We start from the raw sequence: 56,058 nt of genomic DNA, 5'->3' as shown, positions 1-56,058 counted from the left end.
TGAGCCTCTGCCAGGCTGGCATACAAAAAATGCTGGCCAGCGTTCTGAGCGGCTTGCATCAGGTCCTCTACCCTGTAGGCCCGGATGGCCTGCACGATATTGGGACGGACGTTCTGCAAAAGCATGGTCACGTGCCTCCTCAATGGTCAGAAATCAGTCTCCCGTCGTTCACTGCACCACCTGCTTGAAGCTGGCGTAGTGATCGCCGGTGTAAAAGCACACCTCAGGTTCAGTTGGGGGCGTTCCGCCGCAAACCAAGCGCCGCGCACCACGATGGCGCAGCCCCGGTGTTGGGACGGTGTACTCCCGGTAGTAGCCCCGTGTTTTGATGGGGAGCAGCCGCTCTCTGTTGCCGAACACCGTGCCGTCCTTCTCGTAGGGGAAGGGGCCGCCGGACAGAATGAGCTGATGTGTGGCTCGCGCCTGTGCGGGGAGTTGGGACCAAGCGACGGTGCTCGTGTCTGTGGGCACATCCTTGGCCTGAACCAAGCCGCCCAGCACCACAGCGGCCAGGGCAACGCTGGCGAGGCCAGCGCGCCGCCACACCGAAGGCGCCGCAGACTTTTCGAGCAAAAACACGGGTTTACCCTGAATCTTGAAAGCATCATGGTACAGAAGCGCCCCAACTTTCTCAAGTCGGGGCGCTCGTCCAGACCTCAAACTGGGGGTAAGTTTGCGTGCGCTCGCTTATTTATGGCTGACTGGGCGGCACTCTTTGAATGTCGCCCAATGTGGCCATTGGATACTGATGGACTGCGAGGTTTCTTGCACCGCCTCCTGGCGGTGCAGGGAGTTCAGCGCGCCGCGTTGGCGTCGGCAACGGTGAGGGCGGTCATGTTGACGATGCGCCGCACGGTGGCCGAGGCTGTGAGCACACACACCGGCTTGGCAGCACCCAACAACACCGGGCCGATGGCAATGCCGCCGCCCGCTGCCGTTTTGAGCAGGTTGTAGGCGATGTTGGCTGCGTCGATATTGGGCAGCACCAGCAGGTTGGCCTCTCCGGTCAGGGTGGAGCGCGGCATCAGGCTTTGGCGGTGAGCGGCGTCCAGCGCTGTGTCGCCGTGCATTTCGCCATCCACCTCCAACCAAGGCGCTTGTTCGCGCAGCAAAGCCAGTGTTTTGCGCATTTTTTGCGCGCTGGGGTGGTCACTGGTGCCGAAGTTGGAGTGCGACAGCAAGGCGGCTTTGGGCTGAATGCCAAAGCGCAGCATTTCCTCGGCGGCCATGGAGGTGATTTCAGCAAGCTGCTCGGCGGTCGGGTCGTAGTTGACGTGGGTGTCGACCAGGAACACCTGACGGCCCGGCAGCACCAGCCCGTTCATGCAGGCGTACACGGGCACGTCTTGCTCGGTGCGTGGGCAGCCGCCCACACGTTTGCCAATGACTTGGTCGATGTAGTGCAGATGGCTGGCTGTGGTGCCCCAGGTGCCGCACAGCATGCCGTCCACCTCGCCTTTGTGCAGCAGCATGGAGGCGATCAGGGTGAGGCGGCGGCGCATTTCGATCTTGGCCACCTGCACGGTGATGCCCTTGCGCTCGGTCATCTGGTGGTAGGTCTGCCAGAAGTCGCGGTAGCGGTGGTCGTGCTCGACGTTGACAACGTCGTAGTCGCGGCCTTCTTTCAGACGCAGGCCAAAGCGCTCGCAGCGCTGGGCAATGATGTTGGGGCGGCCAATCAAGGTGGGGCGTGCCAGCCCCTCATCCACCACGATTTGCACGGCGCGCAGCACGCGCTCTTCCTCGCCCTCGGCATAGGCAATGCGTTTGGTCTTGGCTTGCTTGGCGAGTTGGAAGATGGGCTTCATCGTGGTGCCGGAGGCATAGACGAAGCTCTGCAGTTTTTCGCGGTAGGCGTCCCAGTCGGCAATGGGGCGACGTGCCACGCCCGAGCGCTGCGCGGCTTCGGCCACGGCGGGGGCGATCTTCATCATCAAGCGCGGGTCGAAGGGCTTGGGAATCAGGTACTCCGGCCCGAAGGACAAGATGTCGCCGGCATAGGCCGCTGCCACCACCTCGCTTTGCTCGGCCTGGGCCAGCTCGGCAATGGCGTGCACGGCTGCGATTTCCATCTCGTCCGTGATGGTGGTGGCTCCGCAATCCAGTGCGCCCCGGAAGATGTAGGGGAAGCACAGCACGTTGTTGACTTGGTTGGGGTAGTCCGTGCGGCCGGTGGCCATGACGGCGTCGTCGCGAACGCTCTTGACTTCTTCGGGCAGGATTTCAGGCGTCGGATTGGCCAGGGCAAAGATCAGGGGCTGGGGCGCCATGCGGGCCACCATCTCGGGCTTGAGCACGCCGCCTGCCGACAGGCCCAGGAACACGTCCGCGTCGGCCATGACTTCCAGCAGGGTGCGCGCCTCGGTTTTTTGCACAAATTGCGCCTTGTCCGGGTCCATCAACTCGGTGCGGCCTTCGTAGACCACGCCGGCCAGATCGGTCACCCAAATGTTCTCGCGCGGCAAACCCAGCTTGACCAGCAGGTTCAGGCAGGCCAGCGCTGCAGCACCCGCGCCGCTGGTCACCAGCTTGACCTTTTTGATGTCCTTGCCCTGCACCTTCAGGCCATTGAGCAGTGCTGCGCCCACCACGATGGCGGTGCCATGCTGGTCGTCGTGGAAGACGGGGATGCTCATGCGCTCGCGCAGCTTGCGCTCCACATAGAAGCAGTCTGGCGCCTTGATGTCTTCCAAGTTGATGCCGCCGAAGGTGGGCTCCAGCGCGGCAATGATGTCCACCAGCTTGTCCAAGTCCCGCTCCTGGATCTCCAGGTCAAAGACATCAATGCCAGCGAACTTCTTGAACAGAACGCCCTTGCCTTCCATCACGGGCTTGGAGGCCAGCGGGCCAATGTCGCCCAAGCCCAGCACGGCCGTGCCGTTGGTCACCACCGCCACCAAATTGCCCCGCGAGGTGTAGCGAAAGGCGTTGGCGGGATCGGCCACGATCTCTTCGCAAGCCGCAGCAACGCCGGGTGAATAGGCCAATGCCAGATCACGCTGGTTGATCAACTGCTTGGTGGGGGCAATGGCGACTTTTCCCGGTGTCGGGAACTCGTGATATTCGAGAGCCGCTTGACGCAGTTGAGCGCGCTTTTGTTCTGGCGAGTTGGGCATAGGGCAGGTGTGGCTGGGTGTGGGCGAGGACTCCCGCGGCGAGACGCCTGGGCACATAGTCGTCTGATTGTAGGAGCGCTCATGGCTGGTACGCGTCCGGTCTGTTGCCCTCATTCGGGGGAACCCTTGGTGCCACCAAACCACGGCACAAGCGCTCCACAAATCGGAGCCAATCCATCAAAGAAGCGAAGGCGCTCAAGCACATTTGGTAATAAACTGGTATCACAAATATGGCCTGAAAAATCCGGAATTTACGGATGTCAGGTCTCGGGAGTATGAGATGAGCCGCAGAGCCATGCGATCAGCTTCTGGCCTGCAAATAGGCCTAACACTGGTTGAATTGTTGATAGTTGTTGCGATTGTTGCGATTCTTGCGGCAGTTGCTTTGCCCAACTACGGGCAGCATGTGAAGAAGACGCGCGCCCAGGGTGCTGGCGCCGATTTGGCGGCTTTGGCTTTGAGCCTGGAAAACCAATACCAGCTACAGCTGGCCTACCCGGTCTATGCCAACGCCACCGAGGCGACCACTGAGAACTTCCCCGCTTGGGCGCCAGCTCAGCAGGCCTTCTTCAACTACACCGTGCAAAGCACGGCGTCGACTTACTCCCTCAAAGCCGAAGGCAAAGACGCCATGGCGGGCTGCACGCTCACGCTCAACAGCAGCAACGTTCGCAGCGTGAGTGATTCGGGAAAATGTGGAATCGCATCATGGTGAAGCGTTCGCTCAGGGGTGCTCACGGCGCGAGTTTGGTGGAGCTGATGGTCACCGTCGCGGTGATGGGGATGTTGGTCATGGCCGTGCTGCCTTTGACCACACGTTGGGCAGATCAGCAGATGGTGACGCAATCCCAGCAGATGTTGGTCACGGCTCTGGCCCAGCTGCGCGCCACGGCGCTGCGCAACACCGATGGCAAAAGTTTGAGTGACCCTGCCGCTGTGCTGGTGGTGAGCGATGCCAAAGTCTGCGTTCACCGAGGCACGCCGCTTGCGTTGAACTGTCAGGGCGCGGTGTGGTCAGCAGACATGCGATCGAGCGTGCAACTGCACGCTCAGGCCCAGCAGTGTTTGGCCATGAACAGCATGGGCCAGGCGCTGAGGAGAACGGTTGGGGCCACCGAATGCAATGTCACCGGGGCCTACGCAGTGTCCCGAGGGGGGGAGTCGCGCAGTGCGGAACTTTTGTGAGCGAGCCCGGCAGCGCGGCGATGCGCTGCTTGAAGGGCTGGTGGCTGTGGCATTGCTGGGCGTGGTGGGTCTGGGGATGAGTTACTCACTGGGCCGTGGTTTGGTGGCGCAGAAATTTGCCAAAGGCCAGTCGCTGATGGTGCAGGAGATCCGCGCCGAATTGCTCAACGCGGGCATGCCCAGTGGTTGCGCCGCGACCGGCACCACCACCGCAACCGTCAACTTCAATCTGGCCACAGGCCTGACGGCACAGGAGGCTACCCGCACCTGCACGGTTCAGTCCGTGTTGGTGCAAATCGGCGCCCAAGAGCGCGATGCCAAGCTTCCGCTGGTGAAGTATGAATCCCAGGTCGGGACTCTGCTGGGTCCTGGCACTTTGACGCTTGGGAATTGATCATGAGGCCCGACCTGAGGAGGCGCTTGCGGGCGCAGCGGGGGGTGAGTTTGATCAGCCTGATGGTGGGCGCGGTGATCTCCATGCTCGCTGTCACGGCGGCCTTGCTGCTGTACAAGCAGGCCGGGCAGCAGGTGTGGGGCAGCAACGGCACGGTGCGCTCAGCCCAACTCGATGGCCAAACGGCGGCGGCCTTGCTCAGCGCACAAAACGCTTTGCAGGGGGCCGGTTTTGGTCTGGCTGCGCCGACGGCGGCGGAGCATCTCGTGTTGTTGAGCGGTCCGGCCTATGACACCACCACGCGAAAACTCACTGGCACGGTCGTGGCCCTGGGCGCCACGCCGGCGACGGGTGCGGCTGTGCTGTGGAGCTACAAACTCAGCCCCGACGACGCTGTGCCAAGCTGCATGGGGCTGCTGAGCGATGAGCGCACGCGCAGCCTGGCTTTGCTGCAAGCCAATGCCACCTGCAGCAGTGCGAGCGCCAATTGGTCCAGCCTGACCTGGACGCGCCAATGGCTGATCGCCCCCAATGTCGCCACGCAAGCCGTCCAGCTGAGTGTGCATGCCAATGCCGACTGCTGGCCTTTTGGGGCCGTGGCTGAGGCCATGAGCCAGGTCGCGCCGCCCTCCGCCAAGGTGAGCGTGACGCTGCAGATGAGCACCAGCGTGGCTGGCAGCGCCAACAGCTACCTCAGCTGCCTGAGCAACTTCCAAAGCTGAAACACACCATGCGCAACCTGTCTCGCTCTTCGCTTTGCGCCCAGCGTGGCATCACGTCCTTGCTGTTTGTTCTCATGGTGGGCTTGGGCATGGGGGTGATGGTGATGGGCGCCGTGCACCATGTACGGGGTTTTCAACAGCAGTCGGTGGCGGTGCACGCGCAAACCCAAGCCCAGCTCAAGGCTTGGAGTGGCGTGGAAGCTCTGCGCCAGCATCTCCATCAGCTCTCCGAGGCGGAGGCCGCTGCGCTAGTGGCCAATACCGATGTGGGCTTCAATGGCCTGCAAGAGGTCAGCGCCAAGCTCATCACTGTGGTGGCAGACGACTTGGCCTATTGCGGCGGCAATACGCGGCTGGCCTTTGATGTGAGCGGCAGCAGCGGACAGGCCACCTCCTTGCTGGCCGCGCAGTTTTGCGTGCAGGGCTCTCGCGGTGGCGGCAGCACAGCGCCGACGGTCAACATCAAGGGTGACTTGCGGCTCAGCGGTGATTTGAAGATTCTGGGTGGGAACAATTCGCGCGTGGTGGTCGACGGCAACGTCGAGGGCGGCGGCGGGCTGTATGGTGGAGTGGAGCTCTACGCCACTGGGGACATCAAGCTACGCGGCGGCACAGACTTTCGTGAGCTCTTCGCGGAGCGCGATATTCTTTTGGAAGGCAGCGGCGGCTACCCCAAGATCACGGCGCTGCGCAACGTCACACTCACCGGCACGGTGTCAGCCGAAGAACTCAACGCCATGGGCACGGTCACGCTGGCAGGCAACCCCGTCACGGCCCTCAATGCACACGGTGATGTGACGCTCAAGGGCTCTGCCGTAGCCGTCCTCAAGACCAAGGGCAGCGTGACCGCACAGAATGCCAACATCAGTGGCCGCGCTGAGGTGCAGAGCAACTACAGCGAAAGCAGCGACGGCACTGTGGCTGATGGCGTATTGGGCGGTACGCTGACCGTGCCGGGCTACAACACCAAGGTCAAACTCACGCGGCTGGAGGGGCTGCAGGTGGCCATTCCTGTTTTCAGCCGCCGTGCCGTGACGCCCCAATCCTTTGATGCCAATCTGTACAAAAGCCTGGCCAACTATGTGTTTGAGTCGAGTGGCACGCATATTCGCGTGACGGTGCGCAATGTCAGCGGCCTCCCCGACGGGATTTATTACCTTTTGGGCCAGGCCGACAAGCAAGACCGCCTTTGCCCAACGACGACTTTTGACGCAGCGCGCTGTGTTGTGCGCATTGCCTATGGCACCTCCGACAACAACGCAGCCATCACCCATGCCGCTGGCACGTGGAGCGTCGGCGGCACAGGCCCGGATGCCAGCGGCAAGGCAGGCGCCACAACGGGCCCTGTGCTGGCGCCAGGCATCTATTGGTTTGACGGCAATGTGAGTGCGGGCAATGGCAACTTTGTGGCCAGCTGGATCGCCACTGGCGATATCACCACCGCGGCCAACCACGTCACGAGCGCGCCCAATTACGCGGGCTACAGCCGGGTGTGTACCAACCCGCACTTCCCCAAGCCGCTCAATCTTTGCCCCGCCAGCGGTACCGAGCTGACTTATGTTCCGGCGGCGAATATCGCCTTTGCTGCGGGCGCAGCGCAGCCCAAGGGGGGCTACCGTGGCGGGAACATCACGGTGGCTGCCAACAGCAGCGTGTATGGCGACGTGATTGCGGGCACCAAGCTCACCACCATGGGCAGCACCCGAATCTTTGGCTACATCACTGCAGGCAGCGCAGATGCCGCCAGCCAGGGTGCGACGCTTTCGGCTGAAACCACCATTGATTTGAGTGATCTACCTTCGAACTACAAGCCTGGCGACAACGGCCCACAGCCCTCGGTACCCAAGCAGGCACGCATGATCTGGGCACGCTACCGCTGACACAGCGCTGAACTCGGGCTGCCGCGCGGCGACAATGCCGCCATGAGTGCAAGCTTGGGTGAGTTTGATGTGATCGCGCGCTACTTTCGTCGCGCGCAAGACCAGGGCGGGGTGGTGAGCCTGGCTGGCGGGGACGATTGCGCCGTGCTGCAGCCCACGCCCGGCCAGCAATGGCTGGTCTCCACCGACATGCTGGTGGAGGGGCGCCACTTCCTCACCACGGTGCCGCCCGAGGCGCTGGGGCACAAGGCGCTGGCGGTCAATCTCAGTGATTTGGCCGCTTGCGGCGCCACACCGCGCGCTTTCTTCCTCTCGCTGGCTTTGCCGCGTGTGGAGGAGTCTTGGCTCGCAGGTTTTGCCCGGGGCTTGTTTGCGCTGGCCGATGCGCACGGCATCCGACTGGCGGGCGGCGACACCACGGCGGGGCCGCTCAACATCTGCATCACCGTCATGGGTGAGGCGCCCGCGGGGCAGGCCTTGCTGCGCTCCGGGGCTCGAGTGGGGGACGATGTGTGGGTCAGCGGCGTGCTGGGCGACGCGCGCTTGGCGCTGGAGCTCTGGCGCGGGCGCGTGCAGCTCAGCGGTGAAGACTTCGAGCACGTGCGGCGGGCCATGGAGTGGCCGCAGCCGCGCGTGGCGCTGGGGCAGGCACTGCGCGGTGTGGCCACAGCGGCGCTGGATGTGTCTGACGGGCTGGCCGGGGACCTGGGGCACTTGCTGGCGCGCTCCGGTGTCGGTGCTTGCCTGGAGTGGGCCGCGCTGCCGCGCAGCGAGATCTTGGCCCGTCAAGCGCAGGATTTGCAGCACGAATGCCTGCTCGCCGGTGGCGACGACTACGAGCTGGTGTTCACCGCAGCGCCGCAAGCCCGCAGCAGCGTGGAGGCCATTGCGCGCGCACTGGGCCTGCCCGTGCACCGCATCGGCCGCATCGAGGCCCAGCCGGGCTTGCGTCTGGTGGATGCCCAAGGGCAGACACAGGCGGTGCGCGTGCAGTCTTTTGATCACTTTGCCTGAGCGCCCATGAGCACGCCATCTGACGCTTCGCTCGCGCCGCCTCCCGCAGGCCCGCGCCGTGCCACCGCCCTCTTCATGGCAGCCCACCCTGCCCGTTGGTTGGCCCTGGGCTTTGGCAGCGGGCTCTCGCCCAAAGCGCCCGGTACGGTCGGCACCTTGTGGGCCTGGGCCAGCTTCTTGCTCATGCAGCGCTACCTCAGCGACGCCGGGTGGGTGGCCGTGCTGCTTGGCGGCACGCTCTTGGGCTGGTGGGCCTGCACCCGCACCGCGCAGCACTTGCGCGTGGCCGACCCTGGCGCCATCGTGTGGGACGAAATCCTGGCCTTCTGGCTGGTGCTGTGGCTGTGGACGCCAGCGAGCCTTTGGTCACAGCTGGCGGCCTTTGCGCTGTTTCGTTTCTTTGATGCGGTCAAACCTGGCCCTGTGGCCTGGGCCGACCGTCGCTACAAATTGCGCGCGGGTGAGGCCATAGGCTGGCGTCAAGGTTGGGGCATTTTGTTGGATGACTTCGTGGCGGCTGGATGTACGCTGCTCGTGTTGGCGCTGTGGCGTCATCTCATGGGAGCTTGAAGCATGCTGAGACCTGACGACTCCGAATTGATTGAACGCATCGCCCTGGCGCTGATTCAGCGTCGCGAGCGCATGGGGGTGGCGGAGAGCTGCACGGGCGGCTTGATCGCCGCGGCCTGCACCAGCTTGGGCGGTTCCTCGCAGTGGTTTGAGCGCGGCGTGGTGAGCTACAGCAACCAAGCCAAGACCGAGCTGCTGGGTGTGCCCGCGCCCTTGATTTCATTGCATGGCGCCGTCAGCGGCGAAGTGGCTGCACACATGGCCAAGGGCCTGCTGGCCCACGCGCCCATCGACTGGGCCTTGGCCGTGACCGGCGTTGCTGGGCCCAGTGGCGGGAGCGACGACAAGCCCGTGGGCACCGTTTGGCTGGCCCTGGTGCATGCCGGCAAGCCCGTGCACGTGTGGAAGGAAGTGTTTGCGGGCGACCGGCACGCCGTGCGCCAAGCCACCGTGCGCGCTGGCCTGAGCGCGCTGTGTGACGCCCTGGAAGACCGGGACCGCTGATGGCGATTTTGCTGACAGGCGCCTGGGCGCTGGACACCGAGCCGGGCCGTGCCGAACAGGCCCGCTGGCTGCACGCGCTGCAAGCGGTGCTGCCCGACGAGGAATGGCTGCTGCAGGCGCCGCACACCGCCGAGCAGGCGCAGGTCGTGGAGGTGGCCGTGGTGGCCAACCCGGCGCCGGGGGTCTTGCGACAGCTGCCGCGTCTGCAGCTCATCCAATCACTGTGGGCCGGGGTGGACCGCCTGCTGCAAGACGACACCCTGCCCAGCGCGGTGCCGCTGTGCCGCATGGTCGACCCCGTCATGACTGCGGCCATGGTGCAAACCGGGCTGTGGGCCGTGCTGGGGCTGCACAGGCATTTCTTCCAGGTGCAAAACCAGCAGGCCCAGCAGCAGTGGCGCCAGCCCCCGCAGCGGCGCGCCGACGAGTGGCGAGTGCTGGTGTTGGGCATGGGCGAACTCGGCGCGGCCCTGGCCACGCAATTGCGCGCGCAAGACTACCGCGTGGCCGGCTACAGCCGACGCCCCCACGGTGTCGCGGGCGTGGCCCAAGTGCAGGGCGACGAGGCCCTGCTTCAGGCCCTGGCCGAGGCCGACACCCTCGTCAACCTGCTGCCCCTGACCCCTGCCACGCAGCACTTCTTCAACGCCGAGCGACTGGCGCAATGCCGCGCAGGCAGCACCCTGGTGAACCTGGCGCGCGGCGCCCATGTGGACGAGGCCGCGCTGCTGGCCGCACTGGACCGCGGCCACATCCACCACGCGGTGCTGGACGTCTTCCAGACCGAGCCCCTGCCTCAATCACACGCCTTCTGGCGCCACCCCCGCGTCACCGTGCTGCCCCACACCGCCGCACAAACCGACCCCCGCAGCGCCGCTCAAGTCGTCGCCGCCAATGTGCGAGCCCTGCGCACCGGGCAAGCGCTGATGCACAGGGTGGATCGAGGGCAGCGGTACTGACGCAGGACATGTGCGCGGCAGAGACTGTTGCGCTATGAATCACAGTCGCGACAGCTCCACCTTTGCGTGTGGGTGGGGCCGGTCAAATCAAATTGCCGCTCAGCACCAACCAGACGACCTACACCTAGGGTTCGGTGTCTCCGTGGAGATTTGATATCTCGCGAACGATGGCCTCGCGCACATGGCGCACGTGGGCCATGCCCGCGTTGTCCGCGTCCTGTGCATGGCCGCGCAGGACAGCCTCGCAGATGAGCCGGTAGTCGCGCATGCGGACCTCTTGGAGGGCCGAGGGGCGGTGCTGGGCGTAGACGATGGGCATTTGAATCGACGGAAACAGGCGCTGCAGCTCCGAGCTGCCGCTGGTCTGCAGCAATGCCCGGTACAGGCCACGCCTGGCTCGAGCGAATGCATGAAGGTCCTGGGCAGAACTGGTCTGTTCGAGCTTTGCGAGTGCCTCGCGGATCGGGTCGCCCGTTCTTCCGGCTGCAATGCCCAGTGCTGCGCTCCTGGCCAGCAGACCGGTCATGCGCTCAGCCACGTCGAGAACTTCCAGCGTTTCGTGCAGCGTCAGGGAGCGAATTGCGGCGCCCTTGTTGCGCAGGATCTCGACAACGCCTTGCGCCGCCAGCTGCTGCAAAGCTTCGCGCACGGAGTTGCGACTGACCTGGTATTGCTCCGCCAGGTCGACCTCGATGAGCCGCTGCCCAGGCACGAGCTTCTGCTCGGCCAGGCCATTCATGACGCCGTAAAAGACGGTGCTGGAGGCGCTGGCCTTGGTGTCATTGGCGGGCATGGATCGCAGAGTTGGTGAGTTGCAGGAGAGCGGTCGTGCTGGCAATTGTATGGAACGTATGCATACAATATTGTTGAACAATCAAGTTCAACAATCCGGCCTCGTCAGGATCACCCTATGGACTTTTCTCTGTCTCCAGAGCTGTGCGCGCTGCGCGATAAGACCCGGCAGTTCATCGCCGAGCAGGTGATACCGCTGGAAAAGGACGAGCGCCAGAGCGAGCATGGGCCCAGCGAGGACTTGCGCCGCGAGCTGGTGTCGCGGGCCCGCGCCGCGGGCCTGCTCACGCCCCATGCTTCGCGCGCCATGGGCGGATTGGGGCTCACGCATGTGGAAAAAGCGGTCGTCTTCGAAGAGGCCGGCTACTCATGGCTGGGTCCTACGGCCCTGAATATTCATGCGCCTGACGAGGGCAATATTCACTTGATGGAGGAGGTCGCCACAGCTGCGCAGAAGGAGCGCTGGCTGCGGCCCCAGATTCAAGGGCTCACCCGGTCCTGCTTTGCCATGACGGAGCCGGCACCGGGGGCGGGCGCTGATCCCTCGATGCTGAGCTGCACCGCTGTGCGTGACGGCGACGACTATCTGATCAACGGGGTGAAGTGGTTCATCACCGGCGCCGATGGCGCTGACTACGTGATCATCATGGCCCGCATGGCGGACGGGTCGGCCACGATGTTTCTGTCCGACATGGACCGACCTGGCATTGTGCTGGATCGCAATATGGACGCCATGGACTGTTGCTTCACGGGCGGTCACGGGGTGCTGCGCTTTGAAGGCCTGCGCGTGCCTGCGGCCGATGTGTTGGGCGAAGTGGGCCAGGGCTTTCGCTACGCGCAGGTGCGTCTGGCGCCTGCGCGCCTCACCCACTGCATGCGCTGGCTGGGGCAGGCTCGCCGCGCGCACGACACGGCGCTTGCCTACGTCCGCAAGCGCCGTGCCTTTGGCAAGTCGCTGATCGAGCACGAAGGCGTGGGCTTTATGGTGGCCGACAACGACATGGACCTGCAGACCGCGCGCCTGCACATCTGGCACACGGCCTGGCTGCTGGACCAGGGCCAGAAGTGCAATTTCGAGTCAAGCCGGGCCAAGGTCGTGTGCTCCGAGGCCCAGTGGCGCGTGGTGGACCGCAGCGTGCAGATGTTGGGCGGGCAGGGTGTGACGGGCGAGACGCCCGTGATGCGCATCTTCACGGACCTGCGCGCCTTTCGCATCTACGACGGCCCTAACGAGGTTCATCGCTGGAGCCTCGCGCGCAAGCTGGCCCACATGGCCGAAGCGGCCGAGGTTTCTCTCCAGACTGAAGGGGCGGCAGCATGAGCAATACCAGGGACCGATTCAGTCTGAAGGGCCAGCTCGTTCTGGTGACCGGCGCCTCCAGCGGCCTGGGCATGCACTTTGCCCAACTGCTCTCCACCGCGGGCGCCCGCGTGGCGGTGGCAGCCCGCCGCACCGACAAATTGCAGGGCTTGGTCGACGCCATAGCGGCACAGGGAGGCCAAGCGCGGGCCTTTGAGCTCGATGTGACCGACAGCGCCAGCGTGCGCGCCTGCTTTGACGCCCTGTGCGCATGGGGCACGCCGGACGTGGTGATCAACAACGCCGGGGTGACGGTGACGCGGCCTGCACTGGAGCAGACCGAGGCCGACTTCGACCAAGTCCTTGACACCAACCTCAAGGGCAATTGGCTGGTAGCCACCGAGGCGGCGCGGCGCATGGTGGCGGCGGGCCGCGGCGGCGCCATCGTCAACGTGGCCTCCATCCTGGGTGAGCGCGTGGCGGGCGGGGTGGCGCCTTACGCCATCTCCAAGGCCGGTGTCGTGCAGGCCACCAAGGCCCTGGCGCTGGAGCTCGCGCGCCATGGCATTCGCGTCAACGCGCTCTTGCCGGGCTATGTCGTCACCGACATGAACCGCGACTTCCTCAGCAGCCCCGCGGGCGACAAGCTGCGCGCGCGCATTCCCACGCGCCGCTTCGCCGAATTGGCGGATCTGGACGGACCCCTGCTGCTGCTGGCCTCCGAGGCGGGCTCGGCGATGTCTGGCGCCAGCATTGCCGTTGATGGCGCGCACCTGGTCAGTTCGCTATGAGTGGCGCCAAATACACCTTGCCGGTAGAAGCGCTGGGCGAGTACCTGCGCGCACTGGGGCTGGCTGGGCCAGGACCGCTGACGAGCAGCATGCTCGCCGGCGGCCAGTCCAACCCCACCTACCGCATCTCCACCGGCGAGGGTTCAGGCCGTCGCGACTATGTGCTGCGCAAGAAGCCGCCTGGCACGCTGATCGCCTCAGCGCATGCTGTTGATCGCGAATACCGCGTGCAAAAGGCGCTGGCGGACTCGGATGTGCCCGTGCCGCGCATGCTCCATTACTGCGACAGCGACGCGCTGCTGGGCACGCCGTTTTATGTGATGGAGTTTCTCAACGGGCGCGTCCTGGTGGACCAGTCCCTGCCTGGCATGACCAGCGCCGAGCGCCAGGCCATCTACCGCGAGATGAACCGCGTGATCACCGCCCTGCACGGCGTGGACTATCGTGCCCTGGGCCTGAGCGACTATGGACGCGAAGGCAACTATGTGGGCAGGCAGATCCGCCGCTGGTCGCAGCAATGCCTTGCCTCCACGGTGCCGATGAACGATGCCATGCACCGTCTGATGGCGTGGTTGCCGGAGCATCTGCCCGCGGATGATGAGACCACCCTGGTCCACGGCGACTATCGCTTGGACAACCTGCTCTTTCACCCCACCGAGCCGCGCATCATCGGCGTCCTGGATTGGGAACTGTCGACCTTGGGACATCCGATGGCCGACCTGGCCTATCAGTGCATGGCCTGGCGCATTCCACCGGCCCTGTGGCGTGGCATCGGCGGCCTCGATCTGGCGGCACTCGGCATCCCCGAAGAGTCCCAATACCTGGCCTGGTACGGCGCCGCCACGGGCCGGGATGCGCAAGGGCATTGGGACTACTACATCGCCTACAACCTGTTTCGCATGGCCGCCATCCTGCATGGCGTCGCTCAGCGCGCTGCTGACGGTAGCGCAACGGCGCTGGACGCTGTGGCCACCGGCGCCAAGGCGGGTCCCATGGCCGAGCTGGGCTGGCAGGCTGCGCAGCGTTTCATGGCGAGGTGATGGGAGAGCCTGAGCCTGGGCGGCATCGCTTCTCGCTCAGGCATGCCGGCCTTCGCGCAGCAGCCGCACCATGTTGAGCAGCTTCAGCCCCACGACATCGCGCAGCCAGCTCTTGCCCTGCGAGCTTGGCGGCAAAGGGCCCTGAAATGCGCAATTGAAGGCAACCAGCTCGCCTTCTGCGGTGCGGCCATACGGAACGCCCACCGCGTGGATGTCGTGCAGCAGATCACCCTCAATGACACAGAACCCGTCGCGGGCACAGTCCTTCAGTGCCAGGCCGATGGGCCGCTCGAACTGTGCCCAGTCGCTGGCGGTTTTGACGCGGATCTCGTTGAGCACCGCGGCTCGGGTGGCTTCATCGCAGCCAGCCAGCCAGGCCCGGCCAATGGCCGTGCCTGCGATCGGCAGGGAGAGGCCGGTATCGGCCATGGGCCCCTGGAGCTGGCCGCGTGCCCGCCGCCGGCTTCGGCTTGTCTCGACAAGCACGATGTTCAGACGATCGCGGATGCCCATGGACACCTGACCCCCGGTCTCATCGGCCAGCATCTCCATCGCGGTACGTGCCTGGTGACGCAGGCTGATGGATGCCATCAGCGGATACGTGGCTGAAAGCAGGGCGGAGCCGAGTTGGTACTTGCCGTACTTGGCGCTCGGTTTGAGATAGCCCAGCAACACCAGGGTGTAGGTGAGGCGAGAGACGGTGGGCCGCGCCAGGCCGGTGCGTTCGGCGAGTTCGGCGTTCGACAACACGGTTTCATCCGCACTGAAGCAGCGGATCAGCTCAATGCCGCGGGCCAGTGTCGTGGCGAACTGCTTATCCCCCGCGTACTCCTCATAGCCAAGCGGAACCCGATGCGGCTCATTGCGCAGATAGCGCTGGAGGTTGGTGTTTTCCTTATGCACTTGTCAGCATATCGAAACTCAATTCAGCATATCGGAACTCACGCTGCGTCCGCAATGGGGCCCTCACTAGACTGGCCTCGGCTCGCCGCAGACCTGCGGTGTTTCCATGCCGTGGAGGCTCAAGTGAAGCAAAACGCTGTCTACCTGTACGACGCCCTGCGCACCCCGCGCGGCAAGGCCAAGCCCGACGGCGGCTTGGCTGCACTCACCCCGCAGGCCCTGCTGGCACGCCTGCAGGGCGCCCTGCGCGACCGCGGCCATGACGCCGAGCCCGAGGCTCTGCTGCTGGGCTGCGTGGGCCAAGTCGGCAGCCAGGGCGGGCACATCGCCCTGGCCAGCAAGCTGCACCTGGGCCTGCCCGATGCATGCAGCGCCACCACCCTCAACAACTACTGCGCCTCCGGGCTTGCTGCCATCGGATATGCGGCGGCCATGGTGGGCGCCGGGCAGCTGAATGCGGCGCTGGCCGGTGGCGTGGAGATGATGTCCCAGGTGGGCTTTATGGCAGACGGCGCAAGCTACTACGCCGACAGCAGCTTCGCACCGCGCAACCGCTTTGTGCCGGTAGCCCTGGCGGCTGATCGGCTTGCTGCGCGGGAGGGCATTGCCCGTGAGGCGCTGGACGCCGTGGCCCTGCAGTCGCAGCAGCGGGCCGCCGCCGCCCAGCTCGATCCGCTGCGGCAGGGTTCGCGCATCGCCTGCGGCGCGTTAACGCAGGACGAATGTCCGCGGCCGAAGACCTCGGCCGAGCTTCTCGCTGCGCTCAAACCAGCCTTCGGCGGTCTCGCGACCGAATACGCCGCCGCGCTGGACGGCGAAACATTCGTGGCCAGCCACACGCTCTCGCACGCTCCCCCGATGTGCGATGGCGCGGGTCTGGCGCTGGTGGGCTCGGCAGACTTGGCGGGCGCGGGCCGAGCGCGCGCGCGCATCCTGGCCTACGCCGAATGCGGCGCCGATCCGGCCGCGTCGCTCACGGCGGGCTTTGCCGCCATGCAGCGTGCACTGGCCCGCGCTGGCCTGAGGCTGGCCGACATGGACTGCATCGAATTCATGGAGGCCTTTGCCGTGGCCATGGCCAAGTTCCTGCGCGACTGCGACGTCGATCCCCAACGGGTCAACAGCAACGGCGGCCATCTGGCCCTGGGCCATCCGATGGGCGCGTCCGGCGCCATTCTTCTTTCCACCTTGCTCGACACCCTGGATGCCACCGACGGCCGTCTGGGGCTCGTGGTGTGTTCCGGCGCCATGGGCGTTGGCGCGGCGATGGTTGTCGAGCGGCTTTGAACGAGCATGAAAACCAACGCTCTCGCTCCACGCCTGCCCGTGTTCGCGGCCCCCATGTTCCTGGTCTCCGGGCCGGAGCTGGTGCTTGCCGCATGCCGCGCTGGCATCGTTGGCGCCTTCCCGACGCCCAACACCCGCACGCCCGAGCAACTCGAGGACTGGATGCGCCAGATCACGCAGGGGCTGGCCCAGCTGCGCGACGAACAGCCCGCCGACACCTTGGGGGCCTGGTGCGCCAACCTCGTCACGCACCGCAGCAATGCGCGCCTGCCCGAGGACCTGAAGCTGGTCCAGAAATACCGCCCACCCGTCGTCGTCACCGCCTTGGGCAGTCCCAAGCCCGCGGTCGAAGTGGTGCACTCCTACGGCGGGCTGGTGTTTGCTGACGTCACATCGCCCACCCTGGCCCGCAAAGCCGTTGAGGCGGGCGTGGACGGCCTGGCCTGCATCTGCAGCGGTGCGGGCGGCCACACCGGCAGCATCAGCCCCTTCGCCTTTGTGAGCGCTGTTCGCGAGTTCTTCGATGGCACCATCGTGCTCGGCGGCGGCATCAGCGATGGCTGGGGGCTGGCTGGCGCCCTGGCCTGCGGCGCCGACTACGTCTACATGGGCACCCGCTTCGTCGCGACCCGCGAAAGCATGGCGCAGCAGGCCTACAAGCAGATGCTGGTCGACAGCACTTTGGAGGACCTGGTCGTCAGCGCGGCCATCACCGGCACACCCGCCAGCTGGCTCAGGCCTTCGCTGCTGGCCAACGGCATCGACCCGGACGATGTTTCGTCGCCCGCGCCCACGCGCAACTACAACAGCCTGGAGAACCCGGCCAAGCGCTGGGCGCAGCTCTGGGCCGCTGGCCAGGGTGTGGGCGCCATCCACGCCGTCGAGCCGGTCGGTGCCGTCGTGGACCGCATCGAGCAGGAGTTCCATGCAGCGCGCACCCACTTGAGCCGCTGCACGCCCGGGGCTGGCCCGGTGAATCCAGACGACAACCCCTTGCTGGGCAGCTGGACGTTGCTCGCCTGGGAAATCGACTACGGTGATGGGCGCCCACCCGTGCACCCCTTCGGCGAAGGGGCCACCGGGCTCATCGTCTACAGCAGCGACGGCTATATGAGTGCTGCCATTTCCCGTGCCGACCGCGCACCGCTGGAGGGCGCAAGCGTGCGCCAGGCCCCGGTGGCGCAGCGGCTGGGCGCTTTCGAGAGCCACTTCCACTATGCGGGCCGCTATCGGCTGGAGGGTGCTGGCGCCTCGCTGCGGGTTGTGCATGAGGTCCAACAGGCCTTGAATCCGAACTTCGTCGGCAGCCAGCAGCAGCGGCATGTGCATATCAGCGCCGACGGCGTGCTCACGCTGTCGGCCAGCGAAGCCGTGCCGGGCCAAGCCAGTCCGCGCCAGCATCGCCTGCGCTGGAGGAGGGCGACCGCATGAATTTCTTTGCGAAACACCAGGCCCTGCTGGAGCGGGCGCGCCAGGCCTGCCGCGAGCGGGGGCACTGGAGCCCATTCCCTGACACCGCAGCGGACTATCCCGATGCCGAGCAGGCCCAGTCGGCCGCCCGTGAGCGATTCGAGGCCCAGCTGGGACGGCCCTTTGCCCTCGAGCAACCTGGCACGGTGGGCGAACTCGGCGAAGAGGTCTCGCCCTACACCCAGGCGCCGCTGGGCATACGCTACCCGCGTGCCGATCCGGACGCTCTGTTCGCCGCTGCCGAGGCGGCACTGCCGGCCTGGGCCGAGGCGGGCATCGAGACGCGTATCGGCGTGCTGATGGAGGCCGTTGACCGACTCTACCGGGAGGCCTTGTTCGAGATCGCGCTGGCGGTCCAGCACACCTCGGGCCAGAGCGCCAACATGGCCTATGCGGGCTCCGGCGTCAACGCGCTGGATCGGGCGATTGAAGCCCTGGTGCACGCCGAGGACGCCATGCGCGCCGTGCCGGTCCAGGCCCGCTGGGCACGCCGTTTCGGCAGCGCCAACGTGGTCCTGGACAAGCGCTACCGGGTCGTTCCGCGCGGTGTGGCCGTGTGCTTCTCCTGCGCGAGCTTCCCAACCTGGAACGCCTGGCCATCGATGCTGGCCAGCCTGGCGACGGGTAATCCGGTCATCGTCAAGCCCCACCCGGCGGCCGTGCTGCCGATGGCGCTGAGCGTGCGCCTGCTGCGCCGCGTGCTCACCGAGGCGGGCTTCGACCCCAATCTGGTCACGCTGGCGCTGGACAGCACGGCCGAGCCGCTGGGCAAGGTGCTGGTCCAGCATCCCGCGACCCGCATCGTCGACTTCACCGGCAGCGCCCAGTTCGGCGTCTGGGTGGAGAAGAACGCACACCCGGCCATCGTCTTCACCGAAACCTCGGGCTGCAATACCGTGGTGCTGGAATCGGCGGCCGATCTCGATGCCGCACTGCGTGCCCTGGCCACCACCCTGTGCATGTTCAGCGGCCAGATGTGCACGAGCCCGCAGAACTTCTACGTGCCGCGCCAAGGCGTGCGCACGCCCAGCGGGCTGGTTTCTTTCGACGAGGTCGCACGCCGCCTGGCCGCAGCCGTCCAGGCCATTGCCACCGAGCCGCGCAGGGCCGCCATGATTCTGGCGGCCATCCAGGCGCCGCAGACCGTGGCCCTGCTGGATGAACTCGAGGCGCGGGGTGCCGAGGTCGGCGAGGTCCTGCTGGGCTCGCACGCCTACCCGCATCCGGCCTATCCGGCGGCGCGCACCCGCACGCCCTTGCTGATCCGCACCGACACCCGACACCGCGCGCTCTACGGGCAAGAACGTTTCGGCCCCATCGGCTTTGTCATTGCCTGTGAAGACGCGGCCGACGCACTGGCGCAGGCCACGACCGACACGCGCGAGTTCGGCGGTCTGACCGCCTTTCTCTACAGCGAAGACGAAGCCTTTATCGCTGCCGCCGAGGCCGCCTACGCGCGAGCTGGCGCTCAACTGACTGTCAATCTCATCGGCCCCATGCCGCTGAACTTTGCAGCCGCCTACAGCGACTACCACGTGACCGGCCTCAACCCGGCAGGCAACGCCAGCCTGACCGAGCCCAACTTTGTCACCAGCCGCTTTCGCATCGTGCAGTCGCGCCGCCCGGCCGCTGCGTGAACACCAGGAGCCCCCCATGAGCCTCAAGCCCCCTCCCGCCGTTGACGACTTCGCGCCCTTTGGCACCGATCATGGCCCCATGCTGATCGGCCCCTTTGCGCCGGTTTTTGACGAGTCCGAGAGCAGCGAACTGCCGCTGTTGTCCGGCCGCATTCCGACGGACCTCAACGGGGTCTATATGCGCACCGGCCCTAACCCGCGCCATGAACCCCAGGGCCGATACCACGCCTTCGACGGCGACGGCATGATCCACGCAGCGCAGTTCCGCGATGGCCGCCTCACCTATCGGAATCGCTGGCTGCGCACCGATGCCTTCGTCGAAGAACAGGCTGCTGGTGAGGCGCGCTTTTGGGGCATTCGCGAGACCCTCAAGGGTCGCGATGACAAGCGACTGAAGGACAGCGGCAACACCGACCTGGTCGGTCACGCTGGCAAGGCCCTGGCGCTCTGGTACATGTCGGGCGAAGCCTGGGAATTCGATCCTGTCACGCTGGAAACCACCGGGCGCAGCGCAGCGGTTCGCGCCAGCGGCGGTGGCATTTCGGCCCACTGCAAGGTGGATGAGATCAGCGGCGAGCTGATGTTCTTCGACTATGGCCTCGAAGCACCGTATATGCACTACGGCGTCATCGGTGCCGACGGCGCGCTCAAGCACTACGTCCCCATCGATTTGCCCGGCCCCCGCCTGCCACACGACATGGCGGTCACGCAGCACTACTCCATCCTTCACGACCTGCCGCTGTTCCACAACCCTGAGGCACTCAAGCTCGGCCGCCACAAGATCGAATTCCACCCGGAGATGAAGACGCGCTTGGGCGTGATTCCCCGCCTGGGCGCAGGTGATTCGATCCGCTGGTTCGACTTCACGCCCTGCTTTCTGTATCACACGGTCAATGCCTGGGAGGACGGCGACTGGATCGTCATGGTCGGCTGCCGCTACATGCCCGCGCTGCATGCCGACGGCAGCATCGACCCCGTGCGCACCGCACGCAATGTGGCCGAACTGGTGCAGCGTGCGCGGCTGTGGCGCTGGTCCATGAACCTGCGCACCGGCCAAACCCAGGAGGCGCCGCTGGACCCCGAACGCAATGTCGAGTTCCCCGGCTACAACGCGGCTCTCACCGGGCGCCGCACCCGCTTTGGCTACCTTTGCGACCAGCGTGAAGACCGCGTGTTGCAATGGACCGGCCTGCGCAAGTACGACCTCGACACCGGCGCGGTTCTCTCCGCCTGGAGCGAGAGCCCCGAGCACAGCTGGTATTCCGAACCCTGGTTCGCTGCCGCCGACCAGGCTCAGGCCGAAGACGATGGCTATGTGATCGCCTTTCACTGGCATCAAGGCCTCAAGCGTCAGACGCTGGAAGTCTTCGACGCCCGCGACCTCTCGAAGGGGCCGGTGGCGCAGGTGCTGATCCCGCGCCATATCCCGACCGGTTTCCACGGCTGCTGGATTGCTGCGGCGCGCATCGACGGATGGAGCCGCAAGCCATGACTCGCCCCACCTACATCCTGGGCGGCCACCAGAGCGATTTCGCCAAGGTCTGGTCACGCCAGGGGCAAGACCTGTCCGACATGATGCGTGAGAGCGTGCAGGGCGCGCTGGCCGATGCAAGCCTTGATGCCGGGCAGGTGCAGAGCATCCACGTCGGCAATGCCTTCGGCGAGTTGCAGCGCCAGCAGGCGCATCTGGGTTCCATGGTGGCGCAAGTCGTGCCCGAACTCTGGGGCGTGCCCGCCATGCGCCACGAGGGCGCCTGTGCCTCGGCATCCCTGGCGGTGGCCGCGGCCATGGCCGAGATCGAAGCCGGCCGTTACGACTGTGTGCTCGTCGTCGGCGCCGAGGAACTCAAGAACCTCGAAGGCGATCAGGCCGCGCAGAACCAGAACTCGGCCTCCTGGCAGGGACGCGAAGACATCGATTGCCGATTCATGTGGCCCGCCGCCTTCGGACTGTTGGCCGAAGCGTACGAGCGCCGCTACGGACTGGACCGCCGCTACCTCAACCGCATTGCCGAACTCAACTATGCGCATGCGCGCCTGAACCCGCTGGCGCAGACGCGCCGCTGGAAGTTTAGTGAGCAGAGCTTTACTGACGACGCCGCCGCCAACCCGCTGATCGAGCCCGGCACGCGCCGCCAGGACTGTGGCCAGATCACCGATGGCGCCTGCTCGCTGCTCCTGGCCTCCCCCGACTTCGCCGCCGCCCATGCCCGCCGCCTCGGTCGGCGGCTGGAGGCGCTGCCGCGCATCACCGGCTGGGGCCATCGCAATGTGGCGCTGCGCCTGAAGGACAAGCTCGAGCGCAGCGCTGGCGAGCCCCTGGTCTTCCCCCATGTGCACCAAGCCATCAGGGACGCCTGGCGTCGCGCCGGCATCGGCAGCATCGACGCTGTGGACGGCATCGAAACGCACGACTGTTTCACGATGACCGAATACATGGCCATCGACCACTTCGGCCTGACCCCGCCCGGACAGAGCTGGCAGGCCATCGAGGACGGCAGCATCGAGTGTCACGGCCGCTGCCCGGTGAACATGAGCGGAGGCCTGATCGGCTGCGGCCATCCCGTGGGCGCCACCGGCGCACGCATGCTGCTGGATTCGGCGCGCCAGGTCAGCGGCACGGCCGGGGCCAATCAGATCGAAGGCGCGCGCCGCCTCCAAACCCTCAACATCGGGGGCTCCTGCGCCACCGTCCTGAGCTTCGTCGTCGAAGGAGTGCCCCAATGATTCTTTGCCCCTCAGAGCGCATCGCAGAGATGGTCGGTGCCGGTCACTGGAGTAATCGCACCTTGTGGGACATGTTCATCGCCAACGTCGAGCGCATGCCCGAAGACGAAGCGGTCGTCGATCCGCCCAATCTCGCCGCCATTGCCGACATGGCGCCGCGCCGGCTCAGCTGGCGCCTGCTGTTCGCCGAGGTGGAGCGCCTCGCCGCTTTGCTGCACCGCGCTGGCCTGCGTCGTGACGATATCGTCGTGGTTCAACTCCCCAACTGCTCGGCCCAGGTTGCCACCTATCTGGCCTGCCATCGGCTGGGCGTGGTGATTTCGCCGCTGCCGGCCGTCTATCGGGAGCATGAGGTGTCGCATGCCCTGCAGGTCTGCAATGCAAGCACGGTGATCACCGCCGCACGCATCAGCAAGCACGGCCACGCGGCGATGATGGCCGCGCTGCCCGATGTGAAGCAACTGCTGGCCTTTGGCGTCGAGCTGCCCGCCGCAGCCGTCTCTCTGGAGGCGCAGGATGTCAGCGCCGAGGAATACGCCGCCATGCGCGTCCAGGCTGCGGCCATCGGGCTCTCGGCCAATGACGTTGTGACGATCTGCTGGACCTCCGGAACCGAGTCGCGACCCAAGGGCGTGCCCCGCAGCAGCAATGAGTGGTACTGGCAGTCCAAAGGCACAGTCGACGCAGCAGGCATGGCGCCGGGCAAGCGCTTCCTCAACCCCTTCCCGCTCGTCAACATGGGTGGCTTGAGCGGCGGCTTTGTGGGCTGGCTGCTCAAGGGCATGACCTTGATCCTGCACCATCCCTTCGACCTGATGGTCTTTCTGCAGCAATTGCGCGAAGAGCGCGTCGACTACACGCTGGCCCCGCCGACCATCCTGACCCGGCTGCTGCAGCAGGAGGCGCTGCTGGAGGGCATCGATTTCAAGCGCCTGTCGCGCATCGGCTCGGGCTCGGCGCCTCTGTCGCCCTGGATGATCGACACCTACCGCCAGCGCTATGGCGTGGAGATCCAGAACTACTTTGGCTCGAACGAAGGTGCCGGCCTGTGCGGCAGCGAGGCCGACATTCCGGACAGCCACGAGCGCGCCACCTTGTTCCCGCGCCCAGGCGCTCCGGACCGCGGCCCCTGGGTCACGGGCATCAACAACCTCGTCAGAACCCGCTTGGTGGCCGTGGGCGACGAGCGCGAGATCACCGAGCCTGGCGAGGTTGGTGAACTGCGCATTGCCGGCCCCACGGTCTTCTCTGGCTACTATGCGGCAGGGCCCGAGCTCAATGCCAGGGCCTTCGACGAGCAAGGCTATTTCCGCACCGGCGATCTGTTCGAGATCGCGAGCACCCGGCAGCACCTGCGTTTCGTCGGCCGCCTCAAGGACTTGGTCGTGCGCGGCGGCATGAAGATCTCGGCGGAGGAGGTAGAGGGTCTGCTTGCCACCCATGCCGACATCCAGGAAGTTGCCATCGTCGGCGTGCCGCATGCCGAGCTGGGCGAGGTCTTGTGCGCCTGCGTGGCCCCCAAGCCCGGCAGCAGCCTGACACTGGAGAGCCTGGCCACTTTCCTGCGCGAGGAAAAGAAGGTGGCGCCCTTCAAGCTGCCGGAGCGGCTGATGGTGCTCGACTCGCTACCGCGCAATCCTGTCGGCAAGGTGCTCAAACGCGAACTGCGCCAGATGTTCCGAGAACCCCAAGCATGATGAAACCAGCGCCTTCGCGCTAACGCCTCTGCGCTGCGTGCTGGAGGAGGCACGTCAGATGCCTGGCCGATGTAGAAAAGCCCCGAACAGTTGAGCTGTGCGGGGCTTTTGCTAAGTGCTTGTGAGCACTGATGAATTCTGGTGGCCAAGGGCGGAATCGAACCACCGACACGCGGATTTTCAATCCGCTGCTCTACCAACTGAGCTACTTGGCCTTTTTCGCTGCTGTCTCTGTGTCTGCAGATCAGCGAAGACCGAGACTATAACACTAAATTCCGCTGTTGCGCTTATTTCTTGAAAGATCGACGCCCAGTTGTTTGAGCTTTCGGTAGAGGTGGGTGCGCTCCAGGCCGGTTTTTTCGGCCACGCGGGTCATGGAGCCGTTTTCCTTGGCCAGGTGGAACTCGAAGTAGCTCTTCTCGAAGGCGTCGCGGGCTTCGCGCAGGGGGCGGTCCAGTTCGAAGAGTTGTTCGGAGGACAGCGTGGGCTGCAGGGGCAGGTTGCTGCCCATATTGGAGGCCACCACGGGGTGGTGCATGTTCATGCCGCCACCCATGCCGCCGTTGATGTGGCCCAGGTTGCTGCTGACGCCGCCCATGCCGATGGGGTCCATGCGCATGTAGTTGTGCATGGTCATGGCGGGCGAGGCGGGCGGCACGGGCCGGGGCGCGGTCTTGACCAGCGCTTGCTCCACGGCACGCAGCAGCTTTTGCAGCGTGATGGGTTTTTCCAGAAAAGCCATGGCACCGAACTTGGTGGCTTCCACGGCGGTGTCTATGGTGCCGTGGCCGCTCATCATGATGACGGGCATGGTGAGTTGCCCGTTGCCGCCCCACTCTTTGAGCAAGGTGACGCCGTCGACGTCGGGCATCCAGATGTCGAGCAGGACCAAGTCGGGCCGGGAGCGATCACGGTATGCACGGGCTTGCTGAGCGTTTTCAGCGAGGTCCACCGTGTGCCCCTCGTCGGAGAGGATTTCGGACAGCAGGGCGCGGATGCCCAATTCGTCGTCAACAACAAGAATGGTTGCCATGTATGCCTAGGGTTCACGCGGACTGGGACGGCTCCTGTATGGGGCTCTGGACAGGCGCGAGTTTTGAAAATGATATCGAAACTTGTGCGCCTATCGACACGGATTCGGGTTGATCCTCATTCGATAAGTTGCTCAGCCGGATACGGGCACCGTGTTCATCGCAGATCTTTTTGACCACGGCCAAACCCAGGCCCGTGCCTTTGACCTTGGTGGTGACGTAGGGCTCGAAGGCACGCTGCAGCACTTGCTGGGCGAAGCCTGGCCCGTTGTCGTTCAGCAGCAGGCGCACGCCCAGTGCGCGGCCATCGGGGGCATGGCGTGCTTCGGTGCTCAGCAACACATGGCCATCGGGGCGTTCGGCCACCGCGTCCAGCGCGTTTTGCACGAGGTTGTGAATGACTTGGCGCAGCTGTGTGGCATCGCCCAGGATGGCGGGCAGGGTGCTTGCCAGAACGCAGCGCAGGCGCCCTTGTTCCTGCTCCTGCGCGTAGAGGGCGAGGACTTCGGAGATCAGCGCGTTGAGGTCCAGCGCTTGCAGCTGCACCGCGGGCAGGCGGGCGTAGTCGCGGAATTCGTTGACCAGCTGCTTCATCGCCTGGACCTGGTTGACGATGGTGCCCACGGCACGGATGAGCATGGCCTGGTCGGTGCCTTCGAGCTTGTCGGCGAGCTTGTGCTGCAGCCGCTCGGCCGAGAGCTGGATGGGCGTGAGCGGGTTTTTGATTTCATGCGCCAGGCGCCGCGCCACTTCGGCCCAGGCGGCCGAGCGCTGGGCGGAGACGACCTCGCTGATGTCGTCAAAGACGATGAGTCGCGCGTCGTGCGGCAGCGTGGCGCCACGCATCAGCAGCGTGAGCGTGTGCTGCGGGTCGAGTGGGTGTTCGAGGGCGTCTTGCCAGTGGTCGCGCGCGCCGGGTTCGTCGGGTTGCTGGTCAAAGCGCTGCCAGATGTGCTGGGCCAAGTGGCTCAGGCCGGGCACCTCTTCGAGCAGGCGCCCGGTGTAGGCCGACATGGGCGAGCGCAGGATGCGCGTGGTGCCGGGGTTGACGGTGGCGATGCGGCGCTGCGCGTCAAACACGATCACGCCAGCGGTGAGGTTGTCCAGAATGGTCTGCAAATGCGTGTGCGCGCTTTCGAGCTCGCTGACGCTGCGCTGGACCAGGGCACGCGCATCGGCCAGCTGCTGGGTCATGTCGGCAAAAGAACGCGTCAGGCCGCCGAGCTCGTCGCGCGAGGCGAACACAGGCTTGGCGCGCAGGTCGCCTTGGGCCACCTGGCGCACGCCTTCGGCCAGCAGCAGCAGGGGCTGGGCCAGCTGGCGGCCCAGGGCCACGGCCAGCAGCACGGCGGCAAACACCGACAGCACCAGCACCAGCGTGAGGGTGCCCAGCACCATGCGGCGCAGGCCGTCGCGCTCCAGGGCGCGCTGTTGGTACTCGGCGTTGGCGGCCTGCACGGCCAGGGCGTTGGCCACCACCTGGCTGGGCAGCTGGCGCACCACCATGAGGTAGCGGTCGCCGCCGGTGAGCTGCAGGTTGAGGGTGGGCAGCAGCGCAATGGCGCGCACCCGCGCCTGGCCTTGCAGGGCGGTCGCTTCGTCGTCCAGGCCTTCGAGCTGCGCCACCAAGCCGCTGGCATGGGCCTGGCGCAGCAAGCTGGGGCGCGGGCGCTCGGGCAGCAAGGTGCTGGTGTCGCCGGTGACATTGACCAGCACCTGGCCATTGGCACCCAGCAGCGCCACGCTCTGTGCCGAGAGCTGCTCGCGCACGCGCTCCAGGCCCAGGGCGGTGGACTGCATATCGGTCCAGCGCTCGGCGGTGCTGCGCGTGCGCGCGCCCAGGTCGGCCACCAGGCCATCGAGCGTGCTGCGGCCCAGGTTCAGGCCGGCATCCAGGGCGCCGGCCAGGCGCTGGTCAAACCAGTTCTCGATGCTGCGGTTGACGAACTGGTAGGACACCGCGTAGGTGAGCACGCCAGGCACCAGGCCCACCATGGCAAAAATGGCTGCGAGCTTGAGCAGCAAGCGGCTGCCAAAGCGCCCGCGCCGCACGCGCAGCAGCAGCTGCACGCCCGTGCCGACGATGACGGCCAGCAGCACGGTGGCCATGGCCACGTTGGCCCAGAACAGCCAGACGTAGTGGCGTTCGAAAAACCCGCGCTGCGCGGAGGTGCTGACGGAGAGCAAAAACGCCAGCAGGCCACTGGCACTGCAGGCCGCCAGCAGGGCCGTCAACCAGGCCCAGCGGGCAATGCGACTCATGCGAGGTTTCACGGGCTGGTGCGCGCTGGGCTGTCCACGTTGACGGGCTGCTTGTGTTCAAGCGCCAGGTCCCAGCCCTGCACCAGTCCAATCTGCAGCGGCTTGGGCAGCTGTGAGGTGTCCAGCCGGTAGCTGAATTCCAGGTAGTAGCCGGAGGCGTCGTCGAGATCTTTGGCCTCGGCAATGCGCCAGCCCGAAGCCCCGCGCAGCGAGGCCAGGGCCTCGGGCAGAGACTCATAGCTTTGGTGCAGACCGCCGGTGGACACGCGGTACTGGCGTGTCAACGGCTGCCAGCTCAGACGCCAGCTGCGGCTGGACTCGGTGATGCGCGCGTCGCGCCAATACCAGCGCGATTTGCGCAGCCGCGCCTCGGCGCTGAAGTACACGGGCACGCCTTTGTGCAGGGCGTCCTCAACGGGCTTGGAGAGCTCAAAGCGGGTGCTGAAGCTCAGGCGCAGGCCATCCTCGCTGCGTTCGGTGCTGAGGTGTTGGAGTTGGATGCTGGGCGCCTGGGCCCAAACCCCGCCCGGCACCACGAGCAGCAGCACCAGGGCCAGCCAGCAGCCGCGCACCATGCCCAGCAGGCGGCGCGCTGCGGAGCCGAAAACTGAGCGGGCGTGGGCGGTCGGTGTCTGCTGCATTGAGGCCGGGGCAATAGGCCTCGGTATGCCGAGGCCACGGGGGTCAGGCGGACTTGGTCAGCAAGGCGTAGAAGAAGCCGTCCAGGGCCGCAGGAGCCAGAGGATCATTCTCATCCAGAGGGAGTAAATGACCCGTGGCACCTGGCACATCATGCATGGAGGCATCGGCGTGTCGTTGCAAAAACGCGTCGATTTGGTCTTGGCCCTCGGCCTTGAAGACCGAGCAGGTGGCGTAGACCAAGCGCCCGCCCGGTTTGAGCAGCGGCCACAAGGCCTCCAGCAGTTCGCTCTGCACGCGTGCCAGGGCGCTGATGTCGCTGGCGCGGCGCAGCCAGCGCACATCGGGGTGGCGGCGCACGATGCCCGAGGCGCTGCACGGCGCGTCGAGCAAGATGGCGTCAAAGGCTTGACCGTCCCACCAGCTCTGCACATCACGCGCATCGGCGGCTTTGACCTGGGCCTGCAGCTGCAGGCGCTGGAGGTTGTCTTGCACGCGTTGCAGGCGCTGCGCGTCGGCGTCGAGTGCCAGCAAGGCCAGGCCGTTGTCCGCCAGCTCTTGCAGATGGGCGGTTTTGCCGCCAGGCGCGGCGCAGGCGTCCAGCACGCGAGCACCCGCACCAAGGATGGGCCAATGCTGGGCCTGCTGCGGCCGCAGCTGACCCAGCAGCAGCGGTGCGGCCAGCTGGGCCGCCGCGTCTTGCACCGAGGTTGCACCTTGCGCAAAGCCCGGCAGCGCCTGCACGGGCGAGGGCTGCTCCAGCAGCAGGGCGTGGGGCAGCAGTTCGGCGTTGAGCGGGCGGGCCGACAGGCCGACCTCGTTGAGCTGGGCGAGGTAGTGCGCAGCGCTGGACTGGCGGGCGTTGACGCGCAAGCTCATGGGCGCGCGCGCATTGTTGGCTTGCAGCAAGGCCGGGGCGAGCGCACCCCAGTCGCTCTGCAGCTTGTCGATCCACCACGCGGGGTGGTTGTAGCGCGCCACGGGCTGCTCCAGCACCGAGGGCAGCAGCACCTTGTGCTCGCGCATGAAGCGCCGCAGCACCGCATTGACGAAAGGCGCTGCCTTGGGAGCGTGCTGGCGTGCGGCTTCAACGGCCTGGTTCACCACCGTGTGCGCGGCATAGGCCGGTTGGCTTTGCGGCCACAGCAGGGCCAGTGCGCTCAGCAGCAGGTTGTCCACGCGCGGTGCGGGCGTTTTGGGCGCCAGGCGCGTGCGCACGGCCAGCGTGGCGCCCAGGCGGCGCAGGGCTTCGAAGCTCAGGCTTTGCACGGCCGGGCGCAGCGGCGCCGGGCAGCGCGACAGCCAGTCGGTCAGGGATTGGCCTTCGCGCACCGCCTGCACGGCACTGGCGCACTGCACCAGCAGCAGGCTCAGTGGCGGGTGGAGGCTGGGGGCGGCGTCAGACGGCGGTGTTGGGGGGGCAGGAATGGGTGACACCGTGGCAAGTGTAGTGCGCGCATGACCCCTGTGCGGGCAGGGCTAAGGGCATTCCCAAGCACAATGCGCGGCCAGACGCTCCGAACACAGGCCCCGAACACACGCCCGGAAATATCGAACATCATGAACGGACTACCCATCTTGAGCGAAGCCGAATTGGCCGCGCTACCGGCCTCGGAGCGTGTGCGCTACCGCCTGGTTCAGGCGCAGCGCCGCTACCACGCCAACGACAACATTGCCGACTGCATCGCGCCGGGTGAACTGGAGCAGTTGCAGGCGGAGGTGCAGGGCAAGCTGCAAGAAGTGCTGAAGGCCCTGGTGATTGACACCGACAGCGACCACAACACTCAGGACACCGCCAAGCGCGTGGCCAAGATGTTTGTGCGCGAGGTCTTCCGCGGCCGCTTCGAAGCGGCCCCGGCGGTGACGGAGTTCCCCAACGTCGAGCGCCTCAACGAGCTCATGATCGTGGGCCCCATCACCGTGCGCAGCGCTTGCTCGCACCACCTCTGCCCCATCATCGGCAAGGTGTGGATTGGCCTGCTGCCCAACGAGCACTCCAACCTCATCGGCCTGTCCAAGTACGCGCGCCTGACCGACTGGATCATGAGCCGCCCGCAGATCCAGGAAGAGGCCGTGACCATGCTGGCCAATGAGCTGCAGCGCCGCGTGCAGCCCGACGGCCTGGCCATCGTCATGGATGCAGATCATTTCTGCATGCATTGGCGCGGCGTCAAAGACATGGACTCCACGATGATCAACAGTGTCATGCGCGGCGCGTTTTTGAAGGACCCCAATCTGCGTCGCGAGTTCCTCTCTCTCATCCGCAAGAGCTGAGCTCTTGCCCGTATGAACCGCCTTCCGGAGCCGCCCATGCTTGTTCGCCTTGTTTACGCCAGCCGTGCCACCCAGGAGCTCAGCGCCACCGACCTCGGGCACATCCTGCGGGAGTCGCGCGAGCACAACCCGCATGACGGCATCACCGGCGTGTTGTGCTTCAACGCCGGGGTGTTTTTGCAGGTGCTCGAAGGCGGGCGCATGGCGGTGAACGCGCGCTACAAGCGCATCCTGCAAGACGCGCGCCACCAAGATCAGATCCTGCTGAGCTACGACGAGATCGCCGAGCGGCGCTTTGCGGGCTGGTCCATGGGCCAAGTCAATCTGCAGCGCCTGAACCCGGCTTTGGTGCTCAAGTACAGCGCCAGCGCGCGCCTGGACCCCTACGCCATGAGCGGCAAAGCGCTGACGGCGCTGCTCGAAGAACTGCTGGCCAGCGGCGTGATCGAGTGCAACTGAGGGCCGCGGGCCGCGCGGGCTAGAGGCTGCGCGCTTCGCTGAAGCCAAAAATGCTGTTGAGCACGCGCGTGGGAAATTCCTGCACCGCCTCGTTGTAGGTGGTCACGGCCTGGTTGAACACCTGGCGCGCGAAGGAGCGCTGGCGCTCCACCATCTTGAGCTCGTCCATCAAGGGCGCAATCTCAGCGCGGTAAGCAATTTCCGGGTGGTGCTCCACCAGCGACATCAGGCGCGTCAAGGCCGCCGCATGCATGGCGCTGGCCACGGCCAGGCGGGCCACCGGATCGCCCGCGTGCGGCCGCGCACGCACCGCTTGCGCGGCCGTTTGCGCCTCGGCCTGGGCGGAGGCCAGTGCGTCAAAGGTGGCTTGCTCGTTGTCCAGCAAGGGCCCCAGCTGTGCCACCAGCTGCTCGCACAGCGTGGAGCGCTGGTTCAGCGCCTCGTCCAGCTGGCGGTAGGCGGCGCCAATGGCGCTGCGCAGCTGCACCATGCGGTGGTAGGCGCCAATGGCCCAAAACAAAATCAAGGCCAGCGCCAGCCAGCCCAGCAGGTTGGTCCAGTTCATGGCGTGCTCCGGTACTGCTGCCAGCCCGTGGCGCGCAGCGCGCAGGCCGGGCAGTGGCCGCAGCCCCAACCCCAGTCATGGCGCTGCTTGCGCTCACCCAGATAGCAGGTGTGGGTGTGCTCGATGATGAGCTCGTTGAGCGCTGCGCCGCCCATCTGCTCGGTCAGCTGCCAGGTCTGCGCCTTGGTCAGGAACATCAGCGGTGTCTCGAGCGTCATGGGCGTATCCAGCCCCAGGCTCAACGCCACTTGCAGGGCTTTGAGCGTGTTGTCGCGGCAGTCGGGGTAGCCGGAGTAATCCGTCTCGCACATGCCGCCCACCAGCACCGAGGCGCCGCGGCGGTAGGCCAGCGTGGCAGCAAAGCTCAGGAACAGCAGATTGCGCCCGGGCACAAAGGTGTTGGGCAGGCCATTGGCCGCCATCTCGATGGCGCGCTCGGCGGTGAGCGCGGTGTCGGAAATTTGGCCCAGCAGCGAGAGGTCCAGCACATGGTCCTCACCCAGCTTGGCCGCCCATTGCGGGAACTGCGCGGCCAGCTCGGCGCGCACCGTTTGGCGGCAGCTCAGTTCGATGCGATGGCGCTGGCCGTAATCGAAACCCAGAGTCTCAACGTGGGCGAAACGGTCCAAGGCCCAGGCCAGACAGGCAGTGGAGTCTTGGCCGCCGGAGAAGAGCACCAGCGCGGTGCGTGCGCAGTGGGCTTGTTGGGGAGTGGTCATGGGCGTAAGTGTGCCAGCGCGGCGTGTGCGCATTGGGCCAGCGGCGCGGCCAGATGGGCTTTAGCTGTCTGCGGTGAGCGCGCTCACGGCGTCTTCAGAGGCATTGGCGCGCAGGTAGTCGGCCAGGGTGCGGCCGCTGCTGGCTTGGAAATGGGCCGCTGGGCCTTGTGCGAGCTGCCAGGACTGGATGCGGTCCAGGCGAAAGCTGCGAAAGCTCTCACGCGCTTCGCACCACGCCGCCAGCGTCCACACCTTGCCCCAGAAAAAACAGCCCAAGGGCTGCACGCTGCGCTGGCTGCTGCAGCCGTGCTCGTCGCAGTAGCTCAGGTGCACGCGCTGCTGGGCTTGGGCCGCCGCACGCAGGCCCGAGAGCAGGGCGTGGGTCTCAGGTGCCAGGGCCTGGAGTGGGGCGTACAGCGGCAGGCTTTGTGCCGCCGTGCGCGTGCCCGAGGGCAGGACAGAGAGGATTTTGCTCAGCCCGCGCAGGGCTGCGTTCGCCATTTCGGGGTCCAGCCAGGTTTGGGCAACGCGCACGCTGGCCACCAGGGCCTGCGCTTCGTCGTGGCTGAACATCAGCGGCGGCAGCTCGAAGCCCTTGCCCAGGCGGTAGCCCACGCCGGCCTCGCCCTGAATGGGCACGCCGTGGTGCTGCAAGTCGGCAATGTCGCGGTAGACCGTGCGCACCGACACCTCCAGGCGCTGCGCCAAAAACTCGGCGGTGCTGAGGCGGCGGCCGCGTACCAGCTGCACGAGTTGGAAGAGGCGGTCAGCGCGGCGCATGGCGGCAGTGTAGGAGCACGGCCGCCATCCTCACCAGGGGTGAGGGGCCCTCAAGTCAGGGCATGCAGGCCAATGCAGTTGCCGTCCAAGTCGATGAGGTGGGCGATGTAGCCCAGGCCCTCGGGCAATTCGAGGCGATCAACCAGCACCTCGGCGCCAGCGGCTCGGGCACGCTGTACGGCCGCGTCCAGGCTGGGTGAGGCATCCAGATAGATCAGCACTCCGCTGTGGCCCGGCGTGGGCGCATCGGGCCCACACAGCAAGGCACCGCCAACCCCCTCGCCCTCGTAAGGGAAGATCGCCCCTTGCGAGGGCCCCATGGCTTCAGGGCGCAGCTTGCAGTCCAGCATGGCCTCGTAAAAGGCCTGCGCGCGGGGCAGATTCAGGGTGGGGATTTCAAACCAGCTGATGGCGCTTTTCATGGGAGCTCCTCGTTGAGAAGCTTTGCATTCTGGGCAGGCCCTGCTGACAACGGGGTGTCAGCAGGGTGGCGCTCCTCAGCCTCGCACTTCGCCCTGCCCCAGCACCACCCACTTCATCGAGGTCAAGCCCTCCAGGCCGACGGGGCCGCGGGCGTGGAACTTGTCGGTGCTGATGCCGATCTCGGCGCCCAGGCCGTACTCGAAGCCATCGGCAAAGCGGGTGCTGGCGTTGACCATGACGCTGGCGGAATCGACCTCGCGCAGGAAGCGCATGGCGTTCGGGTGGCTCGTGGTCAGGATGGCGTCGGTGTGGTGCGAGCCGTAGCGGTTGATGTGCACGATGGCTTCGTCCAAGCTGCCCACCACTTTGATGCTGATGATGGGGGCGAGGTACTCAGTGGCCCAGTCGGCTTCGCTGGCCTCCAGCAGCCGCGCACCGCGCACTTGCGCCAGCTGCTCAAGCGCGGCCGCGCAGCCGCGCATCTCCACGTCCTTGGCGGCGAACACGGCGCCGATGCGCGGCAAAAACGCCGCGGCCTGCGCAGCGTGCACCAGCAGGGACTCGGTGGCGTTGCAGGGGCTGTACTTTTGCGTCTTGGCGTTGTCCACCACGGTCAGGGCCAAGTCCAGATCGACTTCGGCGTCGACATAGCAATGGCAGTTGCCGTCCAGGTGCTTGATCACGGGCACGCGGGCCTCGGTGGCGATGCGCTCGATCAGCCCCTTGCCGCCGCGCGGGATGATCACATCCACATGCTCGGGCATGGTGATGAGGTGGCCCACGGCGGCGCGGTCGGTGGTGGCAATGAGTTGCACGGCGTGGCGCGGCAGACCGGCCTCGGCCAGGGACTCGGCCACCAGCGCGGCCAGGGCCTGGTTGGCGTGCAGGGCTTCAGAGCCCCCGCGCAGAATGCAGGCGTTGCCGCTTTTGATGGCCAGCGAGGCCGCCTCGATGGTCACATTCGGGCGGCTCTCGTAGATCATGCCGAACACGCCCAGGGGCACGCGCATCTGGCCCACGCTGATGCCGCTGGGGCGGCGCTTCACGCCAGTGATTTCGCCGATGGGGTCGGGCATGGCAGCGATTTGCTCGCAGCCTTCGGCCACGGTGGCAATCACCGCAGGCGTGAGGCGCAGGCGGTCCAACAGCGGGGCGGCCAGACCGGCAGCCTCGGCTGCCTGCAGGTCGCGAGCATTGGCCAGGGCCAGGGCTGCCCCCTCGTTGCGCAGGCGGCGGGCCAGGGCCAGCAGGGCTGCGTTTTTGGCGGCGGTGGGTGCGGTCGCCATCAGGCGGCTGGCGGCGCGCGCGGCCTCACCCAGGGTGTGCATGTAAGCGGCGAGGTCCGGGGCTGACCCGGCAGCGGCGGCGGCAGTGCTCATGCGCGCAGATTGTGCGTCAACACCGCCGCCCGCGGCCGCGCCAGTTGCTTTCGCCGCTGGGCAAGCTGTGCTTTCTCTTTGGGCGTGGGGCTCAGGGTGTGGCGGGGCCGTCCGCTGACCACCGCTCCAAGCGCAGCTGCGGCTGGCGTGCTCGCAGCTGCTCGAGTTGGGGCTGCAGCTGTGCCCAATCGCCCACGCCCACAAAGATCAGGTGGGTCGGATCGATGTGAGCGCGCAACGCGGCTTGGGCACTGGCGGCGCTGACTTGGCGCAGGCGCTGCGGCAGCTGCTTGAGCTCGTCGGCGGGCAGGTCCCGGGCCCAGTCGCTGGCCAGGTGTGTGGCCAGGGCCTGGTGCGTGTCCAGCTCGCCAGGCAGCGCTAGCAGCAGGGCATTGCGCACGCGCTGCAGTTCCGGGCCGGGCATGGGCTGGGCGCGCATGTCGCGCACTTCGCGCAGGAAGAGCGCGATGGCATCGGCTGTGGCATCGGTGCGTACGCTGCCACGGGTGCTGAACAGGCCGATCTCGCGCCCCTGCTGGGTCTGCGTGTAGAGGCCGTAGGTGTAGCCCTTGACTTCGCGCAGCAGGTGGTTGATGCGCGAGGTGAACAGCCCGCCCATGGCCGCGTTGCCGACGTTCAGTGCAGCAGCATCGGGCATGCCCGCAGGCGGCAGTGGCGTCACGACCGAGAGTGCGGTTTGTGGTGCGCCGGGTTTGTCCACCACCACCACGCGAGCCTGGGTGGCTTGGGCAGGCACGCGCGAGCGCTGCGGCAGCGGCGTGTCGGGGCGCTGCCAGGCGCCAAACAAGGCGTCCACCTGTTGGCGCAAGGTGTTGGGGTCGACATCGCCGACCACCACCAGCGCGGCCTGATCCGGGCGGTAGTGGCCCTGCCAGAAGCCGCGCAGCGCTTCGCTGTCTATGGCCTTGATGCTGGCCTCAGTGCCCAGTGGGCTTTGGCCCAGCGGGTGCTGGGGCCCAAAGGCAGCACGGCGGCCCACCACGCTCACCAGTGTGTTGGGGTCCTCACGCAGCTGACCCAGCGCTGTGAGCTGACTGGTGCGCAGGCGCTGCACATCGGTGCTGGCAAAGGCGGGGTGCAGGGCTACATCGGCCAGCAAGGCCAGGCCTGGGCCGAAGTGGCGGCTCAGGCCGGAAAAGCTGATGAGGGTGTCGTCGTCTCGGGGCGTGGTCTGCAGTACCAGGCCCAGCCGTGCAGCCTCGGCGGCGATGTCCTGCGCGCTGCGCTGCTGGCTGCCTTCAGTGAGCATGGCCGCGGTGAAGGCGTGTAGGCCTGGCAAGCCCTGCGGGTTGGCACTTTGGCCCGCGCGCACCGCCAACACCACGCTGGCCAAGGGCAGGCCGGGGCGGTGGACGTGGATCAGCTCCAGCCCGTTGGGCAAGGTGCGGCGCTGCGCCGTGGGCAGCTGCAGATCCAGCGCGCCCGAGGCGGGCGGCTGTTGCTTGCGCCAGGGGGCGGGCGGGTTGATGGATTCGGCGGCGGCCTTGCTGGCTTTGGGCGGCGGCGGGGTGGGTATTTCAGCGGCCAATTGTTGTGGGCCGGGCAGGGCCTGAACCACCACGCGATGGTTGCGGCCGAGGTATTGGGCCACGGCGGCTTTGACGCTCTCGACCGTGGCGTCTTGGTAGCGCTGCAGGTCCTGGGCCAAATAGCCGGGATCACCGGCTTGCTGGTTGTAGTAGTTCAGCAGGTCGGCCAGGGTGTGGGGCTTTTCCAGTTGCTGCATCAGCTGGGTTTGCACCGCCGTGCGGGCTTGCGCCAGCTCGGCCTGGCTGGGCCCTTGTTCGGCCAGGCTTTGGATTTCGGCGTTGATCACAGCTTCGATATCGGCCAGCGATTGCCCGGGCATGGCCAGCACTTCCATGCTGAAGAGTGAGCCCAGGGACAGCGAGGCCTGCGACGCGCTCACCGACTGCGCCAAGCGCAGCTCGCGCACCAGGCGCTGCTGCAAGCGGCTGGAGGCGCCACCGGCGAGCACCCGGGCGGCCAGGTCCAGCTCGGCGTCGCTGGGTTTGAAGACGGCCGGGGTGTGCCAGGCCAGCGTCAAGCGCGGCAGTTCGACGCGGTCGGTCACGCTCAGGCGTTGTTCTTGCTCGATGCGCGGCTGCGTGGCCTGAGCCGGGGGCACGGGCAGGCCCTGGCGCAAGGGCCCGAAGTACTTCTGCACCAACGCCTTGGCGCGCGTGGGGTCGAAGTCACCGGCAAGCACCAGGGTGGCGTTGTTGGGGCGGTAGTAGCGCCGCGCGAAGTCCTTGACATCGGCCAGCTTGATGGACTGGATGTCCGCGTGCGAGCCAATGACAGCGGCTCGGTAGGGGTGGCCTGCGGGGAAGAGGGCTTGAAAGAGCACATCCTCGACCACGCCGTAGGGCCGGTTTTCGGAGAGACGGCGCTCGTTGCGCACCACGTCTTGCTGGTTGGACAAGGCCACGGCATCGATCTTGTCGATCATGTAGCCCAGCATGTCCGACTTCAGCCACAGCCCCAGCTCCAGCTGGTTGGAGGGCAGGGTGACAAAGTAGTTGGTGCGGTCAAAGTCGGTGGTGCCATTGGCATCGGTGCCTCCGGCGGCATCGATGATGCGGTCCATGGCGCCGCGCGGAATGTGGCGCGACCCGGCAAACATCAGGTGCTCGAACAAATGCGCAAACCCGGTCTGGCCCGGCGCTTCGTTGCGCGGCCCGGCATGCACCCACAGGTTGACGCTGACCAGCGGCAGGCGGCGGTCGGGGGCCAAGATCAGCTCCAGGCCATTGGCCAGGCGCACCTTCTCGTAGTTCAACACCGGGCGGCCCTGTTCCATGCGCATGGCCGTGGCGGGCATGGCGATGGGGTCCTGGGCCTGGCTGGATAGGGTGCACAGCGCCGCGGCGCCGAGCAAGAACAGTTGCAGCGGATGGCGCACGAGGCGCGTGGCGGCGCGTGCGCGGAGGGATGCAGGAGCGTGCATGGGCGGTCGGGGAGGGCAATGAGGGGCCCGACCATAGCGCCGCCGCGCCACGCCACACCCTGAGGGAGACCCTCATGATCTGCCCCCGAGTGAGGGGGGCAAACCTGCATCAACCCGCTTTGGCGGTGGTTTTGCGCGGTGCGGTCTTGCGCGCCGGTGTGGCGCGCGGCTCGAACTCGAACACCACCTTGCCCTCCTTCTTGTCGTAGGCCAGGTAGGCCTTGAACTTGCGGCGGGTTTTGTTGGAGACAAAGCCGTCGAGCAAATCGGTCTTGCCCAGCGCCAGCAGCTTGTTCATCTGCGCGGCCTCGATGGGCTGCTGCAGGATGATCTTGCCGCTCTTGAAGTCGCAGGTGCTGGCCGTGCCCACGGTGTGCTCGCACACATAGTTGCTGCCGTGGTCGAACACCTGGCCTTGGCACTTGGGGCAATGGCCCAGGGCGGCCTGGCCGCTGAAGTCCACGGGCTCGCCGTTTTCCTCGGCCTTTTTGGCGTCCTCACCGAAGTCGAATTCCAGCTTCCAGTTGTGGATTTCGTCGTCGAACACCAGGGCCAGCTCGGCCGTGAAAGGCCAGCCCGCCTTGGAGCGGAAGCCTTCGAGCGGGCCGATCTTTTTGTCGCGCAGAAACTGCTCCACCTCGTGCAGCTCAAAGCTGCGTCCGCCGGGAATCTTGCCGATGGAAAAACCGCAGCCCTCGGACGCGCCATCGGCACCCGTGCAGCTGAAGCGGCGGTAGTTCTCTTTCACCACCCCGCTGCATTTGGGGCAGGGCGCGCGCAGTGTGGCGTAGTCGCCGGGGATGGTGTCGCGGTCGTAGGACTTGGCTTTTTGCACCACGCGCTCGGTCATGGCGGCAATCTCGGCCATGAAGGCTTCGCGCTTCAAGCGGCCCTTCTCCATTTCGGAGAGCTGGAATTCCCAGTTGCCGGTGAGCTCGGGCTTGGTGAGCTCTTCCACGCCCAGCCCGCGCAGCAGCGTCATGAGCTGGAAGGCCTTGGCGGTGGGAATGAGCTCGCGGCCCTCGCGCAGCATGTACTTTTCGGTCAGCAGGCCTTCGATGATGGCCGCGCGCGTGGCCGGCGTGCCCAGGCCTTTGTCGGCCATGGCTTCGCGCAGCTCGTCGTCGTCCACCAGCTTGCCCGCGCCTTCCATGGCCGACAGCAGCGTGGCTTCGCTGTAGCGTGCGGGGGGCTTGGTTTGCAGGGCTTTGACGTCGGTGCTCTCGGTGCGCACCACCTCACCGGCTTGCACGGGCACGAGGCTGGCCTGGTTGTCGGCGCTCGCTTCGTCCTGCGCTTCCTTGCCGTAAACGGCTTGCCAGCCCGCTTTGACCAGCACCTTGCCATTGGTTTGGAAGCTGTAGCTCTGGCCTGCGACTTTGACGGTGGAGATGCGCGTGGTGACTTGGAATTCGGCGGCGGGGAAGAACACGGCCAGGAAGCGCTTGACCACCAGCTCGTAGAGCTTGGCCTCGGCTTCGGTCAGGCTTTTGGGCGCTTGCAGCGTGGGGATGATGGCGAAGTGGTCCGAGACCTTGGCGTTGTCAAAAACCTTTTTGGTGGGCTTGATGTAGCCGTTTTTCAGCGCCGTGGCGGCATGGCCGGCCAGGGGCATGAGGGTGATGGGCAGCTCCTCGCTGGCCAGCATCTCGGCGGTCTGCTTGGCCACGCTGACATAGTCCTCGGGCAGGTAGCGCGAGTCGGTCCGCGGGTAGGTCAGCACCTTGTGCTTTTCGTACAGGGCCTGGGCCAGCGAGAGCGTGGTCTTGGCCGAGAAGCCAAAGCGCGAGTTGGCCTCGCGCTGCAGCGTGGTGAGGTCGTACAGGCCCGGGCTGGCCTGGGTGCTGGGCTTGCTCTCTTCGGTGACGGTGGCGGGCTGGCCTTTGCAGGCCTCGGCCACGGCCTGGGCTTCGGCCAGGGTCCAGAGCCGGTCGGCGCGGCGCTCGGGGTCGTGCTCGTCCTTCTTCCACTTCGGGTCGAACCACTTGCCCTCGTACTGCCCGGCCTGGGCGTCGAAGCTGCCGCGCACTTCCCAGTAGTCGCGGTAGACGTGCTTGCGGATTTTTTCTTCGCGCTCCACCACGATGGACAGCGTGGGCGTCTGCACGCGGCCCACGGTGGTGAGGAAGAAGCCGCCGTCGCGCGAGTTGAAGGCCGTCATGGCGCGCGTGCCGTTGATGCCCACCAGCCAGTCGGCCTCGGAGCGGCAGCGTGCGGCGTCGGCCAGCGGCAGCATTTGGGTGTCGCTGCGCAGCTGTGCAAAGCCTTGGCGAATGGCCTCGGGCGTCATGCTCTGCAGCCACAGGCGCTGCACGGGCTTGTTCACCTGGGTCTTGGCTGTGCCGGCGTACTGCACGATCAAGCGGAAGATCAGCTCGCCCTCGCGCCCCGCGTCACAGGCGTTGATGAGCTGGGTGACGTCTTTGCGCTTGATGAGCTTGACCAGCGCATTGAGCCGGCCTTTGCTCTTGTCGATGGGGTTCAAGTCAAAGTGCGGCGGGATCACGGGCAGGTGCGTGAAGCTCCACTTGCCGCGCTTGACGTCAAACTCCTCGGGCGCCTTGATCTCCACGAGGTGGCCCACGGCGGAGCTCACCACATAGCTGTCGTTCTCGAAGTACTCGTCGTGCTTTTCGAATTTGCCCGAAAGCGGCGTGAGGGCCCGCACGATGTCCTGAGCCACCGAGGGCTTCTCTGCAATAACCAATGCCTTGCTCATCTTGTGCCACGTTCCTGGAGGTGCGTCTGGCGCCCTCAAAATGCCTGCCTACAATCCGGCCTCGCGCGCACGCACACACGTGCACGCACCCATGATTTCAATGTACCCAAGTCGCCCCATGTCGCAACAGCCGTTTCGCTCCAAAGCACCACATCCCCGGCGGCGCACTGTGGTGCGACGCTCCGGCGTGCATGGGCGCGGCGTGTATGCGCAGGTGCATATCCCGGCGGGCGAGTATCTCTTTGACTACGAGGGTGAAGTCATCAGCTGGGACGAGGCCATGCGCCGCCACCCCTACGACCCCGAGCACCCTGACCACACCTTCTTCTTCCAACTCGAGCAGGGCGGGCAGGTCATCGACCCCATGGTGGGCGGCAACAGCGCGCGTTGGATCAACCATTCCTGCGAGCCCAACTGCCAGGCCCGCGAGGAAGGCCAGCGGGTGCGCATCTACACACTGCGGGAGCTCCAACCCGGCGAAGAGTTGTTTTACGACTACGGCCTGGTGCTGGACGAGCGCTACACGCCCGCCGTGAAAAAGCGCTATGCCTGCTTCTGTGGCAGCGCCTCATGCCGCCGCACCATGCTCGCCCCCAAGCGCTGACGTCCATGCAAGAGCCGCTGCGCTGGAACCTCGAGGCCCTGTGGGAGCAGCTTGAACCCCGCTTGCCGGGCCTGAACCTGGAAGTGGTGGCGGAGATTGGCTCGACCAACACCGCTTTGCTGGAGCGCATTCGCGCCGCTCACGGCGCCGATGCACAAGTGCCCACCGCGCTGGTGGCGCAAACACAGACCCAGGGGCGCGGTCGCCTGGGGCGCAGCTGGCAGGCCCGTCCGGGGGCCTCGCTGACTTTTTCGCTGGCCCTGCCTTTGCCGGCGTCGGAGCAGGGCTTGCTGGCCCTGGTGGTGGGTTGTGCGCTGGCGCAAGCCCTGGACCCGCAGCCCGAAGGCGGCGCACCGCGCCTGAGCCTGAAGTGGCCCAACGACTTGTGGCTGCAGGGCCGCAAGCTCGGCGGCATCCTCATCGAGACCGTGGCTACCGAGGGCGCGCGCATGGCCGTCATTGGCGTGGGCCTGAACCTGCGCCCCGAGGCCTGCACCGACCCCGCAGGGCTCTCCAGCGGCTTTGCCTGTGTGCAGGAGCTGCATGCGCAGATGCAGGCGCCCGAGGCCCTGGCCTGTGTGCTGCCAGCCCTGGTGCAGGGCGTTCTGGACTACCAGCGCCACGGCGCGGCGCCCTGGTTGGCGGCTTTTGAGCGGCGCGACGCGCTGCGCGGCAGCCTGGTGCAAGCCGGTGAGCTGCAGGGGCGGGTGCGCGGTATCAACGCCAGCGGCGAGTTGCTGCTGGAGACCTCCACGGGCCTGCGTGCCCTCAGCAGTGGCGAGGTGTCGGTGCGCCTGCCTGCTCATCCCGAGAATAGGAGCTGACATGCTGCGAGCCCTGGTGCTGGTGTTGTTGGTGGCCAATGTGGCGGTGCTGGTGTGGACCCAAGGCTGGGGCCGTGCCGCGCCAGACCCATCGCGCACGGCGCTGCAGCACGAGCCAGCACGCCTGCAGCCCCTGGCCGAGCCGCAAATTCGCCAGCTGCAAGAGCGCAGCTGTGTGGAGATCGGGCCGCTGGAGAATGACGAGGCCTTGCGCCAAGCGCGTGCCGCTTTGCAGCGCGTGGGGCTGACGGAGGCCCAAACCCAGCTCGACACGCAAGAGCGTGCAGGCGTTTGGGGCGTGGTCACCATCAAGATGCCCAACAAAGAATTCCAGCAGCGCAAGGAAGAAACCTACCGCAAGGGCCGCATTCCCTACGAGCCACTGGCGGGCTTCCCAGACGAACAACCCAGCTTGCTGCTGAGCCGTCACCCCTCACCCAATCAGGCCGAGGCGGCGCGCAAACAGCTGGAGAACCGCGCCTACCGTGGCCTGAGGGTGCTGCAGCTCGAAGCCGCACAGCGCCGCCATCAGCTGCGCCTGGCCGCGCTCGACGGCCTGCAGCTGGGTCAAATCAAGGCGCTGGGTGCCGTGTGGCCCAAGGGCGCGCAGCTCAGTGCCTGCCGCAACGGCGCAGCAGCAGCGTCCGCAGCCGCGGAAAAGCCAGCCGCATCCACCCCCGCAGGGGCCTCACGCTGAAGTTTTGACGCGGGCCCCGCGCGCCTCAGTCGCGCGGTGCGGGGCAGGGGCTGCTGGGCTTGCGCGGGCGCAGGCTCAAGGCGGCCAGCCCCAGGGCGAGGGCCCAGCCCATGTCCAGGGCACCGCCGCCGCCGCCCGAGCCTGAGGGGCTCGCAGGCAAGGGTGACGGGGCTGGCGCCGGGCTTGGCGCTGGCGAGGGTGCCGGGGCGGTTGGCAGCGGCACGGCGTTGACGGCCGCCGCGGCGTCCAGCATGCCCGTGCCACAGGTGCTGGTGGTGCAGTAGCACTCCAGCTGCGGGGTGGCGGTCGAGGGGGCCGTGCAGGCCTTGGTGGCAGCGTCACTTCCGGTGCTCGGGAAGGGGCGCGTGCTGCCCTTCAAATACCCCACCAATTCCGCAGGTGTCAGCGCGGGGTTGCGCTGCAGCATCAGCGCGGCGGTGGCGCTTACCAAGGGCGTGGAAAAGCTGGTGCCTACTGCAGCTTCTGTCAGGGTGTAGTTGTTGTCGTTGATGACAGGGGTGGTGCTGCCGCTGTTGCTGGTGGTCAGCATGGGGTAGAGGCAGGGCGAGCCTGCGGCGGTGTTGACGCAATTGCCGCCCGGTGCGGCCAGGGTGACGTCGCTGCCCAGATTGGAAAAGCCCACCTTGGTGCCGATGTGCCGCAGCGCTGCCACGCTCACCACGCCGCTGCTGTAGGGGGTGCAGTTGGCCGGGGTGTTGGCGGCCACGCCGCCGCCGGGGCTGGGGCTGTCCACGCCATTGCCTGCGGCAGCCACCACCACTGCGCCTTTGGCCACCACCTCGTTGATGGTGCTTTTGTAGCCATTGCTGCAGGCGCCTGAGCCGCCCAGGCTCATGTTCAGCACCCGCGCCGGGTTGGGGTTGACGGGCAGCCCCGGCACGCTCAGGCCCACGGCCCAGCGCATGCCGGCTTGGATGTCGGAATCCCAGCCGCCGCACTTGCCCAGCACACGCACGGGCAGGATCTTGGCGCCATGGGCCAGCCCGGCAATGCCCTGGCCGTTGTTGGCCAGCGCAGCAATCAGGCCCGACACTTTGGTGCCATGCCAAGAGCTGGAGGTTTTGTCGCTGCTGGTGCAGTCGGCGCCCAGGGTGCCACCGCTGATGTCGGCGTCGTTGACCCAGTCACCGGGGTCGGAGGCGTCGGCGTCCGCGCCGTTGCTGTCGTTGGCCTGGGCCACCGTGCCGTTTTGGAACGCCACCAGGTCGTAGCCACTGAGCAACTGGCCAAGGAGGTCGGGGTGGTCAAAGCGCACGCCCGTGTCCAGCACCGCCACCACCACGCCAGCGCCGGTGGCTTTGTCCCAGGCGGCTGGCGCGTTGATGCTGGAGACCAGCTCTGTGCCAGTGTTGGCAGCACTGGCCGTGGGTGGTTTGAGATACCACTGCCCTGCGGCGGGCCCGCTCGGCAGGGCGGTGGCGTAAAAGGGGTCGTTGGGCACCATGCTGTGGCGGCGGAAGTGGTCGATCTCCACCGACTCCACATCCGGGTCTTGTGCGAGACGGCGCATCAGCTCGGCGCTGCTGAGGCCTTGGGCCACCACCACATGGGTGCGTTCATCCACGCTGCGCCGGGCATTGAGCACCAGACCGCGGCGTTGCCCCAGCGCCAATGCGCGGTATTGCGCCACTTGCTGTGCTGTCACCGCAGTACTGCGTGCGGCCAGCGCTTGGGCCTTGACCGTGCCCGACTGCGGCTTGAAGCGCACGATCACGCGGGCGCTGGGCGCTTTGGCCGCAAGGTCTTGCTGCGCCTGCAGTGCTGGGCTCATGCCTCCAAGCAAGGTCAAGCACGCAGCCCAGGCCACGGATCGAACGGGCAGAAGGCGCCGCTGAGGGGTGTTTCGGTTGGGCATGGCGTGCAAAGGGGGTTGGGCGACAGACACACCAGTGTAGGGAGCCTGGATCAGGGCAATGTTTCTGTAAACCTGAAAGTGCCCGGCAATTCCAAGGATTGCGCACGCTTGCAAGTGCTGCGTGCGGGCAAAGAAAAACCGGGCCCATGGGCCCGGTTGCTGCAAGAGTTCAGGAGGGGGATCAGCCCGCCATCACGCGGGTCATCTCCAGCACCTTGTTGGAGTAGCCCCACTCGTTGTCGTACCACGACACCACCTTCACAAAGGTGCCGTCCAGGGCGATGCCGGCCTCGGCGTCAAAGACGCTGGTGCAGGGCTCGCCGCGGAAGTCGGTGGCCACCACCTTGTCTTCGGTGTAGCCCAGCACGCCCTTCATGGCGCCTTCGCTCTGAGCCTTCATTTCGGCGCAGATCTCGGCGTAGCTGGCGGCGTTGTTCAGCTCCACGGTCAGGTCGACCACGGACACGTCGGAGGTGGGCACGCGGAAGCTCATGCCGGTGAGCTTCTTGTTCAGCTCAGGAATCACCACGCCCACGGCCTTGGCCGCACCGGTGCTGCTGGGGATGATGTTTTCCAGAATGCCGCGGCCGCCGCGCCAGTCTTTGTTGCTGGGGCCGTCCACGGTTTTTTGCGTGGCGGTGGCAGCGTGCACGGTGGTCATCAGGCCGCGCTTGATGCCCCACTTGTCGTTGAGCACCTTGGCCACGGGTGCCAGGCAGTTGGTGGTGCAGCTGGCGTTGGAGATGATGGTCTGACCGGCGTAGGTCTTGTCGTTCACGCCGTAGACGAACATGGGCGTGTCGTCCTTGGACGGGGCGGACATGATGACCTTCTTGGCACCGGCCTTGAGGTGGGCTTCGGCGGTTTCCTTGGTCAGGAACAGGCCGGTCGATTCGACGACGATGTCAGCGCCGACTTCGTCCCACTTCAGTTCGGCGGGGTTCTTCACAGCGGTCAGACGAATCTTCTTGCCGTTGACGATCAGCGTGTTGCCGTCGACAGCGACCTCGCCCTTGAAGCGGCCGTGCACGCTGTCGTACTTCAGCATATAGGCCAGGTAGTCAGGCTCCAACAGGTCGTTGATGCCCACGATCTCGATGTCTTTGAAGTTCTGCACCGCGGCGCGGAACACCATGCGGCCAATGCGGCCGAATCCGTTGATGCCAATCTTGATGGTCATGCCAAAGTCTCCAGTGAAGTGAAAGCGCTACTGGGCCCAGATTCTCCCCGATTCCGGCCCCCCTAAATCTGGGGCTGGGCGGGGTGGTGCGCGCTTCAGCTGGAGCTGGGGTTGAGGTTCAACACGCCACAAGGGACTTTGACCAGCAGCCTTGTGCCGAACAGCTTGCGGGCTGCTTGCTGCGACGGCATGGCGAGCTGGCGCTGGCTGAGCCAATTCAAAAACAGCGTGCGGTTGGAGTCCTTGACGCCCTCCGCTTCCGCCACGTTGGGCAGGCTGGGACCGAAGATGGAATAGCGCACCGCGAAGGGGCAACTCATGGTGTTGAAGTCAAAGTGTGCCTCGGCCTTTTCAATGTCCTCGGTCATAGACAGGAACTTGGGCAAGTCGAAGGCTTCTTCTTTGAAGGCCAGCATGTTCTGTTTGTAGGGTACATAGGTGAACTGCTGGCGCAGCACGACGGGCTCTTCTGTGCCCGTGCGGCAGGGCATGCGGTAGCTTTTAGCCCAGTCCAGGGCCGCGGTTTCAAGGGTGGAAGCGCCCGTGGAGTAGATCAGCTTCAACTCAGGCTCTTGAGTGCCCGTGCCGTTGAAGGTGATGGCTAGTACCGCGTGCTCAAAGGCATCGTTCTTGCGATTCTTGGCCTTGTCGATGGCCGGGGGGTGTCCGGGGGGAAGGACCACGCAACTCGGTGCCCGCTGAGGTGCCTCAGCCACTGGCACGGAGTCCAGCACCGAGTTGCTGAATTGAAATTCCTGCACCGCCACCACGCTGCCGTCGCTGGCCTTCAGGCAAGGCAGCCGGTAGCTTTTGACATGCGCCAGCACCAGTTTTTGCATGTCGTCCCGCGCCGTGTTGGCCAGGATTTCAACTTTGGGTGGAGCGTCGGGCTGCTCAAACTGCAGCTTTACGCGCATGAAGCCGGGGGTTCGGTCGAGCTCGTGCTGTTCAGGGTAGGCCAGAGGCTTGGCCGGGCGCTGCAGGCAGCTGAGCGATTGCGCGGCCGAGGGCGGTGTGATGTCGACGGGTGAAGACTGCGCCCAGACTTGTGAAACCCCCAGCGCAAAGACAAAGGCCGCCGCGCGGCGGCCTGGCAAAAAATGCGATGACATGAGCGAGTGCCCTCCATCGAACAATGATCAGGACACTCTAGCAGCGGCCCTTGTGGGGCCTGCTACGGGTTTACCGCTTCAGTTGCGGGCAGCGGGTCAGAGGGCATGGATCTGCTGGTGGATGCGGCGCGGACTAGTCCAGATCCAGCCGTCCACAGGGCACATGGACGGTGAACTTCTCACCAAACAGGCTGCGCTCCATGGCCACGGTGGTGACCGCCAGCTGCCTTTGGCTGAGCCATTGCAGGAACAGCGCCCGGTTGGGGTTGGGACTGCCTTCGGATTTGGTTTCGTTGGGCAGGGTTGGGCCGTAGTAGGTGTATCGCACCTGGAACGGGCAGCTCATGGTGTTGAAGTCAAAGCGTGCCTGGACCGTGTCAAAGTCCTGTGTCAAACGCAGGAACTCGGCGAGCGCAAAGTCGGTTTTCTTCGGGGTGTAGAAGCGGCTGCGCTGCGGCACATAGACAAAGTGTTGTCGCACGACGTTGACTTCGTCGCCTGCCTTGCGGCAGGGCATGCGGTAGTCCTTGACGTAGGTGGCTGCGGCTTCTTCCAGGTCTTTGTTGCCCGTGGAGTGGATGATCTGGACCTCGGGTGCCTGCTGGCCATCACCCGCAAAGGCCAGGGCCAGCACGGTGATCTCAGGGGCAGAGGGCGTGCGGATGCCAAGCTCCTCAATGGCTGGCGCCTTGTGGCGGGGCATGACCACACACAGCGGCTCACGCTTGGGGGCCTCGGCCAGGGGGCGGGACGCGGGTTGCATGCCGCTGAACTCAAACTCTTGCACCGCCGCCACGCTGCCGTCGCTGGCTTTGAGGCAGGGCAGCCGGTAGCCCTTCAGGTAGGCGAAGACCTGGTCTTGCATGTCTTCGGCGGCAGTGTTGGCCAGCACCTCGACGCTGGGTGCTGCGTCGGGCTGCTTGAATTCCAAGCGCACGCGCATCAGGCCTGTGCGGTGGTCGTACCTGGAAGTTTTGGGATATTGCGGTGCGGCGGCCGACCGCTCCAGGCAGGCCAGCGACTGCGCGGCCGATGGCGGCGTGGCATCGATGAGCGCGTTGGTTTGCGCCCGTGTGGCTGGGGTGATGCTGGCCAATCCAAGGCCAGCAACCACCGCCCAGAGCGAACTTTGTCGACAACGCTGCATGCCAACCCTCCAAGCACCGTCAAAGCAGGATCGGCGGACTTTATCGAGCTTGTAGGGGCGGGTTGTGCGCCAGGCGCAACGCGTGCGCTGCACCTGGTGCTGGCGGGGCGTGTCAGCGGCGCTTCAGTCGCGCCTCACCCACGGCCACCTTCACGGTGTTGGCCACGTTTTCGGGGGTGAAGCCGAAGTGCTTGAACAGCACGGGTGCGGGAGCGCTCTCGCCGTAGGTGTCGATGCCCACCACGGCCGCGCAGCCGTACTTCCACCAGAAGTCGCTCACACCGGCTTCCACGGCGATGCGGGGCAGCGCGGGCGGCAGCACGGACTTTTTGTAGGCGGCGTCCTGGCGGTCGAAGACGTTGGTGCAGGGCACCGAGACCACGCGCACGGGGATGCCGGATTGGCCCAGCAGCTTTTGCGCTTCCAGTGCCAGCTGCACCTCAGAGCCGCTGGCCAGGATGACGGCGCGGGCCTTGCCCTTGATGCCGGCGTCCTTGGGCTCGCGCAGCACGTAGGCGCCACGGGTGATGTCGTCCGCAGCGGTCTTGTCGGCGTAGGGCAGGTTTTGGCGCGACAGGGCCAGCACGCTGGGGCGCTGGGCGTTGGCCAGGGCCATGGTCCAGGCCACCACGGTTTCGGTGGTGTCGGCCGGGCGCCAGACGTCCAGGCCAGGAATCAGGCGCAGGCTGGAGACATGCTCGACGGACTGGTGCGTGGGGCCGTCTTCGCCCAGGCCGATGGAGTCGTGGGTGAAGACGTGGATGACGCGCTGCTTCATCAGCGCGGCCATGCGGATGGCGTTGCGGCTGTAGTCGCTGAAGGTCAGGAAGGTGCCACCGTAGGGGATGTAGCCACCGTGCAGGGCCACGCCGTTCATGATGGCGGCCATGCCAAATTCGCGCACGCCGTAGTTGATATGGCGTCCGCCGTTGGGCACGCCGGCGTCAAAGCGCAGCGAAGGCGTGGCCTTGGTCTGGGTGAGGTTGGAGCCGGTCAGGTCGGCGCTGCCGCCCAGCAGCTCGGGCAGCGCGGCGGTGAAGTGCTCCAGCGCAATCTGGCTGGCCTTGCGGCTGGCCACGGTTTCGGCCTTGTCGTGAGCTGCGGCCACGGCGTCCACGGCCAGCTGCGCGAAGTTCTCGGGCAGCACACCGGCCATGCGGCGCTGGAATTCAGCGGCCAGCGCGGGGTGGGCGGCGGCGTAGGCGTCAAAGCGCTCGTCCCAGGCGGCTTCAAGCGCGGCGCCGGCGGCCTTGGCGTCCCAGGCGGCGTAGACCTCGGCGGGGATGACGAAGGGCGCGTGCGGCCAGTTCAGGGCCTCGCGGGTGAGCTGGATTTCCTCGCCGCCCAGGGGCTCGCCGTGGGCCTTGGCGGTGTTGGCGCGGTTGGGGCTGCCCTTGCCGATGTGGGTCTTGCAGATGATGAGCGTGGGCTTGGCGCTGCTCTTCTTGGCTTTGCCGATGGCGGCGTCCACGGCGGCGGCGTCATGGCCGTCGATGGGGCCGATCACATCCCAGCCGTAAGCGGCAAAGCGCTGGGCGGTGTTGTCGGGGAACCAGGGGGCGACTTGGCCGTCGATGGAGATGCCGTTGTCGTCGTACAGGGCAATCAGCTTGTTGAGCTGCCAGGCACCGGCCAGCGAGCAGGCCTCGTGGCTCACGCCTTCCATCAGGCAGCCGTCACCCAGGAAAACGTAGGTGTGGTGGTCCACGATGGTGTGGCCATCGCGGTTGAACTCTTGCGCCAACAGCTTTTCAGCCAGCGCCAGGCCCACGCCGTTGGTGATGCCCTGGCCCAGCGGGCCGGTGGTGGTTTCAACGCCCGGGGTGATGCCCACTTCGGGGTGGCCGGGGGTTTTGCTGTGCATCTGGCGGAAGGCCTTGAGGTCTTCGATGCTCAGCGCGTAGCCGCTCAGGTGCAGCAGCGCGTAAATCAGCATGGAGCCGTGGCCGTTGGACAGCACGAAGCGGTCGCGGTCAGCCCAGTGCGGGTTGGTGGGGTTGTGGCGCAGGTGGCGGGCCCACAGGGCCACGGCCATGTCGGCCATGCCCATGGGGGCGCCGGGGTGGCCGGAGTTGGCTGCCTGGACCGCGTCCATGGCCAGGGCACGGATGGCATTGGCCATCTGGGTGGGGGTGGAGGCGGTGGCTTGGTCGGGCATGGCGGCTAATGCTGTGGGTTGCGGGGAAACCCGAAATTTTACAGGCCCGCCACGCCCATCCTCAGGAGTGTGCATGTCGCGCGGCCAGGAGGGCGTTGCGCCATCAGGTTTGCTGCGCTGGGGCCGAAAGAGCTGGGGAGACGTCGCGATAGGGTCTGTTATTGCCAAGCGGTGTCAAGTTGTTCACGCCCACAGCGAAGGCCCTTGGCCTGTGCTGACCTGGATTGTTAGATGCTTGGTGTGCGGTGCTGCGCCCTGGAGTGTGGGTGCGGTGCGCGCAAAGCAGTGCCCCTGTTGGGAGGTAGGCATGTCAGATACCCCTCAAGCGCCTCCGGCCACGATCTTGTTCGTCGACGACGAGAACGCCATTCTCAGCGCGCTACGGCGGCTGTTTCGCCCCCAGGGCTACCAGATTCTGGTGGCCGACAGCGGCGAGGAAGGGCTGCGCCTGTTGGAAGAGCAGCCTGTCGATTTGGTGATTTCGGACATGCGCATGCCCGTCATGGACGGCGCGGTGTTTTTGGAGCAGGTGCGCCAGCGCTGGCCCGATGCAGTGCGCATGCTGCTCACCGGCTATGCCGACATTGCCTCCACCATTGCGGCCATCAACCGCGGAGAAATTCACCGCTACATCGCCAAGCCCTGGGACGACCAAGACCTGTTGCTGTCCGTGCGCGAAGCGCTCTCGCGCCGGTCCTTGGAGCGCGAGAACTTGCGTCTGCTGGCTTTGACCCAGGCCCAGAATGAAGAACTGCGTCTGGCCAACGAGACGCTGGAAGAGCGCGTCAAAGCCCGCACGCTGGAGCTGGAGCAGGTCAACGACATGCTGCATGCGGCCTACCAGCAGCTCGAAGACAACTACATCCTCTCCATGGACGTGTTTGCCGGGCTGATGGAGTTGCGCGAGCGTGGCTCGGCCGGCTATTGCCGCCAGGTGGCCAAGCTCGCCCAGGGCGTGTCCAAGCAGCTGCAGCTGCCGCACTACGACGTGCAGGACGTGTACGTGGCAGGGCTGTTGCACGAAGTGGGCCGTCTGAGCCTGCCCGATGCCATGCTGCAAAAACCCGTCTCGCTCATGAGTGCTGAAGAGCTCACGCGCTTCCGCCGCCACCCGCTGGCGGCCGAGGCCGCGCTCATGCCCTTGCACTCGCTCAAAAAAGTCTCAAAGCTTGTGCGCATGCAGATGGAACGCATCGACGGCAAGGGCGTGCCCGACGGCATCAGTGGTGCGGACTTCACGCCCGCGGCGCAAGCACTGGCCCTCTCCATTGAATACCACGGCCTCATCAACGGGCGGCTCTCGCAGCGCAGCTACAAGCCCGAGGAAGCCGCGCAACTCATCGCCGGCACAGCGGGTACACACTACAACCGTGCGGTGGTGGAGGCTTTTCGCGCCTACCTGGCCGAGACGCGTGACGAGGTGCAAAGCGACGTCTGCATCACAGCCAACGATCTGCGCCCGGGCATGGTGCTGTCGCGCGATTTGCTCAGCGCCAAAGGCACTTTGCTGCTGGCCGCTGGCTTCAAATTTGACGGGCAGGTGGTGCGCCAGATTCACGAATTCGTCCAGCGCGAGGGCTCCAAACTCAAGCTCTACGTCCTACCCTTCAAGACTGAGACCAACGCTGGTGCGTTGGCCGCCGAAACCAGCCCCTGAATGTCGGAGTCTGTATGAAAACCACGCGACTGCTGCTCGTTGACGATGAGCCGCACATCCTCAGCGCCCTGTCGCGGGCCTTGCGGCACGAGTTGCGTGGCCGCATTGAGGGGCTGCAGATGGACACCGAGTGCGAGCCCCAAAAGGCCCTGGAGCGCCTCAAGACACAGTCTTATGCGCTGGTGATCTCTGACTTTCGCATGCCCGGCATGACCGGCGCTGAGTTGCTGGGGTTGCTCAAAATCTTGCAGCCCTATGCGGGGCGAGTGATTTTGTCGGGTCAGGTGGACCGCGACGGGCTCATGGCTGCCATCAATGCCGCGCGCATTCATCGCTTCTTGAGCAAGCCCTGGGAAGACGCCGAGGTGGCCGCCGTGGTGTTGGACGTGCTGCAGCAATGCCGCCAGGAGGCCGAGACGGACTTGCTGGCCGACATCCAGCGTGCGCGCCAAAACGACATCAGCCCGCAGGAACTTGAGCGCCGCCGCCTGGAGCGCCTGGAGCCCGGCATCACACGCGTGCAATGGGACCTGGACGGCGCCTACCAGCTGGAGCCGCCTCGGTGAGCGCGCGGCAGGCCGTGGCTGAACACACCCCGGGGCTGCCGCCGCCGCTGCTGCGCTGGCTTGACGCCGTGGCCGCCCCCATGCTGGTCACGCAAGGGGACCACACGCTGCTGGCCAACTCAGCCATGCAGCGGCTGCTGGGATTTGACGCCGAGGCGCTGCAGGCCATGCCCTTTGACGCCTGGACCAGTGAGGCCACGCGCGAGGCCTTTCGCGAGCATGCACTGCGGGCGCTCAGCAGCGCTGACGACCAGCCCGTGCTGGAGGTCGAGGCTGTCACGGCCAGCGGCACGGTGCGCTATCTGGAAGTCACCGTGCGCAGTCTGCTCAGCGCGGGCGAACGCTTTTTGCTGCTCACCGCGCAAGACCTCTCGGACATGCGCTTCGTGCAGCAAAGCCTGCTGGAAGTGGGCCGGGTGATGCATCAGATCGTCGAAAACGATCCTGTGCCCACCTATGTCATCGATGTCAATCACCGCGTCACGCACTGGAACGCCGCCTGCGCGCAGCTCACCGGCGAGCCTGCCCATCGCATGATTGGCAGCCGCCACGTCTGGCGCGCCTTCTTCGATGCCGAACAGCCCACGCTGGCCGACTTGGTGCTGGACGGCACCATCGCGCAGCGCGGCCCCGAGGTCTACGGCCCCAAGCTACGCCCCTCGCCGGTGGTGCCGCAGGCTTGGGAGTACGAGGGCTATTTCGCGCACTTCGGCGGCGGGCGCTGGCTGTACGTGAACGCCGCGCCGTTGCTGGACATGGAAGGCAAGACCGTGGGTGCCATTGCGACGCTGCAAGACGTCAGCGCCAGGCGCCAGACCGAAGACGAGCTGCGCCGCCACCGCAATGCGCTGGAGCAAATGGTGGCCGAGCGCACCGCCGAGTTGCTGGAAACCCACCACGATCTGGACGCCTTTTTGGAAAACGCGCCCGTGGGCATTCTCACCACCGAGGAGCAGCGCATCGTGCGCCACAACCGCACCTTCTCGCAAATGTTCGAACTGCAAGACGGTGCTGAGGTGGGGGCCTTTGACGAGCGCTATTTCATGAGCGCCGAAGACCTGGACGCGCTCATGAGCGACGCCAAGCCGCTGCTGGCTGCGGGCGAATGCGTCTCGCACGAAATGAAGATGCGCACCATGAGCGGCGCCCAGCGCTGGGTGCAACTCATCGCCTACGCTGCCGAACCCAGCAGCGGCTGCGTGCGCGTGTGGTGGCTGCTGCAAGACCGCACCGCCATGTGGCAGGCTCAGCAAGAGCAGGTGCTCAACTACCGCCGCATTCAAGACACCAACGAGCGCCTGGCCGAGGCGCAAAGCCAGCTGCTGCAGTCCGAGAAGATGGCCTCCATCGGTCAGCTCGCTGCCGGGGTGGCACACGAGATCAACAACCCCATCGGCTTTGTGTCCTCCAACATGAGCACCATGCGGCGCTACATGGAGTCCATGCTGCAGCTCATCGGCCTCTACGAATGCCTGGACTTGAGCCAGCTGCCCGAGCAGCTGCGCGCCCAGATCGCACAGCTCCAGCGCGAGGCTGACTTTGAATTCATCCACGAAGACCTGCCCGAGCTGCTCAAGGAAAGCGACGAGGGCCTGGGCCGCGTCAAAAAAATCGTGCAGGACTTGAAGGACTTCTCGCGTGTGGACCACTCCGACTGGCAGGAGGCCGACCTCAATGCGGGGCTCGAGTCCACGCTCAATGTGGTCATGAACGAGGTCAAGTACAAGGCCGAGGTGCGGCGTGAATACGGCACCCTGCCGCCCGTGCGCTGCCTGGCCGCGCAGCTCAACCAGGTGTTCATGAACCTCATCGTCAATGCCGCCCACGCCATTGAAAAGCGCGGCGTCATCACCCTGCGCAGCGGCTGCGAGCGCCGCAATGTCGACGGGCACGACGCCCCATGGGCCTGGATCGAGGTGCAAGACGATGGCTGTGGCATGAGCGAAGAAGTCAAGCGCCGCATCTTCGAGCCCTTCTACACCACCAAACCCGTGGGCAAGGGCACGGGGCTGGGGCTGTCGCTGTCCTTCTCCATCGTGCAGCGTCATGGCGGGCAGATCGAGGTGGACAGCACACCGGGCCTGGGCACGCGCTTTCGCATCTGGGTGCCGGTGGCCGGTCCGCAGGTGGCTGCAGCCTGAGCCCGGCGCGGCGCGGGCCCTACACTGCGCGGCTCCACAAAAACCACCTGCAGCATGCGAGCCATGATTCTTGCGGCCGGGCGCGGCGAGCGCATGCGGCCGCTCTCGGACCACACCCCCAAACCCCTGCTCATGGTGCAGGGCAAGCGCCTGATTGAATGGCATATCGAACGCTTCGCCGCGGCGGGCGTGCGCGAGATCGCCATCAACTGTGCCTGGCTGGAAGCCCAGTTCGAACCGGCGCTGGGCGACGGCAGCCGCTGGGGCGTGCGGCTGCAGTACTTCTTTGAGCAACGCGACCACGGCGGCGCGCTGGAGACCGCCGGTGGCCTGCGCAAGGCCCTGCCTTGGCTGGCGCCGCAGGGGCACGAGGCGTTTTGGGTGGCCTCAGGCGATGTGTTCCTGCCTGGCTTTGCCTGCGACACCGCTGCTGCCCAGCGCTTTGCCGCAGACGCCACGCGCGAGGCGCACCTCTGGCTCATCCCCAACCCAGCACATCGCCCGCAGGGCGACTTCGCCATCGGGCCCGAGGGTCGCGCCAGCGCCAGCGGCTCGCCCACCTACACATGGTCCTGCATCGGGCTGTTCAAGCCCTCGCTGTTGGCTGGGCTGCCCCTGGGTCAAGCCAGTCCGCTGCGGCCCTGGCTGGACGCGGCCCTGGCGCGGCACAGCCTCAGCGCCGAGCTCTACTGCGGCGCCTGGAGCGATGTTGGCACCCCTGAGCGGCTGGCCCAAGCGCAGGCGCTGCGCTGACGGCGCTTGGCACGTCATGGCCCCGGCATGGGCCTGATGCAGTGCCATTTACTGCTACTTCCTGCACGAACTGACCCCTGCTGGGCGTGCGCAGCTGCGCATCTGCAAGTACAACTGGAATGAGCCACCCAGGCGGCGCGTGGAGCGACCGCCTGCCTGGGCTGAAAAAGCATTCTCTTGAGGTGTACGGCATGAGTTTGGCTTTGCTCCAGCAAGCCCCTAACATCGACAGCGCTGTGCCAGCAGAACCGGGCACGGCCCTGGCCGTGCGCGAACCCACTTACGACACCCTGGTGCAATTGGCCGCCCAAATTGCGGGCGCCGAGATGGCCGCCCTCATGCTGGTGGAGGGCGATCAGTTCCGCATGCTGTCCTGCCTTGGGTTGCCCGGGCGGGGCACACTCATGCCGCGCGAAGCGCTGATGTGCAACGAGGCGCTGGCCCACAAACACACCCTGGTGGTGCCCGACGCCGCAGCCGACCAGAAGTTCTGCGCCTACGCCGTGGTCAGCGGCGCTCCCCACGTGCGCTTCTACGCCGGGCTGCCCTTGTTTGATACGGCCGATCGGCCCCTGGGCACGCTGTGCGTGATGGGCTTACAAAGCCACGGCCTGGACGAACGCCAGCACCAGCTCCTGCGGCTGTTGGCGGACATGGCCGCCGACGGGCTGCAGCTGCGCCAATCCCTCAAAGACGAACACACGCAGCGCGAACAGCAGCTGATGTCCGTGATGCAGCAGCTGCAGCACAGCGAGCAGCGCTTCAAGCTCGCGGCTGACAGCGGCGGCATTGGCATCTGGGACTGGAATGTGCAGTCCGGCGAGCTCTTCTGGGACGCGTGGATGTTCCGCCTCTATGACGTCGACCCGCAAGTCGGTCCGCTGAGCTTTGAGGATTGGGCCCGCGTCGTGCACCCCGAAGACTTGCCTGAGGCCACGCGCCAGCTCCAGGCTGCATTGCAAGTCGGCGGGCCAGCGTTCAACACCGAATTTCGCGTGCGCTGGCGCGACGCCAGCTGGCACACCCTGCGCGCCTCGGCGCAAGTCATGCGCGACGCCCAAGGCCAGGCGCTGCGTGTGGTGGGCGCCAACTGGGACCTCACCGAGCTGCGCCGCCTGGCCGAGCACATCGCGC

At 66.1% G+C, this 56,058-nt stretch carries 49 protein-coding genes, 1 tRNA gene and 2 pseudogenes (2 of these 52 cut by a window edge); 28 read left to right on the top strand and 24 right to left on the bottom strand.

The genetic code is table 11. The features are described from left to right. The 3 genes from ACG0Z6_RS04815 to ACG0Z6_RS04805 form a co-directional block, all read right to left on the bottom strand. Positions 1 to 125: the 5' portion of a barstar family protein gene (locus ACG0Z6_RS04815; protein WP_394459980.1), read on the bottom strand. Its footprint begins 271 nt before the window's first position; 125 of the gene's 396 nt are visible here — the first part of the coding sequence; its start codon is at positions 123 to 125; its stop codon lies beyond the left edge, outside the window. A 43-nt stretch (positions 126 to 168) separates the two neighbouring features. Then, positions 169 to 573, bottom strand: coding sequence for a guanyl-specific ribonuclease (locus tag ACG0Z6_RS04810; RefSeq protein WP_394459978.1), 405 nt, complete (start codon positions 571 to 573; stop codon positions 169 to 171). Between the two features lie 221 nt (positions 574 to 794). Next, complete coding sequence (locus ACG0Z6_RS04805) at positions 795 to 3,116, bottom strand: NADP-dependent malic enzyme (RefSeq protein ID WP_394459001.1); 2,322 nt, start codon at positions 3,114 to 3,116, stop codon at positions 795 to 797. A gap of 280 nt (positions 3,117 to 3,396) precedes the next feature. Here ACG0Z6_RS04805 and ACG0Z6_RS04800 point away from each other — a divergent pair, with 280 nt between their 5' ends. From ACG0Z6_RS04800 to ACG0Z6_RS04760, 9 genes are read left to right on the top strand one after another with little or no spacing between them, the layout of a single operon-like run. Further along, a complete protein-coding gene (locus ACG0Z6_RS04800) occupies positions 3,397 to 3,831 on the top strand; it encodes a type IV pilin protein (RefSeq protein ID WP_394458999.1) in 435 nt (144 codons plus the stop codon). Next, positions 3,825 to 4,301, top strand: a complete 477-nt coding sequence (locus ACG0Z6_RS04795) for a pilus assembly FimT family protein (RefSeq protein WP_394458997.1) — start codon at positions 3,825 to 3,827, stop codon at positions 4,299 to 4,301. Before ACG0Z6_RS04800 ends, ACG0Z6_RS04795 begins: the two co-directional genes overlap by 7 nt. After that, the gene (locus ACG0Z6_RS04790; protein WP_394458995.1) at positions 4,285 to 4,695 is read left to right on the top strand and encodes a type IV pilus modification PilV family protein; all 411 of its coding nucleotides are present in this window, start codon (positions 4,285 to 4,287) and stop codon (positions 4,693 to 4,695) included. Before ACG0Z6_RS04795 ends, ACG0Z6_RS04790 begins: the two co-directional genes overlap by 17 nt. Before the next feature lie 44 nt (positions 4,696 to 4,739). Continuing rightward, on the top strand, positions 4,740 to 5,417 hold the full coding sequence (locus ACG0Z6_RS04785) for a PilW family protein (protein ID WP_394458993.1): 678 nt from the start codon (positions 4,740 to 4,742) through the stop codon (positions 5,415 to 5,417). 8 nt (positions 5,418 to 5,425) lie between these two features. After that, positions 5,426 to 7,297 carry a hypothetical protein gene (locus tag ACG0Z6_RS04780; RefSeq protein ID WP_394458990.1) on the top strand — a complete coding sequence of 624 codons (1,872 nt, stop codon included), beginning with the start codon at positions 5,426 to 5,428 and terminating at the stop codon, positions 7,295 to 7,297. Between the two features lie 54 nt (positions 7,298 to 7,351). After that, a complete protein-coding gene (gene thiL / locus ACG0Z6_RS04775) occupies positions 7,352 to 8,311 on the top strand; it encodes a thiamine-phosphate kinase (protein ID WP_394459976.1) in 960 nt (319 codons plus the stop codon). 6 nt (positions 8,312 to 8,317) lie between these two features. Continuing rightward, positions 8,318 to 8,881, top strand: a complete 564-nt coding sequence (locus tag ACG0Z6_RS04770; RefSeq protein WP_394458988.1) for a phosphatidylglycerophosphatase A family protein — start codon at positions 8,318 to 8,320, stop codon at positions 8,879 to 8,881. 3 nt (positions 8,882 to 8,884) lie between these two features. Continuing rightward, positions 8,885 to 9,385 carry a CinA family protein gene (locus ACG0Z6_RS04765; protein ID WP_394458986.1) on the top strand — a complete coding sequence of 167 codons (501 nt, stop codon included), beginning with the start codon at positions 8,885 to 8,887 and terminating at the stop codon, positions 9,383 to 9,385. Beyond that, positions 9,385 to 10,344, top strand: coding sequence for a 2-hydroxyacid dehydrogenase (locus ACG0Z6_RS04760; RefSeq protein WP_394458984.1), 960 nt, complete (start codon positions 9,385 to 9,387; stop codon positions 10,342 to 10,344). Before ACG0Z6_RS04765 ends, ACG0Z6_RS04760 begins: the two co-directional genes overlap by 1 nt. Positions 10,345 to 10,468: 124 nt before the next feature. On the opposite strand, the gene ACG0Z6_RS04755 is transcribed toward ACG0Z6_RS04760, so the two are convergent. Continuing rightward, positions 10,469 to 11,137 carry a GntR family transcriptional regulator gene (locus tag ACG0Z6_RS04755; RefSeq protein WP_394458982.1) on the bottom strand — a complete coding sequence of 223 codons (669 nt, stop codon included), beginning with the start codon at positions 11,135 to 11,137 and terminating at the stop codon, positions 10,469 to 10,471. Positions 11,138 to 11,254: 117 nt separating this feature from the next. On the opposite strand from ACG0Z6_RS04755, the gene ACG0Z6_RS04750 reads away from it, so the two are divergent. Genes ACG0Z6_RS04750 through ACG0Z6_RS04740 form a run of 3 tightly spaced genes read left to right on the top strand, consistent with a single transcriptional unit; the run spans position 11,255 to position 14,267 of the window. Beyond that, entirely contained in the window at positions 11,255 to 12,457 is a 1,203-nt protein-coding gene (locus tag ACG0Z6_RS04750; protein WP_394458980.1) for an acyl-CoA dehydrogenase family protein, read from the top strand. Next, positions 12,454 to 13,227, top strand: coding sequence for an SDR family NAD(P)-dependent oxidoreductase (locus ACG0Z6_RS04745; protein ID WP_394458978.1), 774 nt, complete (start codon positions 12,454 to 12,456; stop codon positions 13,225 to 13,227). Before ACG0Z6_RS04750 ends, ACG0Z6_RS04745 begins: the two co-directional genes overlap by 4 nt. Then, positions 13,224 to 14,267: a phosphotransferase gene (locus ACG0Z6_RS04740; RefSeq protein WP_394458976.1), complete on the top strand. Its 1,044-nt coding sequence runs from the start codon at positions 13,224 to 13,226 to the stop codon at positions 14,265 to 14,267. The genes ACG0Z6_RS04745 and ACG0Z6_RS04740 overlap by 4 nt, the downstream gene beginning before the upstream one ends. A gap of 36 nt (positions 14,268 to 14,303) precedes the next feature. On the opposite strand, the gene ACG0Z6_RS04735 is transcribed toward ACG0Z6_RS04740, so the two are convergent. After that, positions 14,304 to 15,170, bottom strand: a complete 867-nt coding sequence (locus tag ACG0Z6_RS04735) for an IclR family transcriptional regulator (RefSeq protein ID WP_394458974.1) — start codon at positions 15,168 to 15,170, stop codon at positions 14,304 to 14,306. Positions 15,171 to 15,293: 123 nt separating this feature from the next. Here ACG0Z6_RS04735 and ACG0Z6_RS04730 point away from each other — a divergent pair, with 123 nt between their 5' ends. From ACG0Z6_RS04730 to ACG0Z6_RS04705, 6 genes are read left to right on the top strand one after another with little or no spacing between them, the layout of a single operon-like run. Beyond that, the gene (locus ACG0Z6_RS04730; RefSeq protein WP_394458972.1) at positions 15,294 to 16,457 is read left to right on the top strand and encodes a thiolase family protein; all 1,164 of its coding nucleotides are present in this window, start codon (positions 15,294 to 15,296) and stop codon (positions 16,455 to 16,457) included. A gap of 6 nt (positions 16,458 to 16,463) precedes the next feature. Continuing rightward, positions 16,464 to 17,888, top strand: a complete 1,425-nt coding sequence (locus ACG0Z6_RS04725) for a lipocalin-like domain-containing protein (RefSeq protein ID WP_394458970.1) — start codon at positions 16,464 to 16,466, stop codon at positions 17,886 to 17,888. Continuing rightward, entirely contained in the window at positions 17,885 to 19,564 is a 1,680-nt protein-coding gene (gene paaN / locus ACG0Z6_RS04720) for a phenylacetic acid degradation protein PaaN (RefSeq protein ID WP_394458968.1), read from the top strand. Before ACG0Z6_RS04725 ends, paaN begins: the two co-directional genes overlap by 4 nt. 16 nt (positions 19,565 to 19,580) lie before the next feature. Further along, positions 19,581 to 21,056, top strand: a complete 1,476-nt coding sequence (locus tag ACG0Z6_RS04715) for a carotenoid oxygenase family protein (RefSeq protein ID WP_394458966.1) — start codon at positions 19,581 to 19,583, stop codon at positions 21,054 to 21,056. Continuing rightward, positions 21,053 to 22,291, top strand: coding sequence for an acetyl-CoA acetyltransferase (locus tag ACG0Z6_RS04710; RefSeq protein WP_394458964.1), 1,239 nt, complete (start codon positions 21,053 to 21,055; stop codon positions 22,289 to 22,291). The genes ACG0Z6_RS04715 and ACG0Z6_RS04710 overlap by 4 nt, the downstream gene beginning before the upstream one ends. Then, positions 22,288 to 23,988 carry a class I adenylate-forming enzyme family protein gene (locus ACG0Z6_RS04705; protein ID WP_394458962.1) on the top strand — a complete coding sequence of 567 codons (1,701 nt, stop codon included), beginning with the start codon at positions 22,288 to 22,290 and terminating at the stop codon, positions 23,986 to 23,988. The genes ACG0Z6_RS04710 and ACG0Z6_RS04705 overlap by 4 nt, the downstream gene beginning before the upstream one ends. 139 nt (positions 23,989 to 24,127) lie before the next feature. On the opposite strand, the gene ACG0Z6_RS04700 is transcribed toward ACG0Z6_RS04705, so the two are convergent. From ACG0Z6_RS04700 to rsmB, 6 genes and pseudogenes are all read right to left on the bottom strand, one after another. Further along, positions 24,128 to 24,203, bottom strand: a tRNA-Phe gene (locus ACG0Z6_RS04700). A gap of 53 nt (positions 24,204 to 24,256) precedes the next feature. Then, positions 24,257 to 24,442, bottom strand: a pseudogene (locus ACG0Z6_RS04695) (helix-turn-helix domain-containing protein); the annotation flags it as partial. A 297-nt stretch (positions 24,443 to 24,739) separates the two neighbouring features. Further along, a pseudogene (locus tag ACG0Z6_RS04690) lies at positions 24,740 to 25,021 on the bottom strand (response regulator); the annotation flags it as partial. Positions 25,022 to 25,034: 13 nt separating this feature from the next. Beyond that, positions 25,035 to 27,281, bottom strand: a complete 2,247-nt coding sequence (locus tag ACG0Z6_RS04685) for a sensor histidine kinase (RefSeq protein WP_394458959.1) — start codon at positions 27,279 to 27,281, stop codon at positions 25,035 to 25,037. 8 nt (positions 27,282 to 27,289) lie between these two features. Next, positions 27,290 to 27,922 (bottom strand): DUF4390 domain-containing protein, encoded by a 633-nt coding sequence (locus ACG0Z6_RS04680; protein ID WP_394458957.1) that lies wholly within the window; start codon positions 27,920 to 27,922, stop codon positions 27,290 to 27,292. Between the two features lie 43 nt (positions 27,923 to 27,965). Beyond that, entirely contained in the window at positions 27,966 to 29,357 is a 1,392-nt protein-coding gene (gene rsmB / locus ACG0Z6_RS04675; protein WP_394458955.1) for a 16S rRNA (cytosine(967)-C(5))-methyltransferase RsmB, read from the bottom strand. A 123-nt stretch (positions 29,358 to 29,480) separates the two neighbouring features. Here rsmB and folE point away from each other — a divergent pair, with 123 nt between their 5' ends. Beyond that, entirely contained in the window at positions 29,481 to 30,194 is a 714-nt protein-coding gene (gene folE, locus ACG0Z6_RS04670) for a GTP cyclohydrolase I (protein ID WP_394458953.1), read from the top strand. A 36-nt stretch (positions 30,195 to 30,230) separates the two neighbouring features. Further along, complete coding sequence (locus ACG0Z6_RS04665) at positions 30,231 to 30,653, top strand: BLUF domain-containing protein (protein WP_394458951.1); 423 nt, start codon at positions 30,231 to 30,233, stop codon at positions 30,651 to 30,653. A 19-nt stretch (positions 30,654 to 30,672) separates the two neighbouring features. Here ACG0Z6_RS04665 and ACG0Z6_RS04660 read toward each other — a convergent pair whose 3' ends face one another. The 7 genes from ACG0Z6_RS04660 to ACG0Z6_RS04630 all read right to left on the bottom strand — a co-directional run bounded on the left by ACG0Z6_RS04660 (position 30,673) and on the right by ACG0Z6_RS04630 (position 40,209). After that, complete coding sequence (locus tag ACG0Z6_RS04660) at positions 30,673 to 31,218, bottom strand: LemA family protein (protein WP_394458949.1); 546 nt, start codon at positions 31,216 to 31,218, stop codon at positions 30,673 to 30,675. After that, positions 31,215 to 31,937, bottom strand: coding sequence for a 7-cyano-7-deazaguanine synthase QueC (gene queC, locus ACG0Z6_RS04655; protein ID WP_394458947.1), 723 nt, complete (start codon positions 31,935 to 31,937; stop codon positions 31,215 to 31,217). Before queC ends, ACG0Z6_RS04660 begins: the two co-directional genes overlap by 4 nt. A 60-nt stretch (positions 31,938 to 31,997) precedes the next feature. Continuing rightward, complete coding sequence (locus ACG0Z6_RS04650; protein WP_394458945.1) at positions 31,998 to 32,717, bottom strand: helix-turn-helix transcriptional regulator; 720 nt, start codon at positions 32,715 to 32,717, stop codon at positions 31,998 to 32,000. Positions 32,718 to 32,767: 50 nt separating this feature from the next. Continuing rightward, positions 32,768 to 33,139: a VOC family protein gene (locus tag ACG0Z6_RS04645; protein WP_394458943.1), complete on the bottom strand. Its 372-nt coding sequence runs from the start codon at positions 33,137 to 33,139 to the stop codon at positions 32,768 to 32,770. 75 nt (positions 33,140 to 33,214) lie between these two features. Continuing rightward, a complete protein-coding gene (locus ACG0Z6_RS04640) occupies positions 33,215 to 34,519 on the bottom strand; it encodes a glutamate-5-semialdehyde dehydrogenase (protein WP_394458941.1) in 1,305 nt (434 codons plus the stop codon). A gap of 91 nt (positions 34,520 to 34,610) precedes the next feature. Then, complete coding sequence (locus ACG0Z6_RS04635) at positions 34,611 to 37,490, bottom strand: M16 family metallopeptidase (protein WP_394458939.1); 2,880 nt, start codon at positions 37,488 to 37,490, stop codon at positions 34,611 to 34,613. A 109-nt stretch (positions 37,491 to 37,599) separates the two neighbouring features. Beyond that, positions 37,600 to 40,209 (bottom strand): DNA topoisomerase III, encoded by a 2,610-nt coding sequence (locus ACG0Z6_RS04630; protein ID WP_394458937.1) that lies wholly within the window; start codon positions 40,207 to 40,209, stop codon positions 37,600 to 37,602. A gap of 118 nt (positions 40,210 to 40,327) precedes the next feature. Between ACG0Z6_RS04630 and ACG0Z6_RS04625 the strand changes: the two genes are divergently transcribed. The 3 genes from ACG0Z6_RS04625 to ACG0Z6_RS04615 are packed head-to-tail and all read left to right on the top strand — an operon-like array spanning position 40,328 to position 42,334. Further along, positions 40,328 to 40,813 (top strand): SET domain-containing protein, encoded by a 486-nt coding sequence (locus tag ACG0Z6_RS04625; protein ID WP_394458935.1) that lies wholly within the window; start codon positions 40,328 to 40,330, stop codon positions 40,811 to 40,813. 5 nt (positions 40,814 to 40,818) lie between these two features. Beyond that, entirely contained in the window at positions 40,819 to 41,637 is an 819-nt protein-coding gene (locus ACG0Z6_RS04620; RefSeq protein WP_394458933.1) for a biotin--[acetyl-CoA-carboxylase] ligase, read from the top strand. Between the two features lies 1 nt (position 41,638). Then, positions 41,639 to 42,334, top strand: coding sequence for a hypothetical protein (locus tag ACG0Z6_RS04615; RefSeq protein ID WP_394458931.1), 696 nt, complete (start codon positions 41,639 to 41,641; stop codon positions 42,332 to 42,334). A 25-nt stretch (positions 42,335 to 42,359) separates the two neighbouring features. Here ACG0Z6_RS04615 and ACG0Z6_RS04610 read toward each other — a convergent pair whose 3' ends face one another. The 6 genes from ACG0Z6_RS04610 to ACG0Z6_RS04585 form a co-directional block, all read right to left on the bottom strand. Further along, positions 42,360 to 44,126, bottom strand: a complete 1,767-nt coding sequence (locus ACG0Z6_RS04610) for a S8 family serine peptidase (RefSeq protein ID WP_394458930.1) — start codon at positions 44,124 to 44,126, stop codon at positions 42,360 to 42,362. 265 nt (positions 44,127 to 44,391) lie between these two features. Next, positions 44,392 to 45,390, bottom strand: a complete 999-nt coding sequence (gap, locus tag ACG0Z6_RS04605; RefSeq protein ID WP_394458928.1) for a type I glyceraldehyde-3-phosphate dehydrogenase — start codon at positions 45,388 to 45,390, stop codon at positions 44,392 to 44,394. 95 nt (positions 45,391 to 45,485) lie between these two features. Continuing rightward, entirely contained in the window at positions 45,486 to 46,502 is a 1,017-nt protein-coding gene (locus tag ACG0Z6_RS04600; RefSeq protein WP_394458926.1) for a hypothetical protein, read from the bottom strand. 133 nt (positions 46,503 to 46,635) lie between these two features. Continuing rightward, positions 46,636 to 47,649, bottom strand: coding sequence for a hypothetical protein (locus ACG0Z6_RS04595; protein ID WP_394458925.1), 1,014 nt, complete (start codon positions 47,647 to 47,649; stop codon positions 46,636 to 46,638). Positions 47,650 to 47,761: 112 nt separating this feature from the next. Next, positions 47,762 to 49,807 (bottom strand): transketolase, encoded by a 2,046-nt coding sequence (gene tkt / locus ACG0Z6_RS04590; RefSeq protein ID WP_394458924.1) that lies wholly within the window; start codon positions 49,805 to 49,807, stop codon positions 47,762 to 47,764. A gap of 183 nt (positions 49,808 to 49,990) precedes the next feature. After that, positions 49,991 to 50,116, bottom strand: coding sequence for a hypothetical protein (locus ACG0Z6_RS04585; RefSeq protein ID WP_394458923.1), 126 nt, complete (start codon positions 50,114 to 50,116; stop codon positions 49,991 to 49,993). Between ACG0Z6_RS04585 and nosR the strand changes: the two genes are divergently transcribed. From nosR to ACG0Z6_RS04560, 5 genes are all read left to right on the top strand, one after another. Next, positions 50,115 to 51,464, top strand: a complete 1,350-nt coding sequence (nosR, locus tag ACG0Z6_RS04580) for a response regulator c-di-GMP phosphodiesterase, NosR family (RefSeq protein WP_394458922.1) — start codon at positions 50,115 to 50,117, stop codon at positions 51,462 to 51,464. The two genes, ACG0Z6_RS04585 and nosR, sit on opposite strands and share 2 nt — an antisense overlap. 14 nt (positions 51,465 to 51,478) lie before the next feature. Continuing rightward, complete coding sequence (locus ACG0Z6_RS04575) at positions 51,479 to 52,030, top strand: response regulator (RefSeq protein WP_394458921.1); 552 nt, start codon at positions 51,479 to 51,481, stop codon at positions 52,028 to 52,030. After that, positions 52,027 to 54,171, top strand: coding sequence for a PAS domain S-box protein (locus tag ACG0Z6_RS04570; protein ID WP_394458920.1), 2,145 nt, complete (start codon positions 52,027 to 52,029; stop codon positions 54,169 to 54,171). Before ACG0Z6_RS04575 ends, ACG0Z6_RS04570 begins: the two co-directional genes overlap by 4 nt. A 54-nt stretch (positions 54,172 to 54,225) precedes the next feature. Then, the gene (gene murU / locus ACG0Z6_RS04565; protein WP_394458919.1) at positions 54,226 to 54,924 is read left to right on the top strand and encodes an N-acetylmuramate alpha-1-phosphate uridylyltransferase MurU; all 699 of its coding nucleotides are present in this window, start codon (positions 54,226 to 54,228) and stop codon (positions 54,922 to 54,924) included. A gap of 119 nt (positions 54,925 to 55,043) precedes the next feature. Further along, a protein-coding gene (locus tag ACG0Z6_RS04560; RefSeq protein ID WP_394458918.1) for an EAL domain-containing protein crosses the window boundary here: on the top strand, positions 55,044 to 56,058 show its start. Its footprint extends 1,709 nt past the window's final position; 1,015 of the gene's 2,724 nt are visible here — the first part of the coding sequence; it begins with the start codon at positions 55,044 to 55,046; the stop codon falls past the right edge of the window.

It is taken from the genome of Roseateles rivi, assembly GCF_043555845.1.
Classification (GTDB): Bacteria; Pseudomonadota; Gammaproteobacteria; order Burkholderiales; family Burkholderiaceae_C; genus Roseateles; species Roseateles rivi.
This window is presented reverse-complemented; position numbering and strand designations above follow the sequence as displayed.

Excerpts from the sequence above, each read along its gene's own strand:
- ACG0Z6_RS04615 (WP_394458931.1), top strand. The coding sequence starts at position 41,639 with ATGCTGCGAGCCCTGGTGCTGGTGTTGTTGGTGGCCAATGTGGCGGTG.
- ACG0Z6_RS04645 (WP_394458943.1), bottom strand. The coding sequence starts at position 33,139 with ATGAAAAGCGCCATCAGCTGGTTTGAAATCCCCACCCTGAATCTGCCC.
- ACG0Z6_RS04760 (WP_394458984.1), top strand. The coding sequence starts at position 9,385 with ATGGCGATTTTGCTGACAGGCGCCTGGGCGCTGGACACCGAGCCGGGC.
- ACG0Z6_RS04755 (WP_394458982.1), bottom strand. The coding sequence starts at position 11,137 with ATGCCCGCCAATGACACCAAGGCCAGCGCCTCCAGCACCGTCTTTTAC.
- ACG0Z6_RS04795 (WP_394458997.1), top strand. The coding sequence starts at position 3,825 with ATGGTGAAGCGTTCGCTCAGGGGTGCTCACGGCGCGAGTTTGGTGGAG.
- ACG0Z6_RS04710 (WP_394458964.1), top strand. The coding sequence starts at position 21,053 with ATGACTCGCCCCACCTACATCCTGGGCGGCCACCAGAGCGATTTCGCC.
- ACG0Z6_RS04740 (WP_394458976.1), top strand. The coding sequence starts at position 13,224 with ATGAGTGGCGCCAAATACACCTTGCCGGTAGAAGCGCTGGGCGAGTAC.
- ACG0Z6_RS04680 (WP_394458957.1), bottom strand. The coding sequence starts at position 27,922 with ATGCAGCAGACACCGACCGCCCACGCCCGCTCAGTTTTCGGCTCCGCA.
- ACG0Z6_RS04635 (WP_394458939.1), bottom strand. The coding sequence starts at position 37,490 with ATGCACGCTCCTGCATCCCTCCGCGCACGCGCCGCCACGCGCCTCGTG.
- ACG0Z6_RS04600 (WP_394458926.1), bottom strand. The coding sequence starts at position 46,502 with ATGTCATCGCATTTTTTGCCAGGCCGCCGCGCGGCGGCCTTTGTCTTT.
- ACG0Z6_RS04750 (WP_394458980.1), top strand. The coding sequence starts at position 11,255 with ATGGACTTTTCTCTGTCTCCAGAGCTGTGCGCGCTGCGCGATAAGACC.
- ACG0Z6_RS04575 (WP_394458921.1), top strand. The coding sequence starts at position 51,479 with ATGAAAACCACGCGACTGCTGCTCGTTGACGATGAGCCGCACATCCTC.
- ACG0Z6_RS04765 (WP_394458986.1), top strand. The coding sequence starts at position 8,885 with ATGCTGAGACCTGACGACTCCGAATTGATTGAACGCATCGCCCTGGCG.
- ACG0Z6_RS04630 (WP_394458937.1), bottom strand. The coding sequence starts at position 40,209 with ATGAGCAAGGCATTGGTTATTGCAGAGAAGCCCTCGGTGGCTCAGGAC.
- ACG0Z6_RS04610 (WP_394458930.1), bottom strand. The coding sequence starts at position 44,126 with ATGAGCCCAGCACTGCAGGCGCAGCAAGACCTTGCGGCCAAAGCGCCC.
- ACG0Z6_RS04650 (WP_394458945.1), bottom strand. The coding sequence starts at position 32,717 with ATGCGCCGCGCTGACCGCCTCTTCCAACTCGTGCAGCTGGTACGCGGC.
- ACG0Z6_RS04595 (WP_394458925.1), bottom strand. The coding sequence starts at position 47,649 with ATGCAGCGTTGTCGACAAAGTTCGCTCTGGGCGGTGGTTGCTGGCCTT.
- ACG0Z6_RS04665 (WP_394458951.1), top strand. The coding sequence starts at position 30,231 with ATGCTTGTTCGCCTTGTTTACGCCAGCCGTGCCACCCAGGAGCTCAGC.
- tkt (WP_394458924.1), bottom strand. The coding sequence starts at position 49,807 with ATGCCCGACCAAGCCACCGCCTCCACCCCCACCCAGATGGCCAATGCC.
- ACG0Z6_RS04800 (WP_394458999.1), top strand. The coding sequence starts at position 3,397 with ATGAGCCGCAGAGCCATGCGATCAGCTTCTGGCCTGCAAATAGGCCTA.
- ACG0Z6_RS04585 (WP_394458923.1), bottom strand. The coding sequence starts at position 50,116 with ATGCCTACCTCCCAACAGGGGCACTGCTTTGCGCGCACCGCACCCACA.
- ACG0Z6_RS04805 (WP_394459001.1), bottom strand. The coding sequence starts at position 3,116 with ATGCCCAACTCGCCAGAACAAAAGCGCGCTCAACTGCGTCAAGCGGCT.
- ACG0Z6_RS04625 (WP_394458935.1), top strand. The coding sequence starts at position 40,328 with ATGTCGCAACAGCCGTTTCGCTCCAAAGCACCACATCCCCGGCGGCGC.
- ACG0Z6_RS04780 (WP_394458990.1), top strand. The coding sequence starts at position 5,426 with ATGCGCAACCTGTCTCGCTCTTCGCTTTGCGCCCAGCGTGGCATCACG.
- ACG0Z6_RS04705 (WP_394458962.1), top strand. The coding sequence starts at position 22,288 with ATGATTCTTTGCCCCTCAGAGCGCATCGCAGAGATGGTCGGTGCCGGT.
- ACG0Z6_RS04715 (WP_394458966.1), top strand. The coding sequence starts at position 19,581 with ATGAGCCTCAAGCCCCCTCCCGCCGTTGACGACTTCGCGCCCTTTGGC.
- folE (WP_394458953.1), top strand. The coding sequence starts at position 29,481 with ATGAACGGACTACCCATCTTGAGCGAAGCCGAATTGGCCGCGCTACCG.
- ACG0Z6_RS04685 (WP_394458959.1), bottom strand. The coding sequence starts at position 27,281 with ATGAGTCGCATTGCCCGCTGGGCCTGGTTGACGGCCCTGCTGGCGGCC.
- paaN (WP_394458968.1), top strand. The coding sequence starts at position 17,885 with ATGAATTTCTTTGCGAAACACCAGGCCCTGCTGGAGCGGGCGCGCCAG.
- ACG0Z6_RS04640 (WP_394458941.1), bottom strand. The coding sequence starts at position 34,519 with ATGAGCACTGCCGCCGCCGCTGCCGGGTCAGCCCCGGACCTCGCCGCT.
- nosR (WP_394458922.1), top strand. The coding sequence starts at position 50,115 with ATGTCAGATACCCCTCAAGCGCCTCCGGCCACGATCTTGTTCGTCGAC.
- ACG0Z6_RS04770 (WP_394458988.1), top strand. The coding sequence starts at position 8,318 with ATGAGCACGCCATCTGACGCTTCGCTCGCGCCGCCTCCCGCAGGCCCG.
- ACG0Z6_RS04620 (WP_394458933.1), top strand. The coding sequence starts at position 40,819 with ATGCAAGAGCCGCTGCGCTGGAACCTCGAGGCCCTGTGGGAGCAGCTT.
- queC (WP_394458947.1), bottom strand. The coding sequence starts at position 31,937 with ATGACCACTCCCCAACAAGCCCACTGCGCACGCACCGCGCTGGTGCTC.
- ACG0Z6_RS04725 (WP_394458970.1), top strand. The coding sequence starts at position 16,464 with ATGAAAACCAACGCTCTCGCTCCACGCCTGCCCGTGTTCGCGGCCCCC.
- ACG0Z6_RS04660 (WP_394458949.1), bottom strand. The coding sequence starts at position 31,218 with ATGAACTGGACCAACCTGCTGGGCTGGCTGGCGCTGGCCTTGATTTTG.
- murU (WP_394458919.1), top strand. The coding sequence starts at position 54,226 with ATGCGAGCCATGATTCTTGCGGCCGGGCGCGGCGAGCGCATGCGGCCG.
- ACG0Z6_RS04745 (WP_394458978.1), top strand. The coding sequence starts at position 12,454 with ATGAGCAATACCAGGGACCGATTCAGTCTGAAGGGCCAGCTCGTTCTG.
- gap (WP_394458928.1), bottom strand. The coding sequence starts at position 45,390 with ATGACCATCAAGATTGGCATCAACGGATTCGGCCGCATTGGCCGCATG.